The 46,907-nt window shown below is 39.9% G+C and carries 35 protein-coding genes and 1 pseudogene; 14 read left to right on the top strand and 22 right to left on the bottom strand.

What is annotated here, in order from left to right:
* Positions 1-50: 50 nt before the first annotated feature.
* The 4 genes and pseudogenes from AACS98_RS07085 to AACS98_RS07100 all read right to left on the bottom strand — a co-directional run bounded on the left by AACS98_RS07085 (position 51) and on the right by AACS98_RS07100 (position 11,012).
* Positions 51-5,303, bottom strand: coding sequence for an nSTAND1 domain-containing NTPase (locus AACS98_RS07085; protein WP_066377691.1), 5,253 nt, complete (start codon positions 5,301-5,303; stop codon positions 51-53).
* Between the two features lie 288 nt (positions 5,304-5,591).
* Entirely contained in the window at positions 5,592-5,933 is a 342-nt protein-coding gene (locus AACS98_RS07090) for a hypothetical protein (RefSeq protein WP_066377692.1), read from the bottom strand.
* A gap of 685 nt (positions 5,934-6,618) precedes the next feature.
* Positions 6,619-10,173, bottom strand: a pseudogene (locus AACS98_RS07095) (nSTAND1 domain-containing NTPase); the annotation flags it as partial.
* 518 nt (positions 10,174-10,691) lie between these two features.
* Complete coding sequence (locus AACS98_RS07100) at positions 10,692-11,012, bottom strand: DMT family transporter (RefSeq protein ID WP_066377695.1); 321 nt, start codon at positions 11,010-11,012, stop codon at positions 10,692-10,694.
* Between the two features lie 443 nt (positions 11,013-11,455).
* Between AACS98_RS07100 and AACS98_RS07105 the strand changes: the two genes are divergently transcribed.
* The gene (locus tag AACS98_RS07105; RefSeq protein WP_066377697.1) at positions 11,456-11,905 is read left to right on the top strand and encodes an Hsp20/alpha crystallin family protein; all 450 of its coding nucleotides are present in this window, start codon (positions 11,456-11,458) and stop codon (positions 11,903-11,905) included.
* Positions 11,906-11,952: 47 nt separating this feature from the next.
* Here AACS98_RS07105 and AACS98_RS07110 read toward each other — a convergent pair whose 3' ends face one another.
* Positions 11,953-12,798, bottom strand: a complete 846-nt coding sequence (locus AACS98_RS07110; protein ID WP_066377699.1) for a uroporphyrinogen-III synthase — start codon at positions 12,796-12,798, stop codon at positions 11,953-11,955.
* 105 nt (positions 12,799-12,903) lie between these two features.
* On the opposite strand from AACS98_RS07110, the gene AACS98_RS07115 reads away from it, so the two are divergent.
* Entirely contained in the window at positions 12,904-13,578 is a 675-nt protein-coding gene (locus tag AACS98_RS07115; protein WP_066377790.1) for an HAD family hydrolase, read from the top strand.
* A 572-nt stretch (positions 13,579-14,150) separates the two neighbouring features.
* A complete protein-coding gene (locus tag AACS98_RS07120) occupies positions 14,151-14,519 on the top strand; it encodes a Crp/Fnr family transcriptional regulator (protein ID WP_066377702.1) in 369 nt (122 codons plus the stop codon).
* 185 nt (positions 14,520-14,704) lie between these two features.
* Here the strand turns inward: AACS98_RS07120 and AACS98_RS07125 are convergent, their stop codons facing one another.
* Positions 14,705-15,040, bottom strand: coding sequence for a XisI protein (locus tag AACS98_RS07125; protein WP_066377704.1), 336 nt, complete (start codon positions 15,038-15,040; stop codon positions 14,705-14,707).
* Positions 15,028-15,381, bottom strand: coding sequence for an element excision factor XisH family protein (locus tag AACS98_RS07130; protein ID WP_255362872.1), 354 nt, complete (start codon positions 15,379-15,381; stop codon positions 15,028-15,030). Before AACS98_RS07130 ends, AACS98_RS07125 begins: the two co-directional genes overlap by 13 nt.
* 305 nt (positions 15,382-15,686) lie before the next feature.
* On the opposite strand from AACS98_RS07130, the gene AACS98_RS07135 reads away from it, so the two are divergent.
* Positions 15,687-16,904 carry a hypothetical protein gene (locus AACS98_RS07135; RefSeq protein WP_066377706.1) on the top strand — a complete coding sequence of 406 codons (1,218 nt, stop codon included), beginning with the start codon at positions 15,687-15,689 and terminating at the stop codon, positions 16,902-16,904.
* 45 nt (positions 16,905-16,949) lie between these two features.
* Here AACS98_RS07135 and AACS98_RS07140 read toward each other — a convergent pair whose 3' ends face one another.
* The 3 genes from AACS98_RS07140 to ahcY form a co-directional block, all read right to left on the bottom strand.
* A complete protein-coding gene (locus AACS98_RS07140) occupies positions 16,950-17,279 on the bottom strand; it encodes a XisI protein (protein ID WP_066377707.1) in 330 nt (109 codons plus the stop codon).
* A complete protein-coding gene (locus AACS98_RS07145) occupies positions 17,267-17,683 on the bottom strand; it encodes a XisH family protein (RefSeq protein WP_066377709.1) in 417 nt (138 codons plus the stop codon). Before AACS98_RS07145 ends, AACS98_RS07140 begins: the two co-directional genes overlap by 13 nt.
* Positions 17,684-17,997: 314 nt before the next feature.
* The gene (gene ahcY, locus AACS98_RS07150) at positions 17,998-19,275 is read right to left on the bottom strand and encodes an adenosylhomocysteinase (RefSeq protein WP_066377711.1); all 1,278 of its coding nucleotides are present in this window, start codon (positions 19,273-19,275) and stop codon (positions 17,998-18,000) included.
* A gap of 603 nt (positions 19,276-19,878) precedes the next feature.
* Here ahcY and AACS98_RS07155 point away from each other — a divergent pair.
* Positions 19,879-21,510 carry a mechanosensitive ion channel family protein gene (locus AACS98_RS07155; RefSeq protein ID WP_066377791.1) on the top strand — a complete coding sequence of 544 codons (1,632 nt, stop codon included), beginning with the start codon at positions 19,879-19,881 and terminating at the stop codon, positions 21,508-21,510.
* Positions 21,511-21,694: 184 nt separating this feature from the next.
* The gene (locus AACS98_RS07160; protein WP_066377792.1) at positions 21,695-21,958 is read left to right on the top strand and encodes a hypothetical protein; all 264 of its coding nucleotides are present in this window, start codon (positions 21,695-21,697) and stop codon (positions 21,956-21,958) included.
* 69 nt (positions 21,959-22,027) lie between these two features.
* Here the strand turns inward: AACS98_RS07160 and AACS98_RS07165 are convergent, their stop codons facing one another.
* The 3 genes from AACS98_RS07165 to AACS98_RS07175 all read right to left on the bottom strand — a co-directional run bounded on the left by AACS98_RS07165 (position 22,028) and on the right by AACS98_RS07175 (position 25,792).
* Complete coding sequence (locus tag AACS98_RS07165; RefSeq protein ID WP_066377713.1) at positions 22,028-23,170, bottom strand: glycosyltransferase family 4 protein; 1,143 nt, start codon at positions 23,168-23,170, stop codon at positions 22,028-22,030.
* A 229-nt stretch (positions 23,171-23,399) separates the two neighbouring features.
* A complete protein-coding gene (locus AACS98_RS07170) occupies positions 23,400-24,530 on the bottom strand; it encodes a glycosyltransferase (RefSeq protein WP_066377715.1) in 1,131 nt (376 codons plus the stop codon).
* A gap of 92 nt (positions 24,531-24,622) precedes the next feature.
* Positions 24,623-25,792, bottom strand: a complete 1,170-nt coding sequence (locus AACS98_RS07175; RefSeq protein WP_066377716.1) for a glycosyltransferase family 4 protein — start codon at positions 25,790-25,792, stop codon at positions 24,623-24,625.
* Positions 25,793-26,591: 799 nt separating this feature from the next.
* Here AACS98_RS07175 and AACS98_RS07180 point away from each other — a divergent pair.
* The 8 genes from AACS98_RS07180 to AACS98_RS07215 all read left to right on the top strand — a co-directional run bounded on the left by AACS98_RS07180 (position 26,592) and on the right by AACS98_RS07215 (position 35,063).
* A complete protein-coding gene (locus AACS98_RS07180; protein ID WP_066377720.1) occupies positions 26,592-28,802 on the top strand; it encodes a hypothetical protein in 2,211 nt (736 codons plus the stop codon).
* A gap of 217 nt (positions 28,803-29,019) precedes the next feature.
* A complete protein-coding gene (locus tag AACS98_RS07185; RefSeq protein WP_066377723.1) occupies positions 29,020-29,805 on the top strand; it encodes a PIG-L deacetylase family protein in 786 nt (261 codons plus the stop codon).
* 148 nt (positions 29,806-29,953) lie between these two features.
* Positions 29,954-31,063: a glycosyltransferase family 4 protein gene (locus AACS98_RS07190; protein WP_066377725.1), complete on the top strand. Its 1,110-nt coding sequence runs from the start codon at positions 29,954-29,956 to the stop codon at positions 31,061-31,063.
* 259 nt (positions 31,064-31,322) lie between these two features.
* Positions 31,323-32,504, top strand: a complete 1,182-nt coding sequence (locus AACS98_RS07195) for an AGE family epimerase/isomerase (RefSeq protein WP_066377794.1) — start codon at positions 31,323-31,325, stop codon at positions 32,502-32,504.
* Between the two features lie 78 nt (positions 32,505-32,582).
* Positions 32,583-32,951, top strand: coding sequence for a hypothetical protein (locus AACS98_RS07200; RefSeq protein WP_066377726.1), 369 nt, complete (start codon positions 32,583-32,585; stop codon positions 32,949-32,951).
* Positions 32,952-32,956: 5 nt separating this feature from the next.
* On the top strand, positions 32,957-33,301 hold the full coding sequence (locus tag AACS98_RS07205) for a hypothetical protein (protein ID WP_066377727.1): 345 nt from the start codon (positions 32,957-32,959) through the stop codon (positions 33,299-33,301).
* 107 nt (positions 33,302-33,408) lie between these two features.
* Entirely contained in the window at positions 33,409-34,527 is a 1,119-nt protein-coding gene (locus AACS98_RS07210; RefSeq protein WP_066377728.1) for a phosphotransferase enzyme family protein, read from the top strand.
* On the top strand, positions 34,524-35,063 hold the full coding sequence (locus tag AACS98_RS07215) for a DOMON-like domain-containing protein (RefSeq protein WP_066377730.1): 540 nt from the start codon (positions 34,524-34,526) through the stop codon (positions 35,061-35,063). Before AACS98_RS07210 ends, AACS98_RS07215 begins: the two co-directional genes overlap by 4 nt.
* Before the next feature lie 55 nt (positions 35,064-35,118).
* Here AACS98_RS07215 and AACS98_RS07220 read toward each other — a convergent pair whose 3' ends face one another.
* The 9 genes from AACS98_RS07220 to hepC all read right to left on the bottom strand — a co-directional run bounded on the left by AACS98_RS07220 (position 35,119) and on the right by hepC (position 45,759).
* Positions 35,119-35,853, bottom strand: coding sequence for a phosphoadenylyl-sulfate reductase (locus tag AACS98_RS07220; RefSeq protein ID WP_066377732.1), 735 nt, complete (start codon positions 35,851-35,853; stop codon positions 35,119-35,121).
* A gap of 128 nt (positions 35,854-35,981) precedes the next feature.
* Complete coding sequence (locus AACS98_RS07225) at positions 35,982-37,418, bottom strand: O-antigen ligase family protein (RefSeq protein ID WP_066377734.1); 1,437 nt, start codon at positions 37,416-37,418, stop codon at positions 35,982-35,984.
* Between the two features lie 121 nt (positions 37,419-37,539).
* Positions 37,540-38,505, bottom strand: a complete 966-nt coding sequence (locus tag AACS98_RS07230; RefSeq protein ID WP_066377736.1) for a glycosyltransferase — start codon at positions 38,503-38,505, stop codon at positions 37,540-37,542.
* Positions 38,423-39,625: a glycosyltransferase family 4 protein gene (locus AACS98_RS07235; protein ID WP_066377737.1), complete on the bottom strand. Its 1,203-nt coding sequence runs from the start codon at positions 39,623-39,625 to the stop codon at positions 38,423-38,425. Before AACS98_RS07235 ends, AACS98_RS07230 begins: the two co-directional genes overlap by 83 nt.
* An 82-nt stretch (positions 39,626-39,707) precedes the next feature.
* Positions 39,708-40,694 (bottom strand): glycosyltransferase family 2 protein, encoded by a 987-nt coding sequence (locus AACS98_RS07240; RefSeq protein ID WP_066377738.1) that lies wholly within the window; start codon positions 40,692-40,694, stop codon positions 39,708-39,710.
* A 40-nt stretch (positions 40,695-40,734) separates the two neighbouring features.
* On the bottom strand, positions 40,735-41,859 hold the full coding sequence (locus AACS98_RS07245) for a glycosyltransferase family 4 protein (protein WP_066377746.1): 1,125 nt from the start codon (positions 41,857-41,859) through the stop codon (positions 40,735-40,737).
* Between the two features lie 2 nt (positions 41,860-41,861).
* Positions 41,862-42,701, bottom strand: coding sequence for a hypothetical protein (locus AACS98_RS07250; RefSeq protein WP_066377748.1), 840 nt, complete (start codon positions 42,699-42,701; stop codon positions 41,862-41,864).
* A gap of 107 nt (positions 42,702-42,808) precedes the next feature.
* Positions 42,809-44,659: a heterocyst formation ABC transporter subunit HepA gene (gene hepA, locus AACS98_RS07255; protein ID WP_066377750.1), complete on the bottom strand. Its 1,851-nt coding sequence runs from the start codon at positions 44,657-44,659 to the stop codon at positions 42,809-42,811.
* A 314-nt stretch (positions 44,660-44,973) separates the two neighbouring features.
* Positions 44,974-45,759: a heterocyst development glycosyltransferase HepC gene (gene hepC / locus AACS98_RS07260; protein WP_066377754.1), complete on the bottom strand. Its 786-nt coding sequence runs from the start codon at positions 45,757-45,759 to the stop codon at positions 44,974-44,976.
* Positions 45,760-46,907 lie beyond the last annotated feature (1,148 nt).

Here is a 46,907-nt window from a genome sequence, read left to right on the forward strand (position 1 = left end):
GAGCTTGTCGAAGTATGCCCATCCTACATTTTATATTTAATTGCAACCAGCTACTTACATAGCAAGCGATCGCTTGGACTAATATTTGGATTATACTGAAGATAATTGGCTATATTTAAACATCCTTGCTGCATTAAATTATCTAAATCTAGATTCCACAATTTCACACCAGCATCTTCACCACCACTGAGCAAAGCTTTACCATCAGGACTAAAACTAATACTGTTAATTTTGCCTTGATGTCCCCACAAAGTTTTTAGTAATGTCCCATTTGTAATATTCCATAACTTGATAGTATTATCGGCACTGCCAGAAGCTAAAATTTGACTATCTGTAGTGAAACTAAGGCTAGTTACACCGTCTGTATGTCCGGTGAGGTTTTGTAGTAGCTTACCGTCTGTGACTTGCCAAAGTTTGATAGAATTATCCCAACTAGCAGAGGCTAATATTTTACCATCAGGACTGAATTTTACGGCGGCGATCGCTAAACCATGTCCTAATAAATTATGGACTAGCTTACCGTCTTGCACTTGCCAAATTTTCACGCTATTATCAGCACTACTAGCAGCTAATAATTTACCGTCAGGACTATAATTAACACTTGTCACTTCATCTCTATAGCCTGTAATGGTTTTTAATAGTTTACCATTATTCAACTGCCAGATTTTCACAGTCTTATCAGCACTACCAGCAGCAAGAGTTTGATTATCTGGACTAAAACTAATGCTGGTAATTCTGTCATTGTGTCCGCTTAAGGTTGTAATGAGCTTGCGAGTTTGACTATTCCAAATTTTAATCGTTTTATCTGCGCTAGCTGTTGCTAAAGTTTTACCATCAGGACTGAAACTAACTGCGTTAATTATATCTTGATGTGCTGTCAAACTAACCAATGGTACAGCCTGAAAAACTTTATCTCTCTGCCATATTTTCACCTTACCATCCCAACCAGCAGCAGCAAAGGTATTATTGGCAGGATGAAAACTCACAGAATTAGTATTATCTGATTGTAATTTATTGTTTAAATTTAATTGCCAAAGTCTAATAGTTTTATCACTACTAGCAGAAGCAATGATTTTACCGTCAGGATGAAAAGCTACATCTCTAACTTGTTCACCGTGTCCGTTAATAGTTGTAATTATTTTACCATCTAACCGCCAAATTTTAATTGAGTTGTCAGCACTGGCAGAAGCTAAAAGCTGACTGTTGGGACTAAAGTTAATACTGTTAACTTGGTCATTATGTCCTACTAAACTTTGTAAAAATTTGCCGTTATTGTGCCAAAGTTTGATAGTTTTATCATCACTAGCAGCAATAATTTTGCCGTTAGGACTAAACTTAATCTTAGTAATACGTCCTTGTCCAGTTAGAGTTTTAATTAAGTTACCATTGGCTATCTGCCAAAGTTTGATAAAATTATCTTCACCACCAGAGGCGATAGTTTTACCATCAGGGCTGAAGCTAACAGTATTTACCCAGCCATTATGAGCGTTCCAACTATTGATTAGTTTGCCATCGATTCGCCATAATTTTACAGTTTTATCAAAGCTGGATGAGACAATTAGTTGACTATTAGGACTAAAGCGGATATCTGTAATTATATCTGTATGTCCGGTCAATGTGTGAATTAACTGCCAGGAAGTTTTGAGAGCATAAATTTTAATAGTATTATCGGCAATAGCGGCGGCTAAATATTCACCATCTGGACTAAAAGCAATGGCTGTAATTCTGTGATGATTTCCGGTGATGGTTTGAATTAAGCGACCATCTGTAGACCAAATTTTGATAGTTTGGTCATCACTGGCAGAGGCGATAATTTTACCGTTGGGATGAAAAGTTACAGCATTGACTTGTTGCGTGTTACCTTCAAGGCGATTAATTTCTTGAGTTTGAGAAATAGCTTGTTGAAAAGTTGCCGCCGTGGCTATTTGGATAGGTTTTGCTGGTGAAAAAACTTGTTTAATTTCGCGTCCAGCTTTGACACTAGCAATTACACTTTCTAATTGTTGATGAGATAAGAGAAAAGCCTCGGAGGAAGCATTTAAGGCTGAGATTTCGCGTAATTGAGCCGCCCGTTTTTGGAAATAGGCTAAACCACCGAAACCACTAGCAGCTATTCCTAAAACACTGATGATAGCTACAGCCGTTTGTGCTTGTCGTAGTCGCTTTTTTTGGGCTAATTGTTGTTGTTGTCTAGCGTCTAAACAAGCAGCGATAAATTTCTGCACATCCGCCGATAATTCATCTGTGTATTGAATATAAATTTCTTCAGCTTCAGCGAGACGGATACCTTGCAATAAAAAATCTGACTGTTGATGATTTTGTTTCCAGAGAGTTGCAGCTTGTTCAATTTGACGCTGCGATCGCAGTCTACTCCGATTTTCCTCCAACCACCAGCGCAAAGTTGACCAATGGCGAATCAGGATTTCATGGGCGACTTCGATGGTTACAGGGGGAGTGAGGGGAGATGAGGGGGATAGGGGAGTAAGGGAGGAGGGGAGATTTTCACCCAAGCATTCGTTAATTTTGAATTTTGTAGCTTGCTTCGACCTAGGAGTATTTTGAATTTTGAATTGATTTGTCCCCATTCCCTCATCTTCTAAATTTACGACTATCAACTTCGCCGCAGTTAACGCTGAAAGGGTTCTGTTGACTAATTCATCAGGATATTTCTTCACCACTAACTCAGATTTTAATACCCGTCTTCGCGTGTCTTCTGTTCCTTCACCTAACTGCGTTAGTGAGAGAAAAATCCATCTAGCGCATTCTTGCGCCTGTGAATCTAAATTTTCGTAAACTTCCTGGGCTTTGCGTTCTAATGCGCCTTTAATACCACCAATTTGCTGCTGATACGCTGTCAAGGTTAACTCCCCAGCTTGGCGATATTCCCATAACTGTTGTAGGACAAATTCCAACAGGGGTAAATCTCCCGCCGAGTGGTTTAATTCTTGTAGTAAAATTTCTACCAGTCCGGGTTCAACTTTTAACCCGACTTGTTCGGCTGGGTTGACGATAACACGACGGTAGTCGTCATCACTTAAATGTGGTGGGACTAATATACTAGATTGTTGTAATAAATTCGCTAGTGTGGGGACTTCCAAACAAGGGGCGATAAAGTCTGCACGTACAGTCACCACTAACTTAAATTTATCAGATGCGTAGGCGATCGCACCCAAAACTAATTCTAAAAATCTCTGTCTATCCTCAAGCGGTGCAAGGGTAAATAATTCTTCAAATTGGTCTACTACTAACACTATCATCGGTTCTGGACGACTACGCAACCAGTAGACAAAACCTTCTACTCCTTGGTAAAGCATTCCTTCAAGGAGGAGGGGACTAGGGACTGGGGACTGGGGACTGGGGGGAGATGGGGGAAAAGTTTCTACCTTGTCTACCTTGTCCCCCTTGTCTACCTTGTCCCCTCCCCTCAACTCTCCCAACCGTCGCGCTAAAGCTTCTAACGGGTGTGCGCCTGGGCGTATGCTTTTAATTAACCAGGTATCACTACCGGGTAATTGTTTTCCTTGGCGTAGTTGCGCGATTAATCCTGCTTGTACTACTGAAGATTTACCACTACCAGACGCACCGACTACGGCTAAAAATGATTTGTGTGCAATGAGAGCAATTAATTGTTGCGTTAAAGATTCTCTACCATAGAAATATTGCGCGTCTTTTTCGCTAAAGGCTTTTAACCCACGATAAGGACAAATTTTTAAATCTAAAGCGGCTAATTTTTTCTGGTTGTTTGTACCAGTTGTAGCGGGAATAATTTCAATTACGCCTTGTGTACCTGATAGCCAAATTTGTAGGGTTAAAGATGGGGTGATTTGTGTCTGTGCGGCTAGATGAATTTGTAATTGGGTTATCCAAGCTGCTACTGATAAACCTGTAGAAACAGAAGCATTTTTTAAGGTTTCAATGAGTGCTTGAGTAAATAATTCTGGGTTATATTTGGGACTAATTGCAGTAATGATACATTGTCCGGTTTCTGAATTTAATTGTAAGTCTTCTATCCAGTCTTGCAATGCTACGTTATCACTGGCGACTGGACAATCTAAAATAATAATTTGTTGTGTCACCGGAGAACGGCGTAACTGTTGTCGGAGCCAAGAACGACTTAACCAAATATTATCTAATAAGACTAAGGCTGCTTCTCCGGTGGGGGTTTCTTCTAGTCGTCCTCGTAAATATAATAAAACGGTGATAGGTTCGTCAGTTTGTTGTCGCTGTGGTTGGTTGGTGGAACGGAGACATTCTTTAATGCTGTCACGGATATCTTGGGCGGTGGTGTTAGTTCCACGGGGTAAATATTCTAAGTCAAATGCTCCAGCACTAGCTAATATTTTACTGAAATCTAATGCTGTTTGTGCGCCGATAATGCCTTCTATGACTAGAGCTTGCCTGGGTGGTAATGATTGAGCGATCGCAGGTAATTTACCAATAATTAATTCCCCAATCCCCTCCACTATCCGCTTTGGTGTTTGTAGCGGATATTCACTATAAAGCTCGTTGTCTCCTTTCCCCCGTTTCTGTTGGTTAATTAACCTTAATTGTTGGTTAGTCTTATCTATATATTGTAGGGTTTTATGATAAACATAGCGATATAAACCATCAGCAGAAATCACACCTTGAGCATCCGCCGCATCCCCACGCAAGCCCCGCATTAAATAATATGTAAAGACCCCATGACCTAGTTCGGGAAACTCCCATGATTGTTGATTAGTGTCACAAGAAAGCAAAGCATAAAAACCTTGACTTTTCGCTGCACGTTGCTGTAAGATTGATACTAATTGCTGTGTGGGATTTAGACCACGTAATGTCATACCTCCACTATGACAGGCATCTAACCAAACTATCTGATTTTGGACACCGCTATTACTTAAATATTCTAATAATTCCTTAACAGCTAAACCTGTATTTTCTAAGTCATCTTTTTGTGTATCCGCCAAACATAAAAATGCTTGCTGCGTGTTTGGTTGCAGCATTCCATGACCGGAAAAATAAAATAAAATTGTATCGGTAGGTTGGGCTGATTTTGTGATATGCTGTAAGCTATGTTGAATATTAGCTAACAGTGGTAATTCTGCTGCTAAATCATGATAAATGTTGATGTCTTTTTGGGAAAATTGCTCTTTAGTGGCATCTTTTAAAGCTGCTGCTAATGCTTGACAGTCTACGGCGGAATAACGCAGACATGGCAGTTGTGCATCTTGGTATTGGTTAACTCCCACCAATAGTAACCACAGTTTCGGGGTGACAGTGGTTTTAGTTTGTTTTGAGTTACTGGTAGCAACAGCACGGGGCATTTTCGTGAGAGAATAGAGAATGGAAGGGAGCAGGGGAGAATTTTCTCAATAATTCTTTAATTTTGAATTTTGCGAAAAGTTCTGTAGGCGGGTTTCCCGCCGTAGGAAACTTTTCAAGACGAATTTTGAATTGATTTGTCCCCAGTCCCTATTTTCTATTAGATACCGTGGCAAGTTTTTATGCAGGGATAAAAAATTAAACGCAGATAAACGCAGATATAGCTTGCTTCTCTTACGAGACGCTACCGCGAACCCGCAGGGTACGCAGATGAATATGTATCCCTAAGTTTAAATGTTGAGGCGACCTGTGGTCAATAATTGATATCCGCCGATAAAACAAGCCATTGACAGGCAAAATTGCCAAAGACTTGTAGGACTAAGAATAGCACGGCTACTGAGAAAAATTAGCAAAATTCCTATTCCCAATGCTACCCAACCTACAGATTTATCTTGACGGGGTAGCACAAATAACATTAAAATTCCAGAGGTGAGACAGAGTATGGAAGCATCAGCAGCTATTCCACGCCACCAATAAGGGTAGACGTTGGTAGTAAAGTAAATATTTTGACCAAGGAAGTAAACTCCGGCTAGCAGTAATGCTAAACCTATCAATTTGAATAAAAATCTCATTATGTGGATGGTGATGAAGTTCTTAGCTGAGAATGTGCAAAGGAAGGGATGAGGGAACACTAAAAATAAATTATCCCAATTTGGTTGTCGGTAGGTTGTGTCAGTTAGATGAAACCTGACAATACCAATAAATTCTTTGTAGAAATACGCCCTAAAGATTGGTTATTTTTGCAGGATGATTATTTAGGACATTGTGGTAAACTTCTTTCAGCGTAGTAGCAATCAAAATAAATGAGAGCGTCCCTAGTAGAGTTGAAGTATCTAGTTACTCTGTATGGGCTACTTTTGGGGTTGGCATTACGTAACCAAATTTTTAAATAGTAATTCTTGTTATCATCAGTAGACCATAATTCGTAACGGTAATCTCCTCCTATTCCCTGGCTGGTTAAGTAGTCAGCTAAGGCTATATTTGATATCCCCAGAATGCTAAATGCAGTCACAACAGGAATTACAGCTAGTTTTAGGATTTGGCTGATTTTCATAAATGCACAAAAAACTCACTTTATCTAGATTTCTACATAAATGTATGTGCTTAAAACCGTAATAATATGGAACATTGTGTAATGATATTGTAAAGACAGCAGTTTGTACAGTCATTGACTAACGACTAACGACTAATGACTGCCAGAATTTTGAATTTTGAATTTTGAATTTTGAATTCGGAGCGGAGCGACGTGACTAATAACTAATCCCCAAAACATAATTGATAATCTTCTGTGGTGATATTGGGGTTAGTTGTGAGATAATCGGCTAGGCGATCGCACGCTTGATTGAGTAGTTGATCTAAGTTAGGGGTTTGTAGTTCTATTCCTTCTAAGTTCCACAGTTTGACTGTACTATCCTGCCCCCCAGACACCAATAGCTTACCGTTGGGACTAAAGCTAACACTCTTGACACCGCCTTGATGACCTGGTAATGTTTTTAATAAAGTTCCATTGGCAACATTCCACAGTTTAATTCTGCCGTCATCACTAGCCGAGGCCAAAGTTTTACCATCCGGTGAGAAACTGACGTTAAATACTAAATCATTATGCCCTTCTAGGGTGTTGAGTAATTCACCGTCTAAATTCCAAAGTTTTATGGTTTCATCCTGACTAGCTGAGGCAATGGTTTGTCCATCAGGAGAAATATTCACACTCCAAACACTGGCACTGTGACCTTGTAAGGTATTTAATAGCTTACCGTTTAAGTTCCAAATTTTAATAGTTTTATCAGCACTAGCAGAAATAATTCTCTTACCGTCTGGGGTAAATTTGATATCTGTCACCCAACCATTATGTCCTGAAAGAGTATGCAGGAAACTACCTTGTACAGTCCAAAGTTTGATGGTTTTGTCTGCGCTACCAACGGCGATGAGTTGATTATCTGGGCTGAAACTCATGCTTGTTACCCAATGGCTATGATTTTGCATGGTGTGCAGTAATGTACCATTGCGATCGCGAATTTGAATCCTTTGATCTGCACCTGCTAATGCTACTCTATTACCATCAGCACTCAAGCTGATACTGGCAACATCAGGAATAGGAGCAGTCAAAGTTTTAGTTAATTTTCCGTCTAAAGTCCAAAGCTTGATGGTATAATCAGCACTTAAAGAGGCGATGCTATTACCATCATTGATAAAGCTCACCCGATTAACGCTACTTTTATCACCATCAAAAGTTTTGGGTACTGTTCTTTCCACATTCCACAGTCTCACGGTATTATCATGACTAGCGGCAGCGAGAATCTTACCATCCGGGCTAAAACTGAGACTGTTGACTTCATGCTTATGCCCTAGGAATGTTTCCAGTAAATTACCATCCCTTGACCAGATTTTAATAGTTTTATCCGCACTGGCAGTAGCAATCATCTGTGCATCGGGGGAAAAAATCACTCGCCAGACATCTTCATTATGTCCTTCCAAAGTTCTGAGTAAAGTACCGTCACGAGTCCAGAGTTTCACTGTATGATCGGCACTAGCAGAAGCTATGGTTTTACCATCCTGGCTAAAAGTGACACTCCACACCTCCTGAGTATGGGCGGGGATAGTTGTGAGCAGACGACCGTCTAAACTCCATAATTTAATCGTACCATCATCGCTGGCAGAGGCGATAGTATCACCTTCTGGGGAGAAGCTGACAGAATTCACACCCCCCTGATGGCCGTTGAGTGTGAGAATTAGCTGTCCGTCACGAGTCCAAAGTTTGATCGTATTGTCAGCACTGCCAGAGACGATAATTCGACTATCTGGGGAGAAGCTGACACTATTAACTGCACGAGTATGACCCTTGAGAGTGGTAAGTAATTGACCGCTACGATTCCAGAGTTTAATGGTATTGTCAGCACTACCAGAGGCTAACATTTTCCCATCTGGGGAAAACATCACACTATTGACTCCATCGGTGTGATTTGTTAACATGGACATTAGATTGCCATTTCTGTGCCAAATTTTAATAGTATTGTCAGCACTGCCAGCCGCTAATATCTCACCATCCGGCGAAAAACTGACGCTAGTTACCCAAGAATTATGTAGAAAGCGGTTACGTTCCTGGGTACTGTAAACAGCTTGTTGGAGGATAGTTGCCGTTTGATGACGGACATCGGCGGGTAGTCCGAAGTTGATTCTTTGCACTTCTCTGCCAGCTTGCACACCAGCTAACAATGCTTCTAACTGCTGATGGGAAAGAAGGTAATTTCTGGAAAGGGAATTGACAGCTTGAATTTCTTGTAACTGGGCTGTTTGGGTTTTCTGGTAAGCAAACACTGCTAAACCAAAAGCTGTCAATCCTAGGGTGCTGATAATAGCTATAGCCCTTTGCGCTCGTCTGAGGCGGTTTTGTTCTTTGAGTTGTTGCCGTCGTCTTTCTTGTAAACTTGCCGCAATGTAGTTCTGTGCATCCAAAGACAACTCATCAGTATAATTGAGATAAATTTCTTCGGCTTCTGCTAGGCGTACACCTTGGAGGAGAAATTCAGCTTGGCGGTGATGTTGCTGCCATAAATTAGCAGCTTGTTCAATTTGACGCTGCGATCGCAGTTTACTACGATTTTCCTCTAACCAGCAGCGTAGTGTTGACCAATGGCGAATTAAAATTTCATGGGCTACTTCTACAGTGACGCAGGGAATAGGAGATGAGGAAGTGGGGGGAGAATTGCTAGCTTGTCTTCCTGGTTTTTCTAGTTCCCCTATCGTTTCATCTTCTACATTGACTACTACCAACTTAGCGGCAATTAATATCTGCAATGTTCTTTCCACCAAAGCCGCCGGGTATTTTTTCACAACTAACTCTGATTTCAATACCCGTCGTTTAGTATCTTCTGTACCTTCACCCAACTGTGTCAGGGTTAAAAAAATCCACCGGGCGCATTCTTGCGCTTCTGGTTCTAAACTATCATAGACTGCTTGGGCTGTCTTTTCTAACGCGCCTTTGATTCCGCCCAAATATTGCTGATATGCTTGTAAAGTGATGACTCCATGCTCACGGTACTCCCATAATTGTTGTAGAACAAATTCCAACAATGGTAAATACCCAGGTGAGTAGTCTAACTCCTGCAATAATGCCTCTAGCAAGTCTGACTCGACTGTTAACCCGACTTGTTTGGCAGGTTGCAGAATAATGCGACGATATTCTTCTTGACTTAAACCAGGCGGTAAAAAGATACTCGACTGCTGTAAAAGCTGGGCTAAGGTTGGTACTTCTAAACAAGGTGCAATAAAATCAGCCCGTAAAGTGATGATGAGTTTTAACTTTTCGGGTATCTGTGCCAGTGTTGTCAAGACAATTTCCAGAAATCTTTGTCTATCTTCACTCGCTGCCTGGGTAAATAATTCTTCAAACTGATCTATTACTAAAACTACCATTGGTTCAGGACGCTGCTTCACCCAATCAGCCCATTCTTCCCCACCTTGGTGAAATATATGCGGCAATTGCATTTGCTGATAGGGTTTTTCTTCCTCAGCTGCGCTATCAACCAAGCAACGACATAAAGCCGCTAGAGGATTTGCACCAGGGCGAAAGCCGTTTATCCACCAGTCTTGAGTGCCGAGTAATTGTTTCCCCTGCCGCAGTTGCGCCATGACACCAGCCTGCACTAAGGAAGATTTGCCACTGCAAGAAGCCCCCACCACAGCGATAAATGACTTTTTCCCTAATTCAGCGATTATCTGCTGGGTGAAGGTTTCTCTACCATAGAAATACTGAGAATCTTCTTCCCTAAAAGCTTGTAAACCGCGATAAGGACAAATATTTAAATCAATAGATTTTACCAACTTCATTCTAGAAATTTAACAACAAGTTAAGACACTGTTATATTTTATAGGCTGATTAATTTTGACAAATCTGAGTATAAATATTGGCGGGATTTCTGTAAGATAATTGTTCGGGTTTAACTGCGAGATACTTGTGAACATCTCTATGGGTAGTTGATTTTCAACTATAGCACTTTGTCAGCGCATCAAAAAAAAACGCCAAACTGGCTACACAGACAAAATTCACTCTGCTAGAGTATTGCCAGTAAAGTGATTGCACTCCTGATTGCATAAGGTCTAAGCTCCTTCTGCTCACAAAAAAGCAGGCTAAATTAGTTTAGTCTGCTGCCATTATAGTTGATAGTAGCGATCGCGATACACTCTCCTGTCTTCAAACGCAATGTTAGACTGATCACATTTGTTGATTTCCTCTGCTATATACCTCGTTCATGTACATAATGAATGAGGTTTTTTTCTCAGATGCTTTTCCAAATGGTTATTACTAGGATTAGACAACAGCAGTCGTAGCTTTATTTACTTGAATTTATGCCAATTACACCCGTGATAATTAACACAATCGAAATAAATTTGACCAAGTTCATAGACTCACGAAACCAAATAATCCCTATACTAGCAATTAAAGCAGTTCCTAAACCTGACCAAATAGAATATGCAACACCAACATCAAGTTTTTCTAAGGCGAGGGTAGAGAAGGTAAAACCAACCCCATAAAATACAAATATCAAAATGGAAGGAATAAGATTATTAAATCCTGCTGATAATTTCATACAGGTTGTGCCTAGAACTTCAAAAATAATTGCTCCCAGCAGGTAAACCCAATTGATTAACATATTTTTCGGTAAATTTTAACAATCATCCAGAGTTATTCATTGCCTCTGCTCTATCTCAATCCTATGAGTAATTACTTGAGTAATTCTGCTATGTAGATAACAACTAATGGATTTAGTCATTAGTCATTAGTCATTAGTCATTAGTCATTTATTCTTCCTCATCCTCCTCATCTCCCTCATCCTCCTCATCTCCCTCATCTCCCTCATCCCCCTCATCTCCCTCATCTTCCCATTTCCCAAAGATTCTTTAATTTTGAATTGATTTGTCACCATCAGAACGGTTTACCGTACCTTAAATACGGTTTTTACACGTTCGGAAATCATCATTTATCAGGTGATAAAAACCGAATTTGCACCACCTACATTTATGAATAAGATAAAAACAAATCAAAAGTTTAAAGCATTAATTGATTCTCAAAACAAACCATATAGGAGGTAGTGATATGACACTGGTACGTTGGAATCCTTGGCAAGAGTTGAACACAATACAACGCCAACTAAATCGGATTTTTGAAGAAGATATGTTACCTACCACAATCTTTGATAGAACTTTAGTGAAAGTTCCGGCGGCTGAATTACATGAAACAGATGATGCTGTGCATCTAAAGTTAGAAATCCCTGGGATGGAAGCTAAAGATATAGATTTACAAGTCACTGATAAGGCTGTTTACGTGAGGGGTGAACGTAAATCTGAAACTAAGACGGAAGATAAAGGTACTATCAAGAGTGAATTCCACTATGGTAAATTCCAACGTGTGATTCCTTTACCTGTTCGCATTCAAAATACCAATGTCAAGGCAGAATATAAAGATGGTATCTTAAATTTAATTTTGCCGAAAGCTGAGGAAGAAAAAAATAAAGTTGTTAAAATTAATCTAGATTCTGTTGGTTAATTAAAAGATACCCGACTTATAAAAAAAGTCGGGTGTTTTTTTCTAAATCATTCAGGATGGTGATAAAATTGGGCGATCGCTTGCACAAATCCCTCAAATGAACTAAAGTCTGTAGATACAATATCTACATTTATCCCCATGTTTTTGGCGTTAGCTGCTGTGTAAGGGCCAAAACAAGCTATGATACATTTTTCTAACTCGCTTTTTGAGTTAAGCATTGTTAAGAAACTGGTGATTTCGGCTGTACTACTAAAGGCAATAACATCAATCAAGCCTTGAGAAATTAAGCTTAATTCCAATGGGTAAATATTTTTATCTAAACATTGAGTTATATATGTAGAAATCCGGGTGACTTGCATTCCTAATTTTTGTAAATCCGCTATTAAGTTAGGAACTACATTTGGTTCAGGTATACCAATAACTTCTGGCGCAGGGACTAAAACTTTTTTGCCAGCAATTCCAGGTATTTGACATAGTTCGTTGACAATTCCCTTCGGACTAGATTCCTTGGGGATCAAATCAACTTTGTCACAGAAAGATAATAATATATCTGCATCTTTACCCAATGCACATAGTTGGCAATTTTGCAATTGAGATAAACATATATTTAGTTCATACATTCGCTCAAAAAAAGCGATGATGCCATTTCTACTGGTAAAAGTAATCCAGTCAAATTGACTGATAGTTTTGAGAGCCGCATCTAAATATGTATAATTAGATAAATTGCAAGTTTCGATAGTGGGCATGAGTATAGGCAGTCCACCTTGAGAAATGATTTGTGCAGATAACCGAGATGCGTAATTTCTAGGGGCTGTCACTAGGATTCTTTTGTTATATAAAGGTAATAGGCAAGATGCAGTTAACAAGTTAGTTTTTCTAAATTGGGAGTGCATAATTAAGTCCAAATTTGCTGATGATTAAATGCGAGAGGTTGGATAACCAATAAACGGCATAATTACATAATTAGGTGTTGTTAAGGTGTAACCAGAGGTGTGGGTGTGCTAGCAAATATCCGAGCCGCAATTTTTGATATGGATGGGTTGCTGTTTGATACAGAAAGCATTGCGCGCTGGGCTTGGAAACAAGCTTTAGCCAGTCATGGCTATATTATGAGTGATGATTTTTATTACGAGTTTGTCGGGCGTGATTTATCTTGGCGGGAAAAAATTCTCAAACAAAGATACGGTAATCATTTTCCTTTTGAGTCGGTGACAGCACAACGGATCGAAATAGGCGATCGCCGGGAGTTGCAAGAAGGTTTACCATTAAAAGCAGGTGTATTAGATTTATTGCGTCAGTTAAAGCATTTGGGGATAGTCATCGCCTTAGCCACAGGCACATCACGCAGTCGCACCATTCGCCGTTTAACCAACGCCGGAATTCTGCATTACTTTACAACCATTGTCACCAGTGAAGATGTTGCTGAAGGTAAACCCGCACCAGATATCTATTTAGAAGCCAGTCGCAGAATTAATGTTGCACCTGTGCAGTGTGTGGTGTTTGAAGACTCTTGTGTAGGGATAGAAGCCGCCTTTAGTGCTGGGATGTACCCAATTATGGTTCCCGACATCGAACAACCATCACCAGACATCAAGTGTTTAGCTTATCAAGTGTTGGACTCTTTAACCCAAGCTAGTGAGTTATTAGAACAGAGTTTAGGCGTTAGAAGTTAGGCATTGGCTATAAAATCAAGTCAAAAGTTTCAAAACCTTGTAGAGACGTTGCATGCAACGTCTCTACAGTGCAGTTGCATGCAACGTCTCTATACTGTAGTCTAACTAGCCGAAAACTGATGTCATCATCTGATTTGAAGCGAACAGGATATGATATCACGTCCGGCTAATTACTTATGAAAAGTTGTCGATGCTAATCTTTTCTTGTTCCCTGTTCCCTGTTCCCTGTTCCCTGTTCCCTGTTCCCTAGCACAACAGATATGATAACTATTCAAACGGACATGATATGACTAGCCGCAGAACATGAAGCGTAAATTAACCCAGATATTTTGCAGAAGTTACCCCAACCTTGCGGTCGGGGCTACTTTTGCTACACCCCTTGCACAATATAAATAATACCAGTGTGAATCACTAAATGGTTGCCAATTTGGCACAAAGTTGTGTTTCGGAAAGTGATTAATGATATTTTGCATAGTGAATCTTACTTTCCAGTCAGTAGTATACTTGACTCGGCTTTGAGATGAGCAATCTTGAAGCTGCGTTGACATTTAGGAATTTTGCAGGTGGAATTTATGTTAAGTCCTGTAATAACGATTGGTATATTTCAGAAACAATCTGACCATAAAGTATTTTCAGCCGGTGAAGTCATCTTTACAGAAGGACAGCCTGGTGAATATATGTATGGTATTGTAGAGGGAACAGTAGATATATCAGTCAATGGTAAAGTTGTAGAAACTATTGAGGCTGGTGAAGTATTTGGTGCTGGTGTATTGGTAGGCGTACAAAACAGGACTTATACTGCGATCGCCCACTCTGATTGTAAATTGGCTTACTTAAATGAAAAGCGGTTTCTGTTTGCTGTCCAAGAAACGCCAATGTTTGCTCTAATGGTGATTAAGAATTATTCAGAACGCTTGACTCGTTTGCAGCATTTACTGTAAGAGGATGTTGGAACAGTATTGTTATTCATAGCCAATGCTGGGAAACCTCACCCCCCTCACCCCCCTTCCCCACATTCGCGCAGCGTGCCGCAAGGCAGGGAATGGGGGGATATGTATAGATGTTTCATAACAATGGGATGAGTTTGTAGGAATGTTTTTAGTTTAGCAAGGAAGAACGCAAAGTTTTAAGCAACTGCAAATTCTGTATATTGTCTGATGTCGGCTGGTTGGAAGGCTAAAACAATTTGATTTTTAGGAATACCAGCGTTAACAAGTTCGTTTGCTATACCGTATTCTGTTCCGTCTCTTTGAATCCAGATTTTATCGTTGATAATGTCAATATGGACTAAGCAACCATGCACCCGTTGATTATTTTCCCATCCTAATGTTAGTAATAGGTAATGGTTGGCGTTTTGGTCTATTATTAGTTGTCTTTCTAGTTCTCCGTAAGCGTAGGGTAGTTGGGAATATTCGGTTAATATTTTTTGAATAATTTGGCGATAATTATCTAAGGTATCCATTGCAGTATCACCTCTCGTTTTGAATCGAATACAAGTAAACAAAGGCGTTGATTTTCTAATAATATTTTACCAATTGGTTCTTGAAATAGTTCGGAGTAGGTTTCTTGACGAATAGCGAGATATAAGCGACGGTCAGGTTCTAAGCGACTGAGGATGTCATAATATAGGATATATTGCCCTAAAGCGTTTTCTAAGTCGGTGACTGGAGAAGCACCTATAAAGCTTTTAATTTCAATGGCTATTTTTTGCCCGCTTTTTTCGGCGGCTATGAGTTTTTCTGCACCTAAGTCTATATATAAATCTCTTGTACCCCATTGTATAATAAATGGATCTTTGGTGATTTGCTAATTATCTTTTTCTAGGGAATTTCTCACGGAATTATGGTAAATATCTCTAGCTGGCATAGGGTTAATTTTATACTATAATATATACTATATAAGTTTGCACATTTACAAAAAAATATTTATATTCGTAGGTTGGGTTAAGCAAAGTGCAACCCAACGCAATCAAATTATAAAGATGTTGGGTTTCGTTACTCAACCCAACCTACATCTGAAAAATAATTGATGTGTTACACTTGGTTAACGCACCCTACTTATACTACAACAGTCCTACCAATATTTTGATTTGTTAATGGATAAGAAATATGAATAAAAATTTCAACAAAAATCCTTTCGATAAAAAAATAAGAGGCTTAGAATATTACAATAAGTTACAAATATTTGCTGAACAAGAACTTGATAATCGGTTTGAAGATTTAGCACTTTTTATAAGAAATGTCATACTTGAGCAAGATACACCAAGATCACTAGCTCATGAGTTATACAAATATGACCTAATTATACTTGTGCCAGTAAATAAAAATTTTCCAAATAGATTAGGCATTACTATAAATATCGAATGCTGCACACAAATTTATAATCATCAAGATAGTAAGTATATAAAAATTCAAGATTTTCTAGCTGCTCCCATTATTAAATACGAAAATCAATTATATACCTTACAGAATTTTGTGTTTGCAATTGCCTATAATGGTTCTATTCATTGGCAACCTAATTTTGAAGTTAATCAGCCTGATTTAAATAAGCTATATCATGATGTTATTTGTGAAATACCAGAAACATATTTACGGTTAACTCATGATATAGCTCGTTGCCTTGTCGCTGCCTACAAGGATATTTTTGAAAAATTTAATGGCGATAACAACGGCTACTCTGCTATTATGAACCGCCAACCTATGATTGTCAATAATGGCAAGCTAATCAAGGACGGTTATGATAATCCAACTTGTTGGTTTAACAATTCTTACATACAAATTCCTATACGAGAACAAGCGAATTTTGGAATTAGAATTTGTCTAGAATTACAATTACAACAAATAAATAAACAAGGCTTTATATTTGTTTATGGCAATAAGCAAAAAGAAAAGGAAAAAAGTAATATTTTAGGCTTATCTTGTCAACAAACTACAAAATTTTTAATTTTTGAAACTTTTGGCTCTCAAAGGCGATTATTAAATAAAATAATTGCCAAACTTCCTATTAGTTCGGAGATGATGCAAAAACCCTTTAAGTTAGAAGTGTCACTCTATAAAAACGGATATATCAGTTTAGCTGTAAACGAATATTTAAAATATTGCGAAAAAATACCTACTAATTTCTCTATTTATAATGGCAAATTAATTATTGGAGCAAACCTTGATGGAGAAAAATTCGGTAATTTTTTATGTTCTGTAAACTCTATAGAAGCTATTAACCACCAAAACATTATACATACTATCTTTATGTCTGGGGTAAGGCAACTTTCTGGATTGGATGGTCTGCAACTACCTCCTGATATAATAAAACGTCCTGCTCTACGTTAGTTAATTTTTTTATCTAAAGCAAGCAGTTTAAAATTCAATGAGAGTTTAAACCGATGCAAAACCAGTAAACTGCCTAACATAAGGTGATCTAAAACCTAAAACAATATCAGATTTCGGAACACCTAATTCTACCAACTCATTAGCTACCCCTTCCTCTGTAAAATCGCACTGAATCCAGATTTTTCCGTTGATAATATCTATATGAATCATTGAACCATAAGTCCGTTTTTCACCTTCCCATCCTAGATGAATTACTAAATAATGATCTCTTTGATTATCAAATATTAATTGTAGTTCTGTTCCCTTAGCTAAATGACTTTCTGTATGTCTTGCTAATACAGTCTGTACTAATTCAGAATAATTTATTCCTTCCATAAAACAATCTCCTGTTTGCTACCTTCAAATATCAATAATTTTAAGTTATGTTCACCAATTATGTTTTGAATCACAGGTTTCAGAAAAAATGCTGTATATATTTCATAACTAATTGCTAAATATAAAATACGATCAGGTTCTTCTGTTCTTAAAATAGAACGGTAATTAAGTGTTTGTCCTAAAGCTGTATGAAATTCACTAATTGCCGATTTCCCTAAAAAAGATTTTATCTCAACAGCGATTTTTTGTCCTTCTTTTTCTGCGCCTAAAAGTCGCTCTGCTCCTAAATCAATACGAAATTCTATAGTATCTACTATAAATATTAAAGGATCAGCAGTAATTAACCAACCATCTTTCTCTAAAGCTAACCTAACTGCATTATGAAAAATATCCTTCGCTGACATAAAAACATAAAGCCATATTTTCTATCTTAGATTATACCTAAATTCTCAAGCAATACCTTCTTCTCTTCTTCCCTTCTTCCTTCGTGTCCTTCGTGTCTTCGTGGTTCGTTAAAAAAAAGGAACAAGCAAAACGCCCATCCCCAAAAAACTATTAATAATTTAGCTTCCAAACCCCCCCAGAACTGAAGTTCCGGGCTAATAGCCAAAGTAAACTTTAGTTTACTAAAAGACCTTCATTTTCCCTAGTCATCTTTAGATGACTTCAACTATTAGACAGGGAATTAATTCCCTGTCGGGATATGGGTTTTAAATGATTAAGTTCCAGACTGCCAAGAATTGATATACTCAATCTGATCTGCTGTCAAACTATCAATTGCAATACCCAAAGCTTGCAACTTCAAACGAGCAATTTCTTGATCAACCTCAGTGGGAATAGAATACAAACCAGGTGCTAATTTACCCTTATTCTTCACCAGGTATTCACAAGCTAACGCTTGGTTAGCAAAACTCATATCCATCACCGCGCTAGGATGTCCTTCCGCAGCAGCGAGGTTAACTAAACGACCTTCACCCAGTACAATCACAGATTTACCACTGTTGAGGATATACTGCTCTGTGAAAGGTCTAACAGTCTTGATTTCCTTGGCTTGACTTGCTAAGTATTTCAAGTCTAACTCAATATCAAAGTGACCAGAGTTACAAACGATCGCACCATCTTTCATTAGGTCGAAGTGTTCACCCCGGACTACGTGCTTGTTACCTGTCACGGTAATAAACAAATCACCATGAGGTGCAGCTTCAGACATGGGTAACACCCGGAAACCATCCATTACCGCTTCAATCGCTTTAATGGGGTCAATTTCGGTAACGATAACGTTAGCACCCAAACCACGCGCCCGTAAAGCAGTACCTTTACCGCACCAGCCATAACCAGCTACTACAATGGTTTTACCAGCCAGCAAGATGTTTGTAGCGCGGATAATGCCGTCTAAGGTAGATTGACCTGTACCGTAGCGGTTATCAAAGAAGTGCTTGGTGTCTGCGTCGTTAACGTTCATCGCGGGGAAGGTTAACACCCCATCGTTTAACATAGCGCGTAAACGCACAATCCCGGTGGTGGTTTCTTCTGTAGTCCCAATTAAATCAGAAATTTGGTGTTGACGGTTTTTCACCAAGTCTGCAACCACGTCGCTACCGTCATCAATAATAATGTTGGGACGGTGGTCTAAGGCGATTTGCACGTGGCGGTTGTAGGTTGCCGCATCTTCGCCTTTAATCGCAAATACAGGAATTTCGTAATCAGTGACTAAGCAAGCTGCTACGTCATCTTGAGTTGATAAGGGGTTACTGGCAATTAACACAGCATCAGCACCACCAGCTTTAAGAGCGATCGCTAGGTGTGCGGTTTCTGTGGTAACGTGGGCGCAAGCTACAAGACGCAGCCCGGCAAATGGTTTTTCTTTCTCAAAGCGATCGCGGATTTGCCGTAATACAGGCATTTCCCGTCCAGCCCATTCAATACGCTGTCTTCCCAAGGGAGCGAGGGCGAGGTCTTTAACCTCGTGCTTTAATCGGGGAGAAGTTGCGGTCATTAACAATTACCTCAAAAAAGTAAAAAAAGCTACGTAATTTGTTACGTGCTTTACTATAGTATGCCACGACTCAGGATTTTTTGCTGTCATCAGCAAATAGCAAATTTATTGGGAAATGGGCATAGGGCATAGGGCATAAGGGCATGGGGCATCAGGAATCATTCTCCCTCATCCCCCTCATCCCTACGAGGGGATAAATCGCCGTCAGAGATGGGTGAGACGGACTTTTAGCTGTTTTCCCTTGCCTCTTTCCTGTTTAACTGCATATCTGGCTTTTTTCTTTTACATTTATTTTTGGTAAGAGTATACAGATTGGCAACTCTTATGATTACTTCTCATGACAGATGAACTCATTTGTCATCTATCTCAAGGATTAGAATACCCCAACTTAATTGTATGGGAATAAAACTTAACTTTTGATAGGTACATTTACCCAAGTAACAAGTTAAATGTGAAAGGTGGTTTGAGGAGCAGTCTACAGTAAATTTCGCTAAAGGAGGTCTTTGAGTGCGCTTTAAATTTTTGGCGATCGCTCGATGCACGATAGCTGTGGCAGTGACAACGGCAGCAACAGCAGGTTCTAGCCAGTCAGTACCCGGCTTTTTGGGTAGTAAACCAGTATGGAGTGAATCTGCGGCGATCGCAGGTACAACAGCGTTTAATGTTGCTTCTGTGCCGAAAGTTACTGCCCAGATTCCTCTTTTACCTCAATTGCCAGCTCCTAACAATCTGAGCAATGAAACGAATAACCGAACTGTATCAGATTGGGTGTATTTGGATGGTAGGCGATTATTTCAAATTGCCGCATCCAGAAGCAACTTTTCAGATCGTTCGCAAAATATCCAACAGAATCTCTCACAAATCAGTACAAAATTCTTTCGCTCAGATGCACAACAAGTTGAAGTCAATACCCGCACAGTCAATGGATTACCAATCATTGAAGTCAACGGTAAATACCTGATGACTGTCACCACCGCAGACGCTAGACTGCAACAGATAGATCCCTCAATCTTGGCACAACAAATTGTGGAAGATGTGAAAACCGGGCTAGAACGGGCTAAACGAGAGCGACAGCCGCAATTTCTGCTCAACCAAGGTAAAATCGCTGCTGGTATCGCCCTCGCCATGCTTGTAGCTGGTTGGGGAGTTTATACTTGGCAGCGTCGTTCTAAACAAAATTCCATAGAACCTATTCCCGCCCCTTCACAAGACGCTGAAAATATTACATCTCAGCTAAATCAACAGCAACATCAACATTTTCAAGAAGTCAAAAAACGCTTGTTTCAAATCACCCAAGGGGGGATTTGGGGCGGTGGTAGTTTTATCATTTTGGGTTTATTTCCTTATACCAGGGTATTGCAAGTAGGGATTGTCACAGCCGCCCAAATTCCTTTAAAATTGGGTCTAATTATAGTCGGGACTTATGTAGTTATTCGTCTGAGTTTTGCCCTAATTGACCGCTTCACCTCAACCCTCATCAGCAGTGGTGCTTTATTAAATTCCGCAACCTCCGAACGTTTGAAACTGCGAGTTTCTACATTCTCTGGTGTAACTAAAAGTATTGTGACTTTGATTTGGGTGGGGGTTGGCATTCTCCTAGCCTTGATTTTCTTTGGTATCGATATCGTCCCCCTGCTAGCGGGTGCGGGTTTAGTCGGTGTGGCGGTGTCTTTAGCTTCGCAGAACTTGATCAAAGATGCGATTAATGGCTTTTTGATCATCATTGAAGATCAGTATGCTTTAGGCGATGTGATTGCTGTGGGAGATGTCGGCGGCTTAGTCGAAAATCTCAACTTACGGATGACACAGCTACGAGACGCAGAAGGACGCTTGATTACGATTCCCAACAGTGAAATTAAAGTGGTGGCGAATCTTTCGAGTCGTTGGTCAAGAGCCGATTTAACGATTCCAGTGGCTTATCATACTGATATTGAACAGGCTTTGCAGTTAATTAAAGATGTGGCTCTCAACATGAATCAAGATCCACAATGGAAACGCCAAATTGTGGAAACACCCCAAGTTTTAGGGATAGATAATTTTGGCGATCGCGGTTTGATGATTCGCGTCTGGATTAAAACCCAACCTCTCAAACAATGGGATGTAGCGCGAGAATACCGTCGTCGTCTGAAAATCGCCTTCGATCAAGTCGGCGTTGACATTCCCGTACCTCAGCAAGCAATTTGGGTGAATGATGTTCAGTTATTGAACTCTCCAGAGAACGGTAAATCTTTTTAACCTCTGTTGCTTGAGAGAGTAGGGAGTAGGGGAGCAGGGGAGAAGAACTTTTTCCCAATCCCCAGTCCCCAATCCCTGTTTAGTACAAATGTACTATAATAGTTCTAACGTCGAAAAAGCCTAGTACAGCAAGATAACAGCTATGTCACGGTCTTCTGGAAGAGGGATTAAAGGATCTGGTAAAATGATGAAACATTACATTCTCAATCTCAACCCCACCGCCAAGCATGAATGGGATCGTTGCATCCTCAGAGATCCGCTTACAGCAAAACGTCCAGACATTGCTAAATTAATTGCTGAAGCAGTAGGTGCTGATACAGGTAGTTATTTAGTCAGTGTAAATATTGAAGTTCAGGTGTTAGAACAAGCGGCTGTACCTCAAACCGAACAACTGGCTTTACCATTATCAGAGGTGGATATCCCCACGCAACTGCGGGAAGTAGCCTAGTTAATTGATCACTGCAATTATACTTGATTCCTTGATGTAGAGACGTTATGTATAACGTCTCTACATAATTTATTTGGCGCAGCTTAATAATAGTTCGGCAATTTGCTGATTAATATGAGCGACATCAAAACGTTGACTAGCGGTAGTTCTAGCATGACTCGCTATAGTTGCAGTTGTCTGTTGATCTTGCAGACAAGTATTAATAATTTCTGCTAATTCTTGTGACTCTCCAGGCGTAGTTAAAAACCCATTAATTCCGTGTTCTACTAATTCTGTTGCACCGCCAGCTTTAGCTGCCACTACAGCCTTTTCACACAGCATCGCCTCAACAATGACTCTACCAAAAGGTTCGGGTGCAATGGAAGTATGGGCGACTAAATCACAAGCTGCCATTAATTGCGGGATATCATTCCGAAATCCCAGAAATTTCACGCGCTTTTCTAGTCCTAGTTGGGTAATTTGTTGATGTAATTGTTTAACATAATCTTGTTCACCAAACAAAGCATCACCAACTAAAATTGCTGTCACTTCTGGCGGACATTGAGCAATAGCATCGATTAAAATATGCTGTCCCTTCCACGGTGAAAGTCGGCTAAATTGTCCAACGACAAATTTCTTTTCTACTCCTAATTGTTGCCGCAGTTTTTGAGTTTCCGCCGGACTGGTTTGATAGAGTTTTCCATCAAAACCGTTATAGACAACTTGAGTTATTTCTGCTTTTCCTCCGGCTTGCACAAAGGCTGTTTTACTAGCTTGGGAATTAGCAATGACTAATGTAGCAAACCGATTAGCTAAGTTAACAGCAACGCGAAGGTTAGTTTGGCTAAAGTGTTCTGATGACAGGATATCATGCAAATGATAAACCAAGGGACGACGAGCTAAAAAACTAGCTACTGCCCCAATAACTAATGCTTTTTGAGTATTGGCATAGATTATATCATATTTTTTCGCGGTTTCGGCTACCTTAAATATTAGGGGTGCGAGTTGTGTTAAACTACCAAATGCTTGCAAGAAATTACTTTGTTTTCTAACTTGAATTTTTTGGGTGGTGAGAACTTCAACGGGTATATGATTTTGTTGTAGTAATGTTTTAAAACTACCATCTGCAAACAAACCAACTAAGGCGCGATCGCGGTAAGGTTTAGCAATATCAATTAAACACAATTCCGCCCCACCAGGTTTACCGCTTTGGTCTAAAAATAAGATTTTCATCACAAATAAATTATTGATAGTTTAGTGAATAAAGTTTCATTATGACAATTGCGTAATACTAGAAAATTGTAGGGTGGGCATTGCTTTTTAGTAGCTAAAACCCTGAGTTTTATATTGTTGGCAATGCCCACCTAACACTTATTGAGAATGCTGCAAGATATGACAATATCAGACTTGCTTAAAGAACATTTAGTTTTATGCTAGCAAAATCTCAAATCCCTAATCCTCTTTAGGGTGGAGTTAAAGACATAGACAAATTTGCTATTGGTAATAGGTTTTGCTGTTGACTGCTGAGTGTAATACTGGCATTCAATTGTTTAACAACGTATTCCGCCACAACAGTTTCTGAGCATTTATTTTGCCACCAATCCAGAGATTTATGGTGCATTTCTTGGATTAATTGCGGATTACGTAGTAGGTTTTCTAAAACTTTTTCCCAATCCCGCCAATCTTTAATTTGAATCACAGGCACGCCGTCTAAATACCACCGTGAAGGTAAAGCTTCTGTAACGACAACGCAACCATATTTCATACCTTCAAATAACCGATTTGTCTCAAAAGATGTGCCTCTAGGAACAACACAGATTTTAGTATCCATCATAATTTCGCAATAACTGCGCTCATCTTCAGGTTTTCTGTCATGAAAACCTGCTGTAATTGCTAATTCGACTTGATAATGGGGATTTTTGCGTTGCAATTTTTGGAGACTAGAAATCATCAGTTTTCTCGCCAAGCTTTTGGGAGTTCCTAGCCAATGCTTCAAAGACCATATCGGATAAGATATGTGTACAATACTACCAGAGAAATAAGTATCATACAGCCGTGCTTCGATGGGCTTAATTGGTAGATTTTTGGAATTGTTATACCCTAGAGGAATGTCATAAATTGGAGTGATTTTACCTTTACCTGATAACCAACTTTTCAATTTGTGGTATTGATAATTTGCTAATCCAGGGAAGGAAACAATTAAGATTCTGAGAAATTGAATTAAGGTGAGCAAGTTCAGCAAAGAAGGCTGAAGTAGAGGATTACATCCTAAGACGGGACGAGTTCCTATACATTTAAATACAGCCCTGACTTTATGAGCATACATTGGTGTCCGATACCATTCGTCTCCGACAACAAAAACAACTACATTTTGACCATAAGTTGGCAATTCATCCATTTCATCCCAGGTTATATAAAAGATGAAATCACGAATCGCCGAACTTGTTTCTATAGCTTGAAATACTTTACTCAAATAATCAGTTAAACCAAATTTAACTGGTGGCTTGCTGTCGTATATATCCCAAGGAATTGGTTGCTGTCCTTTTTTGATGTAGATATAGTATTGATTAGCAAGTGCATTAATTGCAAGCATAGAAATTTTATCTCCGGTGTCCGAGTGGAATTGATTTTTACAATCACAGAGATGTCACTTAGCTATTAAATTGTTGTTGAGACAATTACTATTTAAGCCAAGAGAACTTGACGCACTTGTTGACCGATTTTTTGCCAATTGAAGTTAGTTGCAGCATACTGACGACAATCTGTCCGTGACGGCGTGGGCATTTGTCCTAGTAATATCTGTTCTAATTTTTCGGCAATGGCTGAAACTTCGGTAGAAGTGGTGATTAACTCTGGTGAAAAGGGTTGCAAAATTTCTGGCATCCCCCCGATTGGTGTACATAAAACGGGGGTTCCGCAAGCTAAAGATTCTAGGATTGCTAATCCAAATCCTTCAAAAGATTGGCTTGGCATCACAGTTAAATTAGCAGCTTGGTAGGCTATGGGTAACTGTTCATCTGGGAGAAAACCTAGGAATTTCACATTGTTTTCTAAGCCTAATGCTTTCGCTTGTTGTTCTAGAGTAGTTTTGAGATATCCTCGACCTGCGATCGCCAACCAAACATCAGGTACTTTTGGTTTAATAATTGCTATAGCTGCCAACAATTTATCTAGTCCCATCCGGTTTACTAACCGCCGGGATGTAAATAAAATAGGGCGACTATCTGGCCAGCCTAACTGCTGACGAGCGGCTGTTTGTAATAAGTTTGGTTGGAATTTCTCGATATTAACACCACCGGGAATAATATGGATTTGCTTCCACGAAACTTTATATTGTTTATGTAAAATATTGCCAAAAGCTTTACTAAGAACTATGAAGCGATCGCAGCGATGATAAGTCGTTTGTTCGATCAGCCGACGCTTCATAAAAATGCTCAGTTGATTATTCACCATCTCCTGTTTACTTTCCGAAGCCCAAGGGCCATGAAAGTTAAACGTAATCGGCACTCCTTTCGGTAAAATATCTAAAATCGGAAAGCTATATAATGCAAAATGTAAATTAATCGCATCGGGTTTACTTCTTCTATGTTGTTGGAAATTTTTCCTAATAGACCATAGTCTTCGCCAGATAGAAGTATCTGGTGATGCTAAGTTAGTCAGTGTGATTGGTAAATTTAATTCTGTGTTTGGTAAACCTACTCCACATAATTCTACTTGGTATTTATCCGCCGCTAATGTATGAATTAGCTCATACACATAACGTTCTAATCCTCCAGGTGTTTTCGGAAACCAGCCTGTTCCTAAAGTGAGAATAGAAGCAGAGGTTGAACTAATATTAGCTGTTTTATCTTTCACTATTTATCTCCAATTTGTTCGCCAAAATATTTCTGTTTATTTCTATACAAAAACCCATTTATTTGTTTTGTATATAACAGTACATCGACAGTCTTTAGTATTTATATTCGCTTCTCATCTATCTAATCAGTAAATTTTTCCTATGATAAAATAGAGATTTTATATGGAATCATCTAGTATTTAAAGATTTTATTAAATGAATCATCTCCTGATTATGGATATATCAAAACTTACCTGTTTTTGTGAAAGAAATGGTAGATACCTCATTTCAATTCCAATGAGGTGTTTATTCGCACAGCCTCATACTAGACAACGTAAAGATAGTAAAACTACCAGTAGCAATAAATAATTTTTTTTGAAATCTATAGTTACTAAATTTGAGAAAAAAGTCAATATAAACACAATTAATATTCTTTTAGACAAACTCATAGCAAAAATAAACCAATGATGTGGTTTTGATAAAAATTTGTTAAACATGAAATATGAAGCCGTAACTATTTGTTATGTATGTATATGTCTGCTCGTCAAAGGCATGATGGGCAGTTAATATAAATAGATTGTTTTAAATTTAACAATTTCATCAAGTCAATAGTTCCACTATTGTCTTACAAGTTGTGCTAGGTAAGGTACAGTATGAATGATTACTTGATTACTATTTATGGAGGTTAAAAATATAAATAATAATTACTAATGCTAACTATCAAATATTGGATTTGACAGATGATTATTTATTACTTATGACTAGATAAGATTAATTAACTTACCCTAGCAATAGATAAAATGTTGGGAAACTTACTGCATGAGAAGCCAAATATTTCAGTATTTGCGTAAAGTACAGCTAAAGTTAGTCCAAAGCCTCAGAAATTTATCGCTCAATCTTAAGTTTCGCCAATTAAAATTTTTACTATTTTTTTTGGCAGTGATGACGGGTTTAATTCTGACTACCGTTGGTATTCCCATAGATGAAACTATAAGTAGTGTTCCCGCAACTACTTATAAAACATCTTGGATAGGTAATACTTTTCGTGGTGGGAATAAGTGGGTACAGAATTATATTGAAGGAATGTATGTTGCTTCCAATGGCACTATTTATACTAATAGTCATTGGGATGAAGCAGGTGCAGAAGCATCAATATATAAGGATGCCGATGTTGTGGCGATTCTGCGTGATACTCACGGTTGGAGTCGAGGCGGTGGGGAAGCTATCACAGCCGACAGCAAATATATTTACATGGCGATGATTCAAGGTGCTGTTGGCAAAATAGATCAAGATTATCCCGCCGAAGGAACAACTTGGTATTGTGTCAGACGTTACGACTTATCAGGAAAACCTGCGCCTTTCCCTGGGGGAAGGGGTTGGGATAAAAGTATGTTAATTGTCAGTAACAAAAGTGAAGTTACTGGGTTAGCAACGATAGGTAATGAGTTATTTGTTAGTGATTTTGCTACTAACAAAATTCGCGTCTACAATCCTGATACAATGCAGGAAAAACGTAGTTTTAGTATTGCTAGACCAGGAGCGATCGCAGTTGATCAACAGGATAATCTTTGGATTATTCAACGTAAAAATGCCAGTAATCCTGCGAAGATTGTACGCTACACTCCAGCCGGAAAGCAATTACCACAACAGATTACTAATGTTAGTGTACCAACGGCGATCGCTATCGATCACCAAAACAGACTTTTAGTAGCAGAAAACGGCACTCGTCAGCAAGTATTGATTTACAATATCAAAAATCAGCCTGTACAAGTGGGAACCTTCGGTAACAAAGGCGGAATTTATAGCGGTGTACCCGGAGAAGTCCACAGCTTAAAATTTTATGGTTTGACTGGCGTAGGTGCAGATAAGCAAGGCAATATTTATGTTAATAGTAATGGGTTTAATAATTCCGGCACAGATTTAAGAAAATTTTCCCCATCAGGTAAGCAAATTTGGCAATTATTAGGATTATTCTTTGTAGAAAATGCTGATGCTGATCCTCAAAGTGATGGGTTAAGCGTTTTCACTAAGCAAGAACAATTTGCAATGGATTATAGTAAACCGGCGGGTAAACAATGGACTTACAAAGCCTATACCTTAAATCCATTCAAATATCCTCAAGATCCCCGTTTGCATACATCCCCAGATGCTACCTTTGTGCGTCGCATCAACGGTAAACCTTTCATGTTCCTCACAGATATGTACACCAGTTTTCTGCAAGTGTATCGTTTCAATCCCGCTAAGGATGGTAAAATTGCTATTCCTGCCGGGATGTTTGTCGGTACTCGTGGGGATGGTAAAGCAGCAATGAGTGGTAAATGGCCAGCTTATCAACCGCAAAAGGGGGAATGGATTTGGCGCGATCGCAACGGTAACGGTGCTTTTGATCAAGGTGAATACGACACTAGCCAAGACTATCCTTACATGGGGGGATGGTGGGTAGACAGCAAAGGTGATGTCTGGAAAACCTTACGCACTCAAGACGGCATTCGTCATTATCCCGTTCAAGGACTAGATGCTCATGGTAATCCGATTTACAGCTATCGTACCATGAAAAAGGATAAGACTCCCAGCTTTTTTACAGATTTACGCCGCATCGAATATTTCCCCGAAACCGACACCATGTATTTATCAGGCTTCACGGCGGAACATCCATCAATTGGGGATGATGCCAAAGCCGCCGGTTCGGAAATTGCCAGGTTTGATAATTGGAGTCAAGGCAATCGTCAACCCCGTTGGCGAATTGTTGTCCCCCACGACACCACAGGTAAGCGGGAAATTGTCACCGCAGCTATGAGTATCGCTGGCGATTATGTTTTTTCCGTGACATCTAAAACCGCCGTAGTCAATGTTTATAATGCTAAGACAGGAACTTTAGTCAAAACATTAAAACCAGGCCCAGAAGTTGCAGGTGAAAGCGGTTGGATTGATATCCCTCAAGGTATTCGTGCTGTGCGTCGTGCTAATGGTGAATATCTGGTATTTGTTGAAGAAAATTGGAAAGGCAAAGTAATTGTCTATCGCCTGTAAAGATTTTATCAACATTCTCAAGTATCACAAATCAAAACCCCGACTGTTTAAACAGTCGGGGTTTTGATTTTTGGTCTAAATTAAACCACATCTTTTTCACAATCATTCTTTATCTGTTCTTCATAATAATGAACTTATAATCTTGTTTATTCTCTCAAGAAATAAAAATACCAGTAACACACAAAATAGATTTTAAGTTTGTAGAGAATACAACAATATGACCATGAAAAATCACCTCCAGCAATTACAAAAGCTCATGCCTAACCAATGGCTAGAGAAACTGCAATATTTACACTCTAAATTACTATGGAATTGGCTGTTGTTTGCTGGAAGTCAAAAACTAGGTTTAAGTCAGAAATCAGCAATGGTATTTTCTCCCCATCAAGATGATGAAACCTTTGGCTGTGGCGGGATGATTGCCCAAAAACGCGCATTAGGAATACCTGTGGTCGTGGTATTTTTGACTAATGGCGCGGGTGCAGAAGCATTAAATCAAGATGCGCAGAATCACATCATTGAAACTCGCAAACAAGAAGCGATAAAAGCATTAGAAATTCTAGGGGTAGCAGCCACAGATATTCACTTTTTAGCTAAAGCAGATGGAGGTTTAAAGAAATTAGAAAATGAAGAATATCAACAGATAATTAAACAGTTATCTGCAATGATAAACTATTATCAGCCAGAAGAAGTTTATGTTCCCCATCGCCAAGATTGTCATCAAGACCATGAAGCGACATTTACATTAGTAAAAACAGCAATTAAAGCCGCAAATATTCAAGTTGATTTTTATCAGTATCCCGTGTGGTTATTTTGGAGGTCGCCATTATTTATCCTGCTAAAGCTTCAGGATATAGCAGCAGCCTATAGAGTTGCCATTGCTGGGGTACAAGAACAAAAAAATCGCGCGATCGCTTCCTACTCCTCCCAACTCCAAAGCTTACCGTCGGGCTTTGTCAAACAGTTTTTAAATGACCATGAAATCTTTTTCAAAACTGAGGACTAGATAGTAAATTCTGTTCAGCTTATAATAATCATTATTAGGGCGCATCTTCACATCAAATTTACAGCCCATATAAATTTTTGGTCGATAACCAGAATAAAACAAGAATTTGTCTAGGTAATTATCTATAATTCCTATGGAGAACATTTAGGTGAGAATATTACATATTACTAATCATGTCCAAGAAATCGGTAATGGTATTGTCAATGTAGCAGTAGACCTAGCCTGTTTACAAGCAAAAAGTGGTTATGAAATTGCTGTGGCTTCGGCGGGAGGAGAATACGCCGCCTTACTCGGAAGTTATGGTGTCAGACATTTTCATTTAGATCAGTCTAGACAACCATTTAATATAATTAAAGCTGCATGGCAGTTGCGGCAATTGATACAAAAATTTCAGCCAGATATTGTTCATGCACACATGATGACAGGCGTAGTGCTAGCGGCGATGTTGAGAAATGGCTGTAATTATGGTTTAGTCTCCACAGTACACAATGAGTTTCAGCGTAGTGCCATCCTGATGGGATTAGCAGATAGAGTCATAGCAGTTAGTCATGCTGTAGCTAATTCTATGATCCGGCGTGGTATACCCAAAAAGAAACTGAGAATAGTTACTAACGGCACCTTGGGTAGTCCCCGGCATCGCCAACTACCAGATTATCAACCATTACCATTACATCGTCCAGCAATTACCACTGTAGCCGGGATGTATACCCGCAAAGGAATTGCGGAATTAATCACAGCTTTTATGAAACTCGCGCCGGAATTTCCGCCAGCACATTTATATTTAGTCGGGGATGGGCCAGATCGCACCATGTTTGAGACAATGGTGAAAAATACACCCTTTAGTCATCGCATTCATTTTGAAGGATTTCAGCCAGAACCACAACGCTATATGCTAGCAACCGATATCTTTGTGCTGGCTTCCCATTGCGAATCATTTGGTTTAGTGTTGACAGAAGCGCGAGAAGCCGGGTGTGCGATTATTGCTAGTAATGTAGATGGCATTCCTGAAACTTTGGATCATGGACAGGCTGGTGTTCTGATTCCACCCAAAGATAGTCAAAGTTTAGCAGATGCGTTGAGCAAATTACTCAGAAATCCGCAACAACTGGAAAAATATAAATATCGCGCACAAAAAAACCTTGAACGCTTCAAAGCTACGCGCGTCAACGAGGAAACCCTCACTGTCTACCGCGAATTAGCCAAAAACTACAATCTTCATCGGGAAATCATCAAAGAAGAAGTTTTAATTGGTAGATAAACCACTGACTACAGGGTGCTGTCAAACCAATTAACATCATGTCCGGCTAATTACTTATGATAAGTTTTCGATGCTGATCTTTTCTTCTTCCCTGATCCTTCCTGTTCCCTGTTGCCTGTTCCTTCCTGTTACCTGTTCCCTGTTCCCTACCCCAACAGATATGATAACTATTCAAACGGACATGATATAAAATTTAAAATACTTGTAGTTCATCGCCAGCAAAGCGATAATGAACCCTGTTGCTTTTCACCAGGGGAATATGGCGCAGGATTTTTCAGCACTAGCAGCACTTTATCAACACACCCTTCTCAATGATGTCTTGCCATTTTGGGAAAAACATTCAGTAGACTGGGAACAAGGCGGTTATTTCACCTGCTTAAATCGTCAAGGCGAGGTATATGATACAGACAAATTTATCTGGTTGCAAAATCGCCAAGTGTGGACTTTTTCCATGCTGTGCAACCAACTAGAACAACGGGAAAACTGGTTAAAAATCGCTAGTAATGGCGCAAAATTTTTAGCTAAACACGGCAGAGATAACGAAGGTAACTGGTATTTTGCCCTGACTCGTGCCGGAAAACCATTAGTTCAGCCTTATAATATATTCTCTGATTGCTTTGCGGCAATGGCATTTAGTCAGTATGCTTTAGCCTCTGGTGAAGAATGGGCGCAGGAGGTAGCAATGCAAGCATACAACAATGTGCTACGCCGTCAAGAACATCCTAAAGGTAAATATAGCAAAACTTACCCCGGCACACGCCCCATGAAAGCCTTAGCTGTGCCGATGATTTTAGCCAACCTCACCCTAGAAATGGAATGGTTGCTATCTGAAGAAACTTTAGAAAGTGTCTTAACTGCAACCGTTCAGGAAGTCATGACAGATTTTCTGGACAAAGAACGGGGATTGATGTATGAAAACGTTACTCCTGATGGTTCTCACATTGATTGTTTTGATGGCAGGTTAATTAATCCTGGTCATGGGATTGAAGCCATGTGGTTTATTATGGATATCGCCAACCGTAAAAACGACCGCAAAACCATTAATCAAGCTGTTGATGTGGTGTTAAATATCCTGAATTTTGCTTGGGATAATGAATATGGTGGCTTATATTACTTTATGGATGCAGATGGACATCCCCCGCAGCAGTTGGAATGGGATCAAAAACTGTGGTGGGTGCATTTAGAAACTTTAGTGGCCTTAGCAATGGGTTATCGTCTCACCGGGAGAGTAGAGTGTTGGGAGTGGTATGAGAAAATCCATGATTATTCTTGGTCACACTTTGCTGATTTAGAATATGGTGAGTGGTTTGGTTATCTCAATCGCCGTGGAGAAGTGTTGTTAAATCTCAAAGGCGGTAAATGGAAGGGATGTTTTCATGTTCCCCGTGCTATGTACCTGTGTTGGCGACAGTTTGAAGCTTTGAGTTTGCAGTCAGTTTAAATCGCTAATCTCCTCACTTGTACTAAAATAGCTTATCCCACTAGGTGGTATAAAATCATCACCAAAGGAGAAGTAATTGTGAGTAAAACTTTTTGGAAAGTGCTGGGAGTTTTATCAATGCTGGGGGGAATTTCCCTGCTGTTGCAATCTCCTGGTGTATTTGCTACCAGACCACCGGATAAACAAGTAGAATTTATCATTGGTACAACAGTTATTGTAGGATTATGCTTTGTATTTGCGATCGCCTGTTGGTTTCCCCAAAGTCACGCTATTAGTTTACGGGTGGTTGGTTTAGTTGGTGTGGCTTCGTGCGTTTATTCGATATATGATATCTTCTACAATCGCAGTCTCAACTGGCTAGCGATTACTTCCCGCTTAGGTTTGATTTTCGGATTGTGGCTACCCGGTTCTCTGTTTCTGATCAGCAAAGGGAACATGAGAAACTAATTATCATGCAAAACTCAAGGAAACCGCAGCTTTTAGTCTTGGCTGGAGGTGTTGCATTAGTAGTCTATATTTTGTGGCTGATAGGAGGGGCGCATCATCCCTTAGCTTATGAACGCAAGCGATATACTAACCCTGATAGTAAGTATCAAGCGGTGGTTTATGCAATTCCAGCATTGATTGCTATGCCTGGACAGGAGGACGATCCATCTGGTTATGTGCGGGTGTATGATGCTCAAGGCAAACAAATTTGCCAACATGATTTTTCTGCGGTTTCCGACATCCTCGATTTGTTCCGTCGAAATCCTGATGAACTCAACTATGCTAACTTGATTTGTCGCCGTGGTGAATAAGCGATCGCATTCTTTGCAACACTTATATATATACTGGGCGGAAAACTTAAGCTACTATAATTTCCTATTGCCTTTGTGCAATTCATCTGTGGGGAGTAAAAACCAATATGACAACAGTTATCAGGACTCATGGTATAGGAAATCTGGTGGCGATCGCTCAACAATTCACGCTTGAGAGTCAAGTTGTGGATGTTCGCGGTTTTGGCAGTGGTAATATAAATGATACTTTCTTAGTCACTCTTGATGCTCCTGGGGAACAGCATTTTATCCTGCAACGCATCAACACGCAGGTATTCCGCCAACCCCAACTGATTATGCAGAATATGCGTACTTTCACAGACCATGTACGCCAAAGACTACAACATACCCCCTTAGACCGTCGTTGGGAAGTACCCCGCGTTTTATCAACACAGCAAGCTCAAGACTATTATATTGATGCTGAGGGCAACTTTTGGCGAGGAATTAGCTTTATTGCTGGGTCGCAGTCTTTCGACACCATGCAAAGTGTAGAACAGGCGCAAGAAATTGGCTACGCTTTGGGGATGTTTCACAACTTAATTAGCGACTTACCACCGGAAAAATTAGCCGATACCCTGGAAGGTTTTCACATCACACCGCTTTACCTGCGCCATTATCAAGAAGTTTTGGCGACGACTACACCGCAACCCTCCCCAGAAGTAAATTATTGCCTACAGTTTGTGAGCGATCGCGCCACCTTTGCACATATCCTAGAAAATGCCAAAGCTCAGGGTATACTACCTCTGCGGTTAATGCACGGCGACCCCAAAATTAATAATGTTATGTTTGACACCAGCACTCACAAAGCCGTCAGTGTCATCGACCTAGACACAGTAAAGCCGGGGTTAGTACATTACGACATTGGTGACTGTTTGCGTTCTGGTTGTAATCCGGCTGGGGAAGAAACAGCAGACTGGAATAATGTCTATTTTGATACAGATTTATGCCAGGGAATATTACGAGGTTATCTTTCCGTAGCTCAAGCGTTTTTGACTGAGAACGATTACACATATATGTATGATGCTATTCGCCTGATAGCCTTTGAGTTAGGGTTGCGGTTTTTTGCGGATTATTTAGCCGGGAATGTCTACTTTAAAGTCAAGCATCCAGAACATAACTTAGCCAGAGCAATTGTACAGTTTAAGCTTACCGAAAGTATAGAATCTCAAGAAACTCAGATTCGCCAAATTATTCAAGACATGAAATGAACCAACAAACATTTACTTTACAACCATTCCCCTCTGGGGAATCTTTACCTGATGTCAAAATCACAGGTAACATCAACCGTCATCAAAATCAACTCACCATCACCTACCAACTAACAGGCGACTTAGAAAAAATTATCATTCCTCCACCCGCAGACACACCAAAGCGAAAACATGAACTATGGGAAAATACCTGCTTTGAGTTTTTTTTGGGTGTGAAAAATTCTCAAAGTTATTGGGAATTTAACCTTTCCCCGGCTAGACATTGGAACATCTATCACTTTGATAACTATCGCCAAGGAATGCAACAAGAAACAGCTTTTAGTGTGCTGCCGTTGAGTGTGCAGAATCAATCAGATAGTTTAGTGCTGACTTTGAATGTTGATTTGAATCCAATCATCTCAGAAAACCAACCCATTGAAGTAGCAATTACCACTGTCATTAAACAACAAAACAGTCATCTAACCTACTGGGCATTAACTCATAAAGGTGTAGATGCTGATTTTCATTTACGAGATAGTTTTATGATTGAGTTGTGACCTGATAAATTCAGGTGCGCTAGTCAAAACTTAACGCACCTCACCTACTACTTAACTATTTTTGCAAATTACCTGCGTGTAAACCGCACTCCTTAGCGGTAGACTCTTCCCACCACCAACGGCCTTCCCGTTCGTGCTGGTTGGGTAAAACAGGTCTGGTGCAGGGTTCGCAACCAATGCTGATAAAACCGCGCTCGTGTAATTTGTTGTAAGGTACATCTAAAGCGCGGATATATTCCCACACTTGAGCAGAAGACCAGTTGGCTAAGGGGTTAAACTTAATTAATTGATGGTCTTCTGTAGAGAAGGCACTATCAAGTTCAATTACAGGAATATGGTTGCGGGTGCTGGGACTTTGGTCTTTGCGTTGTCCTGTTACCCAAGCATCAAGGGTGTTAAGTTTGCGGCGCAGGGGCTTAACTTTGCGAACTGCACAGCATTCTTTATGACCATCTTCGTAGAAGCTAAACATTCCCTTTTCTTCTACCAAAACTTGAACTTCTGCCGTATCAGGGAACATTACTTCTAATTTGATACCATAATGTTTTCTAACTTGATCCAATAACTGATATGTTTCTGGGTGCAAGCGTCCTGTGTCAAGGGTAAACACACGGAAATCTTTGGTAATCTTGGAAGCAATATCAATGAGAACAACATCCTCAGCACCACTGAAGGAAATTGCCATGTTGTTAAAAGTGTCCAAGGCAAACTTGAGAATTTCCCTTGGTGATTTCTGACTGTATTCTGCCTCTAGAGCAGCAATATTTAAATCCGTATGGGTAGCTACCATCTGTGAATGTTCTCCTCTCTTGCACCCTGAATTGTACCAATTTCAGATGCACCAGTACAGTTGGGGGAGTAGGGGAGGCGGAGGAGAAGGAAGCTAATGACTAATGACTAATAACTAATGACTAATAACTAATAACTAATTCCTTGCTGCTTGTAATACTTGTGGGCTGCCATTGCCATCGCTAAAAATCCCCACAAAATCATCCCCATGATACTCAGCATTCCACTACTGATAATTAGCTGGGCGCAAAAACTTATACCAATAGCACGGGCAGCACTGACAAAACTATCAAACCGGGCTTCACTATAGCTACAAACGTTGTAAAGTAATAAGATTAATCCGCCTAAATATGGGATTGTTCCAAACCATCCCAAGGTGAAAAACATATCTAAAATTCCACTGTCAACTACAAATACTTCGATTTGTCCTGTTTCTTCGTTGACTTTCCAAATATTTCCTAAACCGTTACCCAGTCCATTAGTTAAGGCAAGATTCAAGTTTCTGTCATAGTTCCCTGATCTATCTCTAAAGCTAGTATCTTGTTCCAGATTGGTAAAACTTTCCATCCGTTCAGCCACAACTTCAGAAATTGGCTCGATAGTTGTCAAGGGTACAACGCAGATTGCCATCATCAAAATGATGGCGATTAAACGCATTTGAATCCGCGTTTTTACTGATATGAAAATCATCACTACCCCCAGTAGCCAACCTCCCCAGTTGCTACGTGCTTGGGTAAGTAGGAATGATAAATAACCAAAGGCGGACGCTGGAAAAGTTAACGCCCCTTGAGTGCTGGTAAACATTAACAATAAGCCAGCTTGTAAGACGGCTGCATAGGGGCCAACAGAGTGCATTGTACTCCATACCCGCATCCCAAAGGGTTCAGGTGAGCCGGAACTGGTGTAAAGTTTTGATTCTATTAGCCAATAACGATCCCACTCTGGAGCTACTACAAATTGATACACGCCGTAAGCCCCTGTGAGTAATACGCACCAGAAAAATACTCGTTGCATATTTTGGCGATAGCTGGGGTAGTCTCGCCAGTTGACAAACAAATGAAAGGCGAAAATGATGGGACTAACCCAATCTAAAAAGCCCCTGGCTACGGGAAGCGGTGCATTAAAAATTAATCCTACTAGAAAGGCATAAAATACACCCAAGGCGGGGAGAATAAAGGGTAAGCCTCCCTGGCGGGCTGCACTGGGTAAGTATTTGATGAAGGTAGCAATGCTGACAAATGATACTAAATAGGGTGCTACCATCATTTGGCGGGTGGGATCCCAACCGATGCGATAGTCAACTAGCCGGGTGGCAAAGGCGGTGAGAAACCAAATCCACCAGTTGAAGCCGATATACAGGATGGGATGGCGCAAGTATAAAAATATCGCTACAACAAAAGCTGTGGCTGGATAAATTATCCGGAGTAGGCTAGCAGCACCGGCAAAATAGCAAGTTGTTGTTAGTAGTATAAAGCCGAGGATGACTAGCCAACCTTCTAGCGATCGCTGTTTGGGTGAAAATTTTTGGTTTGAAAAGGTGTTAAAGAGTATTTGTTGAGAAATCACTGGTATTTCCTACAATTTTTTTAAACGCAGAGGCACGCTAATGTCAATTCAAAATTCAAAATTCTCTCATTCAAAATTCAAAATTCACGCATAGCCTGCGGGAAGGCTTGCGCCTACAAAATTAGTTTGAGTTTTGTAGTTGTGTTAGGGGCGGTTTGAGTGGGTTTTGGGTTTGGAATTGTTGATAGGCTTGCCAACGTCCTTGTAGTGAGGCTATGAGTTTGCGGGTTGCTAGTTGGCTTTGGCTGGGGAAGAATCTCAGCCATTGGAGGCAGCCGTAGCAGTCTCTTGTACCTATGATGATTGCCCACAATAGGAAGATGGTACGGCGTAGGGGTGGGAGATGTTCTAATAGGATGAGGGTTTCGTTATGGACTAGGTTTATTTGGGCGATCGCGTTAAAATTATGACGTTGGTCTTCGTCAAATCTTTGGGCTGGATAGTGATCTACGGCAATTTGGGGATCGTAAATTATTTTTCCACCTGCACGTTTTAAGGCTAGGGTGAAGGCCATTTCAAAATGTACTTGTGCGCCTGTGCCTCGCATCCGTTGATCAAAATGTAATTCTCCAATAGCTTGGGTGCGAAAACTCATGTTTACGCCTTTGAGAATATCGACTTCGCGGGGTTCTCCTACTCCTAGGTGATGGTTGCCAATGACTCGTCCAAACCACTGCAATTGTCCGACTATTGGGCGGGATGCGTCTAATATTTGGTTGCCTTGGTGAATCCAGTCACGACCACCAACGCCAGCGACAGCAGTATCTTTGAGAAAATGGGCGTTGATACTTGCTAACCAATCAGGACGGGGGGCGGCATCGTCATCGGTGATGGAAACTATATCACCTGTGACTGCTGCCATGCCAGCGTTGAGGGCGGCAACTACCCCTGGTTGTGTGACTGTGACGGTTTGTAGTGGTAGGTGTTGAGGATCGAAGTTGGCGAGGAATTGCCTTGTTTCTGTATCTGTGTCGCGGACAACTACTATTATTTGGTTGGCTGGTTTAGTTTGCGCTTGTAGTGCCGTAAGGCAACGTGATAGATCGAGAGGACGGCGATAGGTGGGGATGAGAACTGTGTTCTGCATGGCTAATGAACTCCTCAAATAGATCCATATAGGTTTGTGCCATAGTCTGCCAACTGTACTTTTCGGCTAAAGTCCTAGCGGCTTGACTCATTTGTTGCCTACGCTGGCGATCGCTCACCATTGACAACAAGGCGGTTGCTAAAGCGTCAGTATCATCTGAGTCGGGTAAAACTACGCCGCACTCTGGGGTGACTAATTCTGCTCCCCCGGTGGCGGTGGCGGTAATTACGGGTAATCCAGAGGCGAGTGCTTCTAACAATACCAAGGTGCAGGCTTCGTATCGAGAAGGAAACACGAATAAATCGACGGTTCGCATAATATCGGCGATATCACGACGATAGCCGACGAAATGAACGCGATCGCTTAACCCCAAACTTGCTGCTAACTCAGGAAAGGGGCTACCTTCGGGATTTCCGACTACAGCTAGATGTAAGTCGGGAACTTTGACTAAAGCTTGCAGCACGCTATCTAAGTTTTTCCGGGGTGTACGGATATCTCCGGCAAATAACGCTAAGGTGACGTTTTCTGGTAGCCCTAATTGTTGACGGTTGGCTACACCGGGCGCAAATTCTTGTAAATCCACGCCATTGACAATTACCCGGATTCGGGAACGGGGTACACCAATTTCGACTAATTCTTGGGCGACTTTCTCCGAGACGGCGACGACAATTTTGGCTCTTTGGAAAGCTTGTTTTTCCCAATGGGCATTTAGGGCTGTGTATAGCCACTGGTACGCACCATACAAGTCTCGACGCACACGGGAAATATGCACAGGCGATCGCAACCAAGAACTATGCACAAAATGCACAGCATTCACATCGGCTGTAGCTTTTGTAATCGCTCCATTTACTTTTATTAAGTCAAAATTAGCGCGATTTTTTCGCAACCAATCAGCACTTTTTTGAGCAAAAATGAAATTGCGAATAAATTCCGTCGGATAGCCATCAACCGGAATTTTCACCCAATTTATAGCTTGATTTTCTGCTAATTCCGGTGCAATCTCACTAGCTAATAATGTGAGGTGATGCCCCTGACGTAGAGCCTCTTTCACAACTTCATAATTGACTCTACCTTGACCATCACCTTTTCTAACTTTATGGGTCACAATACAGATTTTCATCTATTATAGTCCTTAGTTATTAGTCATTAGTTATTAGTCATTAGTTTTTCTCCCCTGCTCCCCTGCTCCCCTACCTCCCTACTTACTTCACTCCCAACAGGGGATTAGCTAAAGTTCGTGGAGTAAAACTCAAACTTAATGCTACGAAAGTCCGTAAATTAAATTTTTGTTGCGTGAATGCTTGCCAAAGATAGGAACGTGCTGCTGTTGTTTGTTGATTACGTAATAAACCAATTCCTAAAGTTGTATGAGCTTCCAACCACTTTTGTTGAAAGTAGGAACGAAATTCTTTTAAACGCATATCTTCCATGAAGATTTTGTAACAGAAAATTTCGCTCTGAGCTTTACGAATTTTTGCCTGAGCATTTCTACTACCACTGAGTTGAGTATCAGTTTGTTCATGCTCACGATATAGGGTTAATCTTTCGGGATAATAGTAAACTCCATAACCTGATATACAACATAGATAAGTTAAATATAAGTCCCACATTCCGCCAACTTCTGGGGGAATACTATCCCAATCAATCAGATGATTGCGAATGACACAAGCTGAAGCTGTGGGGATACTTTTGTCAATTAAGCCTATTTTGACAAAATTTTGGTAAGCTCCTTCGGCTAATTTATCTCTCTGATAATCACGAGTATATACTTCTGTTTTTTCGTGATTAATTTGACTTTTGCTATCAATAATATACTGGTCGCAAAAACCTAAAATCAACTGAGAATCTGCTTCTAAATGTGGTATTAACTTGGCTAAAAAATCCTCATGCCAAATATCATCATCATGGAGGCTAGCGACATATTTACCTTGTGCCATTTTGAAGGCGTTCATTTGATTGGGCAACATCCCCATATTTTCTGGATGTCGCCAAAATTTAATCCGCGAGTCTTGAAAGGATTCGACAATTGCTTGGGGACTTTCGGGGCTGCAATTATCAGAAACGATAATTTCAATGTTGTGATAGGTTTGTTTAACTGCGCTGGCGATCGCTTGTTTTAAATATTCTGCTCTGTTATACGTGGGGATAATTACACTAACCAGAGGTTCTGAAGAATTAAGATGATTCATAATTGTGATTAGGCTGGCGAAATTGGTTCAGATTCAGGATTTAAGGTTGAAATTCAGCAATAGTTCTGGCATAAATTTTTTCTAGTCGTTGCACATGCACATCAAGTGTAAATTCTTCCTGGAACCAAGCCTGACCTTGTTGACCCATAAGCCGACATTTGAGATAATTTGATGCTAGTTCATTGATGGCATTGGCTAACTTCTGCACATCATTGAGTGGAACTAAAATACCTGTTTCACCATCTCGCAGATGTTCTGGAATTCCTCCGACTGCACTGGCTATTACGGGTCGATAATGGCTATAGGCTTCCAGTGTGACTAAACCAGCCGGTTCCGGCCACAAACTGGGAAAAACCACAGCCAAACATTGTTGATACAGTGCGGCTAATTTTTCGCCACTACACCAACCATGCCAAGTAATGCGATCGCTTAACCCCATTTTCGCTGCTAAACGTTCCATACTCGGCTTACCCCAACCATCACCAGCAATATCTAAATGGATACTTGGGTGAGTTTTCACTAAGGCTTTAATTAGCCATTCAATGCCTTTGTACGGAACAATCCGACCGACAAATAAAATGCGCTGCTGTTGATGGATGTCTTGACTCAAAGGTGCAGTCTCAGTTTTGGGTGGTTGGACACCACAGCGCAATGTTATTACCCGTTCCGGTGGTATACCACTACTAATGACTTGCTGACGGACATAATCACTATTAGCAATTACCGGAATAGGTAATTTTTTGAGGGCTTCTAGCACCTGAGATGTGTTTCGCCAGTCTTGGAGAATATTTTGTGGTCTGCGACTACCACAGCCATCGACTAGATGACCCCAAGCACATCCTAAAGGGTGCATGGCGCGATCGCACACTCTACCCCTATCTGCTAGATATTGTGTACCACTGGGACAGTAAATAGAGTGATTATGCAAAGTCAAAATTGCTGGACATTCTTGCCGCCAATCAACTAACATATCCGGGTCGTGAATATGCAGTAACTTGAACTGCTTTTGATCTACTGTTTTTAAAGACGTAATAGTGCGATCGCTTACCCCTGGAAGTTGAGCCGATACTAAAGAAGCCACGTAAGTTTCAATACCGCCACCGCCTCTAATATCTGTTTGAGAACAGTGATAAATCATTGGGGAATCAATTATGTTCGCAATCATCCTTAAAAACCAAAATTAAACCAAAACTTGTGTCTGACATCACTTACATAATGCCGTAAAGCAATTTCTTTACTGGCAAATTTATCAGGATAAATAAATTGGTCTGTAACATCCAAAACATATTTTTTTGTACATAGTGGTACACCATGATTATGGTGCATTGTTAAATGTACAATTGTTTGTTCAGTAAAGTAGATCGGCAGTCCGGACAGGTTTGCTAAACGTTCAATTGCCAAATTCCAATCAAACTCATGCTTAAATAAAATAAATCCACCATTGACAGGATTTAATTTTTCTTCTGGCTCATAAATGATGCGTGCATCTAAAGACACTGAGCAATCAGGCAGATAATAAGAGGATTTACTATCTGAATTAGCTAAATCAACTAAATCACTTCCACCAGGAAAAAACAAAATATCTGAGTCAGTGTAAATAGTTGCACCATCAACGGGAATTGACATCAATGCTGATAACTTTTTCCCCATCGGATGCTGTTGGGCATAATCAGAAACGCATTGCGGCAAGTCGGTTCTGATCAACTTGTTTAAAGGTACTACCTCAACGCAGGGATGAATAGAACGCAGTAACTGACAACTAGCATCAGTGTAGCTACCATCCGAAATCACAGTAAATGTCTGGGGAATGCCGATATTCCGAATAAATGAGCGAATACTAGCTACTTGTTCTGGTAAGTCACGTTCACAAGATAAAGCATAGACATTAATCGTCACATTACCAGGGTGGGGAATGGAACGTTTAACTATTTGAGGTAGCAGAGACTTATATAGAGAACGATTTATTTTTCCTTGAAATCGCGCAGTATGATAGCCAATATTTACCATTGGTTTTTCCTGAGTAAGTGATAGAATTATTTACTTAGCTTGTTGCTGAATACAGCAGTTTGTTGGTTTTCTTCATCAAAGATTAAAGAAATTCTCCCGAAATATTTCTATCCAGCTTGTCCCATTTCATATTGCATTTGGTGATATTTCCACAGCTTACCTTTTTGCTCTAGTAATTCTTGATAACCGCCTTGTTCTACGATGCGTCCTTGGTCAAGAACTACGACTTTATCGGCTTTAGCAATAGTAGAAAGACGGTGAGCGATCGCAATTACTGTTTTCCCTGCTGATAGCTTTTCTAATGAGTCTTGAATTAATCGCTCTGATACAGAATCTAACGCGCTAGTTGCTTCATCCAAAATCAAAATATCTGGGTTACGTAATAAAGCACGAGCTATTGCTAATCTTTGTCTTTGTCCTCCAGATAAGCGTACACCCCTATCTCCTAGTTTGGTGTCAAAGCCTTCAGGCATTTCTAAAATAAATTCCAAGGCGTTAGCTAGTTTTGCCGCTTCTTTAATTTGTTCTGGAGTCGCTTCTGGTGTACCGTAGGCGATATTTTCCCAAACAGAAGTGTTAAAAATAAACGTGTCTTGACTAACGACAGCGATTTTGCGACGTAAGGAATTAATCTCAAACTTCCTAATGTCGATATCATCTAAATAAACATCGCCTTGAGTAGCATCATGAAAGCGAGGAATTAAATCAGCTAGTGTGGTTTTACCAGCACCAGACGCACCAACTAAAGCTGTAGTTTTACCTTTCTCAATGCTCAAGGTAATGTCACGCAAAATTAAGTGATCAGGACTGTAACCAAAATCTACAGATACTAAATCAATTGACCTTTTTAAGCCGGTAAATTTGATTTTACCATTTTGGAAATAAGGCTTATCATCCGTTCTCAGCAGGTTTTTAATATTGTCTGCCGAACCTTGCAAGCTGCTTAAAAATGCTCTAGTGCCATTAATATCTTGAATAAATGGCACAAGTCGGAAGAGTACAAAGAAAAAGGTTAATAGAGAAGAAATTTGTAACTGACCATCAGAGACAAAGTTAGTGAATGCTAATACAATCATCCCGACTAAGACAGTGGTAGCGATAGCTTCTGCAATTGGTTTTACCAATGTCCAGGTGATGATGACTTTGGTAGTAGAACTGACGACTTCTTGACTAGCTTTGTAGTAGCGATCGCGTTCAAAATTTTGAGTTCCAAAGGCGTGAACTGTCCGCATCCCATTAATAAATTCTACGGCTGCTGATGTAAAATTTCCATTAGCCACCGACATTCCGAAACTGGTTTCGCGCACTCTGGCATTCAAATTAGATAAGCCTACCGCTAACAATGAAAATAACATGGTAGATACTAATGTTAGCTGCCATGAAATCACAAACATGGAAATTACATAAACCAGAACTGCCAAGCCTCTAGTCAATAAAAAGGCTGCACCACTGAAAACCTGCTTAATTCTTTCAATTTCTGTAGTAATCGTGTTAAATAGTTCCCCAGAGGAAATTTTACTAAAGTAACTCAGTTGGAAAGATTGCAGTTGTTCAAAAATACTTTTTCGCAGGCGATCGCCAAGATATAATTGAGCTAATTCTATATAAACTTGGCTAAAATAATTAAAGGTTGCTCGTAACCAAGCACTGAATAAAATCAGTACAGATATCCGATACAACCGATTAATCGCTGGTTCTTTCGCCCCTAAAATTAAAATGTCAAACCATTCTATACCTGTTTTGACTGGTTGAGCATCTGGGCTGGTTAAACTTTGCAAAAATGAAAGTAAAAATCCAATGCTTACACCTTCAAAAGTAGCCGCTAGCACTGAGAACACCAAAGCTAAGATTGCTATTTTGCGGAATTTTTTGAATTCTTGCAAAATTAAATAGTTATCTTTCCAGAAGCTAGTAGCTTTTAATAGATTACGGATGAGTTGATTTGGTTGAAAACGCATGATTATTTTCTAATCAGACTTGGTTATTTATCAGCGATATACGCTAAGTAACTAATTCGGCTTTATTATCAGCCAACAGATAAATTTATCAATTACTGTCATAATCCTCAAAAAAACTCACTGATTTAAAGATGTTGTAAAGTAGTAAAATTTTACAGAAAAATCATACTCTATTTACAGATGTAGTGCTGAGTGAATACTTCAACTCAGCACTGCTGAATGGTAGTTTTATTGGCACCACTTTGTACTCAACACAGTTACATCACAGTTAATCACGAGCAAAACCGATAACCAAACATGAAAGAGTCTTTCCCTTACACCCTTACACCCTCTTTTAAACTACAGGTTTGTCCGTCCAAATGTAACACCTGGGCTTCTGCCTTCACTTCCCATGAATTGTTAATTACTGGTAGTTGCTTGAGTTGATGTTGTCTTTCTAAACTCAAACTTATGGCTGCTTCTAAAGTCCAACAACGAGTTCCTATCAAACTCATTTCACCTCGTAGCACATTCCATAATTGTGGCAGATGATCTAAACCTGATTTACTCAACCAACGCCCCAAAACGGTGGTATTTTGCTGATGAGTAGTACAAAACTTAATCGTGCGAAACAGTTTACCCCTTTGTCCTACACGCCATTCACGAGTAAAGATTGACTTGGGTGAATAAACTTGCATCAGTATTATCAATACTGCCATGATTGGACTTAACAACAGCAATAATCCGCCGGCAATCACCCTGTTTATCAATTGCAACCACATTCCATTTTGGCTAGTTCGTTGGAAAAATTTAGAACCAGAAGGTATGCGGAGGAATATAGGTTTATTAGCTTGTTCACAGCCCTCAGCCCAGAACTGTAACACAGTTTTACCCAGTTTGGCATCTATACTCACCAAATTGACTGGTGAATGTTTTAAGCATTCTACTAACAATTGCTGATTATCTAGAGAAGGTAAATATGGCTGTGGCAATTTTGTAGAAGCCTTTACCAACAGTTGACCCCGCCGCCATTGGAGAGTGTAGCGTGAGGCGCGATTTTCTTGCTGTTGTGGGGTTACAGGATAGTTATGAAGAAGAGTTGGAACTATTGTGCTTGTCATAATGTCTTGGGATTTATGTCAAGTAAATCGCTGAGTTGATATCAAAGGCTATCAATGTCAAAGACGGCGATGTGAATCGTGCTTTCTAGCCCAAAGTTATAGATATTTACACATCTTGCACCCGTTGCTTGATGACAATTTTTGTAGGGTGGGCATTGCTAGCAGGTAGCTAAGATTATGAGTTTTACGTTGTGGGCTGTGCATCGCCTATTCTGATTGAGAATGGTGCAAGATATGACACTTTGGTAATTCTGCTAGATTTGAGATATTCAGTTAAAAGCCAAATGACCGATGTTTTGTGCTGTTTAACTTTCTAGTAGCCTGTTTATCTCCCTTCTCTACAAGAGGCTGCGCCAACGGGAGAGGGAACTCTTAATAGACAACGGGCAACAGTCAATTTTTGAGTTTAATTGAGATTTGTTGGCTGTTTCCTCTGCCAATCACAGCGTTTAATATCCCCACCTATTGACGGTTGGCGTTCATGGGGGATTGAACCCCCTTCAAACGTTCCTGTTAAGAGTTCCCTGTTGTCTTGAATTGCAGAAATATATTTATTGAATTTACGTCGTGCTGGATGACATACTAAGTAGATAGGTAGTAGTCAACATAATTAGAAAGTTAACTGGAAATTTAGATGTCTCGGATACAAATTAGGGATGTTGGGTAAATGTAGAGGTATGTTACCCCATGATGAGCTTAATAACTTTGTAATTATGTTTATTTTGCCTACTTGTCTACTATGTTCAATAAATTTAAGAAAGCTAGTCCACTATTACCGTTGAGTCACCTAAAATTAATTTCAATATCTAGGATATAAGAATCCATATAAATAACTATATAGCAAAACTGATTCTTTATTTATTCTTTAAATAAAAAGTGTTTCCCAGCCAAAATATAAAGCTGGCATAAATATACTTATTTAAATAGTAATACTTTTAGAGTTAATTTTAACACAAAAAAAGTTTAAATTGTACATTTAAAAAAGTCAAGTTTATTTCAACATTTTTTGGACATAAAATTATTAAATTATATAAATTTGTCAATCAAGTCAGAAGGCAGAAGAGATTATAACTCCTAAGAAACACAGAGAGTGGGGAGGCAGGGGATTGGGGATTGGGGACTGGGGATTGGGGACTGGGAATTGGGGA

The organism is Anabaena sp. CA = ATCC 33047, from assembly GCF_963870205.1.
In the GTDB taxonomy this organism is placed as follows: domain Bacteria; phylum Cyanobacteriota; class Cyanobacteriia; order Cyanobacteriales; family Nostocaceae; genus Trichormus.

What these genes read in the sequence shown, in the direction of transcription:
- AACS98_RS07085 (WP_066377691.1), bottom strand. Translation starts at nt 5,303, where the DNA reads ATGCCCCGTGCTGTTGCTACCAGTAACTCAAAACAAACTAAAACCACT.
- AACS98_RS07090 (WP_066377692.1), bottom strand. Translation starts at nt 5,933, where the DNA reads ATGAGATTTTTATTCAAATTGATAGGTTTAGCATTACTGCTAGCCGGA.
- AACS98_RS07100 (WP_066377695.1), bottom strand. Translation starts at nt 11,012, where the DNA reads ATGTTAATCAATTGGGTTTACCTGCTGGGAGCAATTATTTTTGAAGTT.
- AACS98_RS07105 (WP_066377697.1), top strand. Translation starts at nt 11,456, where the DNA reads ATGACACTGGTACGTTGGAATCCTTGGCAAGAGTTGAACACAATACAA.
- AACS98_RS07110 (WP_066377699.1), bottom strand. Translation starts at nt 12,798, where the DNA reads ATGCACTCCCAATTTAGAAAAACTAACTTGTTAACTGCATCTTGCCTA.
- AACS98_RS07120 (WP_066377702.1), top strand. Translation starts at nt 14,151, where the DNA reads ATGTTAAGTCCTGTAATAACGATTGGTATATTTCAGAAACAATCTGAC.
- AACS98_RS07125 (WP_066377704.1), bottom strand. Translation starts at nt 15,040, where the DNA reads ATGGATACCTTAGATAATTATCGCCAAATTATTCAAAAAATATTAACC.
- AACS98_RS07135 (WP_066377706.1), top strand. Translation starts at nt 15,687, where the DNA reads ATGAATAAAAATTTCAACAAAAATCCTTTCGATAAAAAAATAAGAGGC.
- AACS98_RS07140 (WP_066377707.1), bottom strand. Translation starts at nt 17,279, where the DNA reads ATGGAAGGAATAAATTATTCTGAATTAGTACAGACTGTATTAGCAAGA.
- AACS98_RS07145 (WP_066377709.1), bottom strand. Translation starts at nt 17,683, where the DNA reads ATGTCAGCGAAGGATATTTTTCATAATGCAGTTAGGTTAGCTTTAGAG.
- ahcY (WP_066377711.1), bottom strand. Translation starts at nt 19,275, where the DNA reads ATGACCGCAACTTCTCCCCGATTAAAGCACGAGGTTAAAGACCTCGCC.
- AACS98_RS07160 (WP_066377792.1), top strand. Translation starts at nt 21,695, where the DNA reads ATGATGAAACATTACATTCTCAATCTCAACCCCACCGCCAAGCATGAA.
- AACS98_RS07165 (WP_066377713.1), bottom strand. Translation starts at nt 23,170, where the DNA reads ATGAAAATCTTATTTTTAGACCAAAGCGGTAAACCTGGTGGGGCGGAA.
- AACS98_RS07170 (WP_066377715.1), bottom strand. Translation starts at nt 24,530, where the DNA reads ATGCTTGCAATTAATGCACTTGCTAATCAATACTATATCTACATCAAA.
- AACS98_RS07180 (WP_066377720.1), top strand. Translation starts at nt 26,592, where the DNA reads ATGAGAAGCCAAATATTTCAGTATTTGCGTAAAGTACAGCTAAAGTTA.
- AACS98_RS07185 (WP_066377723.1), top strand. Translation starts at nt 29,020, where the DNA reads ATGACCATGAAAAATCACCTCCAGCAATTACAAAAGCTCATGCCTAAC.
- AACS98_RS07195 (WP_066377794.1), top strand. Translation starts at nt 31,323, where the DNA reads ATGGCGCAGGATTTTTCAGCACTAGCAGCACTTTATCAACACACCCTT.
- AACS98_RS07205 (WP_066377727.1), top strand. Translation starts at nt 32,957, where the DNA reads ATGCAAAACTCAAGGAAACCGCAGCTTTTAGTCTTGGCTGGAGGTGTT.
- AACS98_RS07210 (WP_066377728.1), top strand. Translation starts at nt 33,409, where the DNA reads ATGACAACAGTTATCAGGACTCATGGTATAGGAAATCTGGTGGCGATC.
- AACS98_RS07215 (WP_066377730.1), top strand. Translation starts at nt 34,524, where the DNA reads ATGAACCAACAAACATTTACTTTACAACCATTCCCCTCTGGGGAATCT.
- AACS98_RS07220 (WP_066377732.1), bottom strand. Translation starts at nt 35,853, where the DNA reads ATGGTAGCTACCCATACGGATTTAAATATTGCTGCTCTAGAGGCAGAA.
- AACS98_RS07230 (WP_066377736.1), bottom strand. Translation starts at nt 38,505, where the DNA reads ATGCAGAACACAGTTCTCATCCCCACCTATCGCCGTCCTCTCGATCTA.
- AACS98_RS07235 (WP_066377737.1), bottom strand. Translation starts at nt 39,625, where the DNA reads ATGAAAATCTGTATTGTGACCCATAAAGTTAGAAAAGGTGATGGTCAA.
- AACS98_RS07240 (WP_066377738.1), bottom strand. Translation starts at nt 40,694, where the DNA reads ATGAATCATCTTAATTCTTCAGAACCTCTGGTTAGTGTAATTATCCCC.
- AACS98_RS07245 (WP_066377746.1), bottom strand. Translation starts at nt 41,859, where the DNA reads ATGATTGCGAACATAATTGATTCCCCAATGATTTATCACTGTTCTCAA.
- AACS98_RS07250 (WP_066377748.1), bottom strand. Translation starts at nt 42,701, where the DNA reads ATGGTAAATATTGGCTATCATACTGCGCGATTTCAAGGAAAAATAAAT.
- hepA (WP_066377750.1), bottom strand. Translation starts at nt 44,659, where the DNA reads ATGCGTTTTCAACCAAATCAACTCATCCGTAATCTATTAAAAGCTACT.
- hepC (WP_066377754.1), bottom strand. Translation starts at nt 45,759, where the DNA reads ATGACAAGCACAATAGTTCCAACTCTTCTTCATAACTATCCTGTAACC.